We start from the raw sequence: 57,375 nt of genomic DNA, 5'->3' as shown, positions 1-57,375 counted from the left end.
CTGCAGGACAACAGTTCCGGTGAAGCCGGCGGGCGCAATCTTTCCGTGCGCGGCGTCGGGCCCGGCAATGCCAGCGCTTCTTCCGGCAACTCCGGCAACCAGACCGTCGGTCAGTTCATCGGCGACGTGCCGCTGACCGATCCGTACTCCAATTTCGTCACTCCGGACCTGGATCCCTACGACCTGCGCAGCGTCGAGATCCTGAAGGGGCCGCAGGGCACCACTTTCGGGGCATCGGCGCTCAACGGTGCCATCCGCTACATCCCCAATCCGGCCGAACCTGGCCGCTGGAGTGCGCGCGGCTTCGCTGAGCACCTGAGCATCACTGAGGGCGGCGCCGACACCAGCTATGGTGCCGCGGTGAACATCCCGGCCGGAGAGTCCTTCGCCCTGCGCCTGGTCGGTGTGCAAACCCGCGTGCCCGGCGTCTACGACAACCTGCGACGCGATACGCCCGACGCCGACAGCCGCGAGAAGTGGAGTGCACGCGCGCTGGCGCGCTGGGAGCCCAGCGACCGCTTCAGGCTTGAGCTGATGTATCTCAAGCAGCAGACCGATCAGGACGCGCTGATTGCCGCCACCAATGGCGACGGACGGCTCGAGAACAACCGCCTGCCGGGCCCCAGTTCGGTGGAGAGCGGATTCGAGCTCGCCAGCCTCGATGCGCGCTACGAGTTCGACAGCATCGGCACGCTGGTGCTGCAGGGCTCACACCAGCGCAAGAACGCGATAATCGATTCCGACAGCGGCGCCACCGGCCAGATCGGCCTGGAACTGCTGAGTACCTACGGCAATTTCCAGACCGAGGGCTACTCCGGCGAGCTGCGCCTGGTGTCGCCCTCCGGTGGCGACTGGAACTGGATCGGCGGCGTGTTCGTGTCGCAGTACACGGCCGATGCTTTCGCCAACCTCTACGTCGCCAACACTGCTCCCCTCGGCCGGCTGCGGCTGCTCATTCCACTGCTGGGAGACTTGCTGCCGCTGACCGATCGCGGTCTCACGGCCGCCACCACGGTCGTCAAGCCCGAAGCCAGCGAGCTCTCGTTCTACGGCGAGCTCTCGCGGCGCCTGGGCGAAAGCTGGGAGCTGACACTGGGCCTGCGCCGCTACGAAACCCAGTTCGAGGGCGAACGCTCGATCAGCACCGTGCTGGCTGCGGGCCCGACCCGCTCGACTGCCCGCTTCGATCAGGGCGAGGATGGCTACAGCCCCAAGGTCTCGCTGAAGTACGACTTAAACGACGACGTGATGGCTTATGTCACCGTAGCGCGGGGCTTCCAGTTCGGTGGCGCCAATGCTCCGCCGGCGGTGTCGCTGCCGGTGAACAATCCGGTGACCGGGCGCCCGGTGCCGGTGTCCTTCGCTTCCAGCGATCTCTGGAGCCGCGAGCTGGGCCTGCGCACGACCTGGCTCGACCGCAGCCTGTTGCTGGACCTGACGCTGTTCGACCTCGACTGGAGTAACGCCCAGTTTGGACAGGACAGCGGTGGCATCGTCTCCTCGACCTACGTCGACAATGTCGGCAAGGTGCGCAGCCAGGGTGTCGAGGGGGCCATGACCTGGGTCACGCCTCTGGATGGGCTGACACTCAACATCGCGGCGTCCTACATCCGTGCGCGCACCGCCGCCGCCTACGACCCGGGTGACGGCAGCGTCGTACCCTCGGGCTCCGACATGCCGGCCTCACCCCGCGTGCAGGCCGCAACCACGCTAAGCTACGGCCCCAAGCTGGGCCCTTGGCAGGCCAATGCCTCGCTGATGCATTCCTATTGGGGGCCGGCCTGGAATAACATCGAACACGAGGCGCGCGTCTACGATTTCCACCTGCTCAATGTGCTGCTCTCGCTTGCCCGTCCGGACTGGGCCGGTGCGCCCGCGCTGGCCCTGGGTATCACCAACATCACCGATGAGCGAAACCTGATGAACTACACCAGCGAGAACCTGACCGGCGACAACTGGGTCTATGGCCGCCCGCGTGCCGTCAGCCTGCGCTTCAGCGCCGGGTTCTGAGGAACCCGGGGGCCATGAACACTGCCATCCTCGCTGGGTCCAGCCCGCGCGGTTCGCGCGCCAAGGTCATCGCCCTGCAGCGGGCGGTGGATATTGACAGCTTCTGGCGCGCCAGCCTCAGCCTCCTCCGCAGCGAGTTGCCGCAGCGCTCCTGCGCGCTGTTTTCCGACATCGAGGGTTTCAAGCCGGCGCAGCTGCGCTACCACGTGGTGGCGCCGCGCAAGCCCGGCTACGTGCCGGCCAAGAGCATGTCGATCTCCGCGCCCTACCTGGCGCGCCATCCATACATCGAATCCTGCACCTATGCCGAGATTGCCGCCGAGGATCCGCAGGCGGCGCAGCGCCGGCTGGAACAGGAGCCAGACCCGGAGTGGAGTGACTTTGTCGTGCTGCCCTTCTGGGGGCGTACGGAGCCACATAGCGTGCTCACGCTTTTCGGCGTGCAGCGCATCGAGGAGCGGGAACGCGCTTTCCTGGATTTCCTGAGGCCAATGATCGATGCGGGATTGTCGCGCCTGCGCACGCTGGAACAGGAGCGCAACCTCAGCCGGCTGCTGCAGGGTTACCTGCAGAATTCACCCGAGGCCCTGGTTTTCTTCAACCGGCGCGGCAACATGATGTACCAGAGCACCCTGGGCGAAAGCCATTTCAGCCGCTGGAACCGGGCCCTGCGGCGCGGGCAGGAGTCGCTCCGCCTGCCGGCGGCGCTGGGTGGCGTCTTCGGTGGAGCCGAGGACGGACTGGAGCTGCAGCATCCGGAGCTGCCGTCCCTGCGGGCGACACTGCAGGCTACCGAAGGCGGCTACGTGCTGCGCCTGACAGATGCGCAGACCCTGGGGCAGGTTCGCGAACTGTCGCCACAGGCACTGGCGGCGCTGCAGAAGCTGACGCCGTCGGAGCAGCGCGTGGCGCGCCTAGTGGTGGAGGGCCTGCGCAACGACCAGATCGCCGAACGCCTGTGCCGCTCCACGCGCACGATCGAATTCCAGCTGCACAGCACCTTCCGCAAACTGGGTGTGGAGAATCGCGTGAAGCTCTCGCGGCTGCTCGGTTGAGGCCTGGTCCCGCTCAGGCGCCCGACTGCCGTCGCGCGTCGTATTGAATCACCTGGGGGAGCAGTAACTCGACCAGGGCCGTGAAGATCTGGCGGAAGCGTTCCGCGCCGGTTTGCTGGACCCAGTCCGGCACGTTGCGGAACAGGCGCTGGATATAGCCGGCCTCGGACTCTGGCAGCGTCGGTATCAGGGCTTCCTCGACCTTGCGGTCGGCATTGCGCTCTTCTGCCCGGGCGTCGCTGGCGGTCAGGCCCAGCAGCGTGCGGTAGGCCAGCAGCGTGCGGAAGTCGTCCACGCCGATCTCCGAGAAGGTCTTCAGCAACTGATTGACCAGCTTGATCTCCCAGTGCCAGGCCGCCGATCCCGGAGTGCCGGTGAGGGCGCCGGGACTGCGCAGGCGCAGCTCGCGGATGGCCAGAAACATCTCGAACAGTTGATGGCCCAGCGGTTCCGGCCGGGACAGGTCGGGGGCGGGCATCGAGCCGAAGATTCCCTGCAGTGCCGCCTCCTCGATCTCGTCGAGGTTGCTGAAGTAGGTGTAGAGGGTGGGGGCCTGCACCCCGAGCTGGGCGGCCAGGGCGCGCAGGGTCAGGGCCTGGGTGCCGTCGCGGCGGATCAGCTGCTCGGCAGCGGCGATGACGGCCTCTTGGCTGAGCTTGCGTGGGCGCCCCCCGGCGCTTTTCCCGCGGCGCTTGCGCGCCCGAGTGTCTTGGTCCTGCATGCCTTCCCCTTGCGCCCGGCGACCGCTTGATCTAGATTGCAGCATGTATTTTAACGCAAATTAAAATACTATGTAAGGAAACACCGGACAGGACCATGCTCGACTCTTCTTCCGCGGTTTACGCCCCCCGTTCCTCGCGCTCCCAGATCGTCGCCCTGCAGAGCGCGGTGGACATGGACAGCTTCTGGCGCGCCAGCCTGAGCCTGATGCGCAAGGAGCTGCCGCAGCGCTCCTGCGTATTGTTTTCGGACATCGTCGACTTCGAGCCGATGCAACTGCGCTACCACCTGGTGGCGCCGCGCAATCCGGACTACGTTCCGGCCAGGAGCCTGTCGGTGGCGGCGCCCTACCTGGCGCGCCATCCGCGCATCGAGTCCTACACCTACGCCGAGATTGCTGCCGAGGACCCGGAGGCGCAGCAGCGCCGGCTGGAGCAGGAGCCTGATCCGGAATGGGACGATTTCGTCGCGCTGGCCTTCTGGCGCAAGGCCGAGCCGCACAGCGTGCTGGCGGTGCTGGGCGACAAGCAGGTGCCGCAGGAGGAGAAGGCCTTCCTGGAATTCCTGCACCCGATGATCGATGCCGGCCTGGCGCGCCTGCGCACGCTGGAGCAGGAGCGCAGCTTGAGTACCTTGCTGCAGGGCTACCTGCAGAACTCACCGGAGGCCCTGGTGTTCTTCGATACGCAGGGCCGGCTGCTCTACCAGAGCGCGCACGGCGAGACACAGTTCAGCCGCTGGAACCGCTCGCTGCGCCGTGGCCAGGAACCCGCGGGCCTGCCGGCAGCGCTGCGCACGGTATTTCAGGGCGCGGAGAAGGAACTGCGCCTGCAGCACCCGGAACTGCCGGAGCTCTCGGCGACGCTGGACCCTACGCCCGGCGGCTATGTGCTGCGCCTGGTCGATACGCAGACCCTGGGCCAAGCCGGCGAACTCTCGCAACAGGCGCTGGCGGCGTTGAAGAAGCTGTCACCGTCGGAGCAGCGCGTGGCGCGCTTGGTGGTGGAAGGCCTGCGCAACGATCAGATCGCCGAGCGCCTGTGCCGTTCGCCGCGCACGGTGGAGTTCCAGTTGCACAATGTGTTCCGCAAGCTCGGCGTCGGCAATCGCGTGCAGTTGTCACGCATGCTGAGCTGAGAGCGGGCCGTCCGGAAACGCCAAACCGTCCTGCCGGCTCGCACCGGCAGGACGGTTTTTCGTGGAGCCGCCTTCTAGTCGAAGCTGGCGATCACGTCGATCTCGAGTCGTGCGCCCGGGATCAGCAGCTCGCTGACCACGGTCGAACGCGCCGGCGGACGCTGCGGGAAGTACTCGCGGTAGATGGCATTGAAGGCGGGGAAGTCGGTCTTGTCCGTGAGCCAGACGCCGGCCTTCACCACGCGATCCAGGTCGGCGCCGGCCTGCTGCAGGACGGCGCGCAGGCGCTTCATCACCTGGTGGGTCTGCGCCTCGATATCGGGGCCGACCAGCGTGCCGTTATCGTCCAGGCCCAGTTGTCCCGAGACGAAAACCAGGTTACCCGCGCGGATCGCGGGTGATAGCGGCACGGTCATACCGTTGGCCAGGGTCGGGCTCGTGCCGATGACTTCAATGCTCATGGGGTTCTCTCAAGTTCTGGGCAGGCGGCGCGCGAAGGCGAGGATGGACTCGGCGACCTGGGTGGCGTTGACTGGATCGCTGAGCAGCGTGCCGTGGTTGGCAGCGTCGATGCGGACGGACTGGCTCAGCGGGGCCGGCGAGACGGCTTCCAGTTCGCGATGCAGGGTCTGCATGTGGGCGAACTCGGCGTCCGTCATCTGCTTGGGCCGGGTGCCGGCGAGGATCGCCAGTACCGGATGCTGCGGCTGGGCTGCGATGCGGCCGACGTCGGCCTGCACCCCGGTCATGGCGCCGAGTTCGGCGCGCATGCGCGGCAGGTAGTCCGGCGCTCCGAGCTGCTGGAGCTGCCGGCGGAAGCGGGCGGGGTCGCCCTTCCCGCCGAACAGTCGCTGCAGCAGGCCGGAGGGCATCAGGCGCACGAACCAGTGCAGCAGGCCGATCACGCGCTGGGCCCGGCGCATGGCCGCTGCCGGGAAGACGTGGGCCACCGGCGTCGTATCGAGCAGCGCCAGGCCGGCAATGCGCTGCGGATGGCAGGCGGCGAAGTGCCGCGCATAGAGCCCGCCCAGCGAGTAGCCGACCATCAGCACCGGGCGGTCCCATTGCAGGCGATCAAGGAGGGCGGCGAGACGTGCCGTCACGGCAGCGGCGCCGAAGCCGGCATCGTCCGCCGGGCTGTCGCCCATGCCGGCGCGGTCATAGACCAGCACGCGGGCATGGGCGGCGAGCAGGGCTTCGACGTGGCGCCAGTCGTCCGAGCTGCCGAGGCCGCCGGACTCCAGCACGATGTCCGGCAGCTCGCCGGGCTGTCCCGAGAGGCGATGGAACAGGGAAGCGTCGAGGCTCATCGGTCTCTCAGTTGAAGCCGAATGACAGGTTGAGACGAACGGTGCGCGGCGTGGTGTAGACCAGCGGGCGGCCAATGATAGCCGCTTCGAGATCCGATCCGCCCAGCGCCGCCGACAGCGCATGGGTATCGAAGATGTTGTTGACACCGATGCTCATCGCCGGCATGAACGACAGGTCCGGACGGCTGATGCCGAAGTTGAAGTGCAGCAGCTCGTAGCCACCGACCTCCGCCGAGTGGTTGATGTTGTTGAAGGCCTTGCCCTGGTGGGTGCCGATCAGCGAGGCCTGCGTCTGCCAGAGGCCGAACTCGTGGCGGTAGCCGACGGTGGCGGTCGCCTGCAGCTTGGGCGAGCTGGGCATCTCCGTGCCCTTGGGCACATTGCCCTGGGTGGAGTCGAAGTCCTCGGCGGTGACCGCTTCGATCCAGGCCGCCGAGACTTCCAGCGACAGGCCGTCCAGCGGCGTCAGGTAGTGTAGCGTGGTTTCCGTGCCGACGCTGCGCGCGCGACCGACGTTGTCGATGTACGGGTCGATGGGCGAAGAGTTCTGGTTGACTTGCGGCTTCTTCCAGTCCAGGTAGAAGGCGGTAAGGTCGAAGCGCAGCGTGCGGTCCAGCCAGTCGGTGCGCATGCCGATCTCGTAGCTCCACAGCGTGCTGGATTCGTAGCTGGGCGGTACCGAGGCGACGTTGCTGAGATTGAAGCCGCCAAACTGGAAGCCGCGCGAGATGTTGCCGTAGATCATCAGCTCGTCGCTGGGGCGCCAGTTAAGGGCCACCTTGGGGCTGAAGCCGTTGCTTTCCTGTGTGCGCTTACCGTCGGGTTCGCCGTTGCGGGTAGGCGTGCCGGTCACTTCGGTCTGGTAGTAGCGGCCGCCGACGGTCAGCGTCCAGTCCTCGGCGAAAACCCGGGAGACCTCGCCGAAGACAGCGTTCTCCTTGGCCAGCAGCGGGCGAAAGCCGGTGTCGGTGGCGCGCACGCCGCTGGAATCCACCGGCAGGCCTAGTGCCTGTAGCAGCGGCGCGAGGCGCTCCATGATGGGAATGCCCACGACCGCGAGGTCCAGGTAGAGCTGCGAGCGGATGTTGGCCTCGTAGTCGCTGAAGTAGACGCCGCCCAGCCAGTTCCAGGGGCCGTCGCCGTTGGACACCAGGCGGAACTCTTGCATGAAACCCTCGGTTTCCACTGCGCGCTTGGCATGCAGCGACCGCACGCCGAGCATCGCCAGCGGCCGCAGGATGTAGGAGGTGTCGGCATCGTTGTTGTTGAACTTGGTCTGGTAGCCGGTCACCGACACCAGCTGCGCCCAGTCAAAATCGTAGCGCGCGTCCAGGGTGGTGGCGTTGAAGCCGTTCTTGTACGGCGAGGGTGACGGCGCCTCATTGCGCGGCTTGCCCTGGTCGTTGGTGGTGTAGCCGAGCTCGTCGCCCTCGCGCTGCGAGCGCATGTAAGAGAGGTTGAGGGTCAGCTCGTCCAGCGGCTTCCACAGCGCGATGGCGCGGCCGGCGAAGTTGTCCATGTCGTCGACGTTGTCCTCGCGACGCCCCGGGGTGTCGATGTCGAGTACGCCCGGCTGCTTTTGCAGCGAGCCGGCGAGGCGCAACGCGAAGGTCTCTCCCAGCGGCAGGTTCAGCATGGCGGAGTACGAAGGGGCCGCCTCGCCGGTCTTGACGCTGACCCAGTCACCGGAGAGGCGGCCTTCCCACTCGCCGAGCTTGGGCGCGTTGGGCACGTAGCGGATCAGGCCGCCGAGCGAGGTGGCGCCGAACAGCGAACCCTGCGGGCCCTTCAGCACTTCCACGGTAGCCAGGTCCCAGGGATCGGGATCGACGATGGTGTAGGAGCCGTAGGGATCGGTCAGCGGCATGTCGCCGAAGACCACGCCGACGGTCTGGTTGGTGTTGACGTCCGGGCCCACGCCGCGGACGCTGAGCTTGCGCGGGATGCCGGCGATCTCGTCCTGGGTGTTCATGCCGGGCACCAGGGCGATGAAGTCCTTGAGCTTATGCGAGCCCAGGTCCTCCAGGGCCTTGCCGGTCAGCGCGGAGATGCTGATGGGGATCTCGCGCGTGGACTGCTCGCGCTTGGTGGCAGTGACGATGATCTCTTCGATCTGCGCGTGGCGCCGCGGTTCCGCCATCGGGGCCGGCTCCGGCTCGGCCTGCAGCGGCTGCACGGGGATGGTATCCACGGTCTCGGCCAGTGCGGGATCGGCGGCCGGGGCGGGCGATTCGTCATCGCTGGCCGCCGTTGCCGGCTCGCTGGCGGGCGAGGTGGCGGGCTGGGCCGCCGGCTCGGCCGGCGTACTGGCCGGCTGTTCCGCCAGCAATGCATCCAGGTCGAAGTCCTGCGGCTCGTTGCTTTCCTGTGCCTGGGCGCCGGCGGCGCTGCTCAGGCCCAGCAGGGCGGCGGCGCAGCCACCCTTGAGGCGGCCGAGGCGGCGTGAGTGGAGGGCGATCGAGGACATGGCCAGATTCCCGGAATGGCTTTTCATGTTCAGCAGCGCTCGAAGCGCAGATCCCGCACGCGATCGGCGTCCATGACGAAGCCGACGACCTGGCCGTCGCGGCGCTCCAGCGCCAGTACGGCGACGTTCGGCAGCGGCAGCGGTGGCACGGTATGGAAGGCGCCGCAGGCGACCAGGTTCTCGGCCAGCGGCTGCAGTTCCCACAGCGCCTTGCCGCAGATCGGCTGGTAGTCGATGTAGAGCTTGCCGTCCCGCAGGACCACCTCGATCTCCGGGCCGTAGTCCACGCTGCGATAGCGGCCGCAGAAGCCGTCGGCGAACTCCGCGGCGGCAGGGCCCTGCGCAGGCAGGCGCTCGAAGCGGCGGGTTTCGCCGGCCAGGCGGAAGTCGTGCGAGGCCGGGGTTTCGCCGGCCGCGGGAGGCAGCAGGTCGATCGGGCTGGTCGGCGAGTTGGCGATTGCCAGGCGGCCGTCGCGCTCGAGCAGCAGGCCCACGGCGCTGCCATGGGAGGAGAGCATCATGCCTTCCGGCTGGCCCGGCAGCACCGGGATGCGGCTGATCTCGAGCAGCGTGCGCGCTGCGGCGGAGTACCAGCGGCCCGGCAGTCCCGGATGATCGTCGGCCGCGGGCGGCTGGCGCGGCGGCGGCAACTGCCCGGCGAGCACCAGTTCCATGATCTTCTGCGCCATCACCGGCGCGGCGCCGTCCATGCGGTTGCTCATCACGATGATGTCGAGATCGTGCGAGGGGACCATGTACATCTGGCACTGGGAGCCCAGCGTGGCGCCGGCGTGATGGATGGTCTCGATGCCGCGGAAGTCCTGGCGCGTCAGGCCCAGGCAGTAGGTGCCCTCGGTGCCGTTGGCCAGGCGGAAGGGCTGTAGCAGCTTCCGCCACAGGGACGTGCTGCCGATGCGCTTCTGCGGTGCACGCAGGTGCTCGGTCCAGGTCAGCATGTCGTCGACCGTGGAGATCATGCCGCCAGAGCCCAGCAACTCGTCGGTGGGGTAGATGCCGCGGCGCCAGCTGCCATTGGCCTGCGGCAGGTGCAGCGTGGCCATGTTGGGCACGATGTCCATGTCGCTGGGCAGCAGGCGGGTGTCCACCATGCCCAGCGGCGCGCAGATGCGATCGACCAGGAAGTCGGCATAGGACTGACCGCTGATGCGCTCGATAACCAGCGACAGCAGCGTGTAGCCGGTGTTGCAGTAGATCATGTTGGTGCCGGGCTCGAAGTTGCTGCCATCGAAGCGCTGCAGCAGCTGCAAGGTGCCGCCGATCGGGGTATGACCCCAGTAGCCATGGTTGTGCAGGATCACGCCGTAGAGGGGATCGCGGACACCGCCGGTGTGATGCATCAGCTGGCGCAGCGTCGGCTTGCCGCTGGCCTTGCCAGCCAGCTCCGGCAGGTAGTCGCCCAGCGGCTTGTCGGTATCGAGCTTGCCTTCCTCTTCCAGCAGCAGGATGCCGACGCAGGCGAAATGCTTGCTGGTGGAGCCGATACGCATGCGCGTCTGCGGCGTGTTGGCGGCCGCATGCTCGATGCTGGCCAGCCCCACGCCACGGCGATACAGCAGCTTGCCCTGGTGACGGACGCCGACGACGAAGCCGGGGGTGTCACTGCGATTCCAGGGCTTGAACAGCTCGTCGAGTTGCTGAATGAGGGTGGCGGCGGTCTTGTCGGTCATGGTCTTCTGCAGGTTTATCGTCCACCTGATCGTCTCCGATCGGGGACAGGGGGGCTATCTGCAGAAATACTGGGTGCGCCCGGAATCCGCCGCGGACGAATGTGGTGGCCTTGTCGTCAGCTGCGCAGCAAGTCGATGGCCAAGCGTGCAGCGTGGCCGATCACACGGTCCTGCCCGGGGTGCTTGACGCGCACGTCGTGGCTGCGGGTGAATACGGATACGGCGTAGTGACGGCCATCCGGATAGCTGACCACGCCGGCCTCGTTACGAACCGTAACCAGTGTGCCGGTCTTGCCGGCGGTGCGGATGTCGTCCTCGGGGAACCCAGAGGCGAGGCGGTGCGGCCAGACCTGGGCACCGAGGATGCGACGCATCAGCGCGCAGCCGTCGGCCGAGGCCACTTCGTCGCGCCAGATGGCCGCCAGCAGGCGCGAGGTCTCGCGCGGCGTGCTGCGGTTGGTCTGCAGCGGCTGCAGCGCGCGCAGGCGGCCCAGCAGTTCCAGGTCGGGCTTTGCCGGGAAATCGGCGTGACTGCGCCCGCCGGCGTCCTCGACCATCTGCGCGAACAGGAAGCGGCAGTCGCCTTCGAGTTGCGTGCCGGGCAGGCCCAGGGCCCGCATGGAGGCGTTGATGCGATCGATGCCCAGGCGGGTGCAGATCACGTCGGTGGCGGCGTTGTCGCTGACCACGATCATCGACAGCGCCAGATCGCGCCAGCTTAGCGTCGCTGCATCCAGGCCCACCGACAGGCCGGTGGGGCCCGGCGCGCGGTCCTGCAGCGGAACGTGTACCGGCTCGCAGAGCGAGAGTTGCCCGGCGTCGGCCTGGCGGCATAGCTCCACCAGCGCGGGGATCTTCAACACGGAGGCGGCGACCACCGGCTCGTCGGCCTGCCAGGCGATCTCAAGGCCGCTGGCAAGGTCCAGCGCATGCAGCCAGCCATCGACGGCGGCGGAACGGAACAGGGTTTCGAAGTTCATGTTGGGATCAGGCGGAGCGCAGCAGGTGGAGATTGCGGGTACGGGCCGTGCTCAGCCACAGGCCCGTGACGCGGCCGTTCTCGCGCTCGAGCGCCAGGCTGCCCACGACGGGATAGTTGGCGAAGGCATTGGATTCGTGCACGAAGCCGCAGACGTCCAGCGAGTAGGGGGTCAGATGAAGGCGGCTATGACCCGTGGCCGGCAGCAGGTCGATATGCAGGCCGCCGTCGATCAGCACCACCTCCGCCTCCAGGCACAGTTCGGCATCCCGGTAACGGCCGAGCAGTTCGGCGGCCAGCACCTCGGCGGCGGGGCCGTTGTCCGGCAGGCGCTGCCAGGTTTCGGCATGTCCGTTATCGTGGCCCTGCAGGAACTGCGGGCGCTCCTCGGACGGCAGGGTGACGGTGACGCGGCCGTGCGGCGAACAGTTCAGGATCCATTGCCCATCGCGTTCCAGTAGCGCTCCCATGTTCTGTGACTGGATGCTCATGGCCAGGACCTTGTCCGGGTTGCCCGGCAGGGCGGTCTCGAGCAGGCCGATCAGGCGGTGCGAGCCGGGGGCATACCAGCGGCCGAGCAGGCCCGGCCGCGGCGCGGGCGTGGCGAAAGGCTCCATCGCTGCCCCCAGCAGCGCCTCGACGATCTGATTGGCCAGTGCGGGAGCGGAGGCATCGTTGCGGTTGCACAGCACGATGACGTCGAGCTCATGCGCCGGCACGGCCAGCATCTGACTGTTGCCGCCGATGACGCCGCCAGCATGATGGACGATCTCGATGCCGCGCCATTGCTCGCGGATCAGCCCCAGGCAGTAGTCGCCCTCGGCACCGCTGCTGTACCGGGGCTTGCGCAGCATCTGGTCCCAGACCGTGCTACCGCCGATGGCCGTGGCTGGATTGCGCAGCCGTGCGAGCCAGTTGAGCATGTCGTCGACCGTTGAGACCATGCCGCCTTCGCCCAGCAGCTCCTCGCTGGGAAACAGGCCGCGGCGCCAGCCGTCGCCGTCCTTCAAATGCAGGTCGGCCAGGCGCGGCAGCAGCCGGTGGTCGCTGGTCAGCAGCTCGGTGTCGTGCATGCCCGCAGGAGCCAGGATGCGCTCGCGCAGGAAATCGCCGAGGGCCTGGCCGCTGATGCGCTCGATGACGCGTGACAGCAGGTGGTAGCCCTGGTTGCAGTAGATCATCCGCTCGCCACGCGGGAAGTTGAGGCTCGCGACACGGTTGGCGAGCTGCAGCAGGTGTCCCGGAGCCGGGTAGTGATTCCAGGTCTTGTTGAGGAAGGGCAGCAGCAGGTCGTTGGGATCGCGCAGGCCGCTGGTGTGGAGCATGCACTCGCGCAGGCTCGGCTCGCCGCTGATGCTATCGAGTTCCGGCAAGTACTGGCGCAGCGGTGCGTCGATGTCCAGGCGGCCTTCCTGTGCCAGCAGCAGAGCTGCCAGGCAGGTGAAGTGCTTGGTGGTGGAGCCGATGCGCATGCGCGTCTGCGGCGTGTTGGCCTGCCCCTGCTGGATGCTGGCCAGGCCGAAGCCACGGCGATAGACGGTGCGGCCGCGATGGGCCACGCCGACGATGAAGCCCGGTGCGTCGCTGTTGTTCCAGGGCTTGAGCAGTGCGTCCAGCTTCTGCGGGTGGTCGGCAGGCAGGTCCATGGAGTCGCGCGAGGTGAAGATCTAGAGGCTCTCGAAGCGGCCGGCTTCGCGGTTCTTGCGGACGTGGGCGGGGTCGAAGACCTGGCCGTTCATGGCCAGGTACACACCGGGCGGTGAACTGAGGGCGACGCCGAGCGCGAAGCCGATGTTGAAGACGGCGTCGGTCTCGTGGAATCGTGCGGGCTGCATGGCGCCGGTGAAGACCACGGTCTTGCCTCCGCAGTCGCCGAGCGCCAGCGCGGTCTGCGCCATGGTGTCGGTGCCGTGGGTGATGAGGATGCGCGTGCAGGACTCGGCCTGGACGGCCTCGCGCACGCGGGCACGGTCGGCATCGTCCATCTGCAGGCTGTCCTTGCGCATCAGCGGGCGGATCTCGACGTCGGCGACGCCGGCACCCTGCAGCACGCGGCCGATCTGCGGCTCGCCGATCTCGTACTGGCTGGCGGCATCGAAGTAGACCTTGTCGATGGTGCCGCCCGTGGTGAAGACCTTGAGTATCGGCACGCCGTGATTCCTCAGATGCCCCAGCAGAAGCCGCTGGCGGGCAGGTTGACCTGGCCGGTATCGTAGACGAAGCCGCCGAGGCGGTCGTTGCGCAGCAGCAGTGGGCCGTCGATGTCGACGTAATCGCAGAGCTGCGCCAGGACCTGGGCCGGCGCCATCGCCAGCGAGGTGCCGCCCATGCAGCCGACCATCAGCCCCAGGCCGCGCTCGCGGGCGGCGCGGGCCAGCAGCAGGCCCTCGGTCAGTCCGCCGCACTTGTCGAGCTTGATGTTGATCATCTGGTAGCGGCGCGCGGCCTGCTCCAGTTCGCCGAGGTGCTGGCAGGATTCGTCGGCGGCCAGCGGCAGCGGCGCCTGGTAACCCTCCAGGACCTCGTCACTGCCGCGGCGCAGCGGCTGCTCGATGAAGATCACGCCCAGGCGCTTCATGTCATCGGCAACCTCGCGCAACTGCTCGAAGCTCCACCCCTGGTTGGCGTCCACCACCAGGCGGGCGTCCGGCCGGCGGCGGCGGATCGCCTCGACGCGCTCCACCGGGCGGTCGCCGTCCAGCTTGATCTTCAGCAGCGGGTGGGTCACCCGGGCGGCCTTCTCGCCCATGGCTTCCGGCTCGGTCTCGATGCCGATGGTGTAGACCGTCTCCACGCTGCGCGGCGCGACACCGGCCAGCGTCCAGGCAGACTGGCCGCCGAGGCGGGCCTCGAGGTCCCACAGCGCGGCGTCCAGCGTGTTGCGGGCGGCGCCGGGTGGCAGCACCGAGCGCAGGGCCTCGCGGGTCGCGCCGGCTTCGATCGCGGCACGCGCGGATTCGATCTGCGCCAGGATCGACTCTGTGGTTTCCCCGAGGTAGTGGATCGCCATGCCTTCACCCCGGCCGCTGCGGGTGCCTTCGCCGATGTCGGCGACGAAGGTCTGGAATTCGGTCACCGTACGGCCGGTTATGGTGAAGGGCGCGGCGGCGGCCCAGGTTTCGGTGTGGATGCAGAGCTTGCGGGTCATGTCGGTATTCAGAGGGAGAGCAGGCGCTGGACGACCGCATCGAGCGGGCTCTTCAGCGGATCGAAGCAGGGCAGGCCCAGTTCACGCTCGGTGTCGGCCAGCAGCCTGGCGCGCTCGCTTTCATTTAGCATCGAGGTGTTGAAGGCGACGCCGACGACGCGGGCCTTCGGGTTGGTGAGGCGCGCGGCGCGTTCATATTCCTCGATGGCGGTCTTCAGCGTCGGCGTGGGAAAGTCCGGGTAGCCCCAGATGTGGGTACGGCCCGGCTCGTGGCACAGCACCATCGCGTCGGGCTGCGAGCCATGCACCAGGCCCAAGGTTACCCCGGCATAGGCGGGATGGAACAGCGAGCCCTGGCCTTCGACCACGTCCCAGTGATCGGCGGCGGCGTCCGGCGTCAGGCATTCGGCGGCGCCGGCGGTGAAGTCGGAGATGACGGCGTCCAGCGGGATGCCGGTGCCGGCGATCATGATGCCGGTCTGGCCGGTGGCGCGGAAATCGGCGGCCACGCCCTGGGCGCGTAGCGCGCGGGCCAGGGCCAGGGCGGTGTACTTCTTGCCCAGGGCGCAATCGGTGCCGACGGTGAGCAGGCGCTTGCCGCTGCGCTTGCGGCCGGAACCCACCGGCAGGCCGGCGGGCGGACGGCGCACGTCGATCAGGCGCACGCCGCGGGCTATGGCGGCGTCGGCCAGGCCCGGTATGTCGCCGAGCTTGGCGTGAAGGCCGCTGATGATGTCCAGGCCGGCCTCGACGGCGGCGAACAGGGTGGGCAGCCAGCTGTCGCTGAACTGGCCGCCGATCGGTGCGATGCCGATCAGCAGCGAGCCGATGCCTTTTTGCGCGGCTTCGGCTGGGCTCAGTTCGGGCAGGCCCAGGTCCACGGCGCAATCCGGCAGGCGCAGCTGCGCGGCGCAGGCCTCCGGCGCCCAGTCGTATACGCCCAGCGCGGTCTTGGCGCGCGAGGAGTGGCTGGCGTCGCCCAGGAATAGCAGGTAGGGCTGGCGCAGGCTGATGGTGGTGGCCAATGCGGTGGGAGCGGCGGCTGCGGCCGGATCAAGCGTGGATTTGGGCGTGCCCATGGCGATTCCTGGGTGAGGCGATGAAGACGACAGTAAAGCAGCGGCCCCCCCGGCGGGGGATTCGTAGAAACACTGGAAATGCCCGGGTGCCGCAGGTGCAGCGAGAACCGCTAGCGGATCAGCCGGGCGCGGAAGCCCGCGGCCACCAGGTCACGCACGATGCGGGCGGCGTGCAGCTCGTCCTGGGCCTCGAGCTGGACCTCCAGCGAGGCGCTCTTGGCGTGGACGCCTCCGTGCAGGCGGTCGTGCTCGACCTGCACGATGTTGCCGCCGGATTCGCCGATGCAGCCGGCCACCCGGGACAGGAAGCCGGGACGGTCCTCCACCTCGATCGACAGGGCGATCAGGCGGGATTCCTGAACCAGTTGGCGCATCAGCACCGAGGCGAGCAGGCGCGTGTCGATATTGCCGCCGCTGAGGACGATGCCGACGTTGCGGCCGGTGAAATCGGCACCGTGGCCGAGCAGGGCGGCCAGCCCGGCCGCGCCGGCGCCTTCGACGATCACCTTCTCGATGCTGGCCAGCAGCGCGATGGCGCGCTCGATGCCGGGCTCGTCCACGATCAGCAGCGAGGGCTGCAAGGCGCGCAGGATTTCCAGCGGCAGGCTGCCGATCGTGCGGACCGCAATGCCCTCGGCGATGGTCTGGCCGCCGCTGACCATGGCGGGGTCGTTGCTCAACGCGGCCTGCGCGCAGGGATAGCGCTCCGACTCGACGCCGACGACGCGCACGCCGGGCCGGCCCTGCGCCGCCACGGCGACGCCACCGATCAGGCCGCCGCCCCCCACCGGGACCACCAGGGTATCCAGGCCGGGTTCGGCTTCCAGCATTTCCAGCGCCAGGGTGCCCTGGCCGGCGATGACCTGGGGATCGTCATAGGGGTGTACCCGAGTCATGCCTTGGCGGCCGACGTACTCCTCCTCCATGTGGCTCGCCGCTTCGGCCAGGGAGTCACCCCGGAGGATCACCTCGGCACCGAGCTTCTGCGTGTTGCGCACCTTGACGAAAGGAGTGCCGAGCGGCATCACGATCAGGCTGCGGATGCCCAGCCGCGTGGCGTGGTAGGCCACACCCTGCGCATGGTTGCCGGCCGACATCGCGACCACGCCGGCCTGGCGCTGGGCGGAATCCAGCGACAGCAGCTTGTTGAGGGCGCCGCGCTCCTTGAAGCTGGCGGTGAACTGGAAGTTCTCGAACTTCAGCCATACGTTGGCCTGCGTCATCTCCGACAGCACGCGCGAGCGGGTCAGGGGCGTGGGATTGATCTGCCCGCGGAGACGCTCGCGGGCGGCCACGACGCTATCGAAACTGACGGGGAGCATGGCGTCTCCTGAGGCGGCGGGCCCGGCCGACGGATTCTAGCTCCGCGGGTCTTCCACGCGGGGCCAGAAATGGTTGTCGCGCTTGGTGTAGCTCATCTCGGCGAAGTTCTGCGAGACCGACCCGGGAGCGCCGACGTAGAGCACCTGCTTGGCGATCGGCGCGAAGGCGGCGTGGAAGTGCTGCGAGGATTTCAGCACGATGGCCTTGCGGCCCGTCAGCAAGATGCCCAGGTTCTCGAACACCTCGAGCGACATCGGCTGGGAGCGCAGCGTGCACAGGGCGATATCCATCCCCTGGTCGGTCTGCACCCATACCCCGGTGCCGAGTGGCCAGCGGAATCCAAGACCGCTCTGGGAATGGTTCTCGACGATCGCCTTGATGGTCACCGGCAGATCGACCGGGGTTCCGGAGAGGGGGCCGCATTTCCCGCCGATGCGCAGCTTGAGGCGGGCACCCACGCCGGCACTCTGGCAGATGATGACGGCACCCGGGTCCCAGATCGCACCGATCACCGCGTCATGCACGCCGGCATCCAGCAGCCCCTGCAGGATGAAAGTGCTGTCACTCATGGCACCGCCGCCTGGGTTGTCGGCGACGTCGGCCAGAATCACCGGACCTTCCGGCGCCTGCCGAGCCACCTCGACTGCGGCCTTGATCGACAGCGGCGGTTGCCAGGTGTCGTGACGCATCGCCCAGAACTCCTCGCCTAGCTGGTCCGCCAGCGCCTGGGCCTTGGCTCGGTCGCCGTCGGCCACCACCCAGAGCTTGGCGCCAGTGTCCGGCGTGTCGCCCCAGGGGAAGCCATGGCCCAGCGAGATCGACAGGATGCCGTCCTTGCCTTCCAGCGCCGCCATGCGATCGACGAAGGAGCGCATCGGCTCCTTGGTGGTGTGCCACAGGCCGATCATGCGCAGGTCGTGCACGGCGGTGACCGGCTTGATCTTGCCCTCGGCTTGGCGTGTGATGAGGGCATAGAGCTCCTCGAGCCGCAGCATCGTGTCGGTGTGAGGGTATTCCTTGTAGGCGATGATGATGTCGGACTGCGTCAGCATCATCTCGCTGACGTGGCAGTGCAGGTCCAGTTCCACGCCGATGGGCACGCCGGGGCCGACGACCTCACGGACCCGCTGGATGGTGTCACCTTCGCAGTCGTCGTAGCCGTCGGCCACCATGGCGCCGTGCATGAACAGCACCACGGCCTGCACCGGCAATGCCGCTTTCAGGTCTTCCACGATCCAGTCGCGGTACTGCTCGTAGGCGGAGCGCGCGGTGATACCCGAGGGCTGGGCGTGTGCGGTGAGGCTCTCAACCACCGTGTGTCCGTCGGCCGCGGCCATCTGCTTGAGCAGGACGTGGGCGGCGCCGAAGCCGGTCGGGTTGCGCAGGCTGGCGTCGCCACGGTACAGGCCGTTGTTCTCGAAGTCGATACCGGCGGTGGGCATCACGCCGGAGGTATTGGTTTCGGTAGCGAGGAAGGCGCTGAAAATCTTCACGTGATCAATCCTGGGGCAGAGCGGTTGTGTTCTTGCGGGCGGCGGCGAGCCGGCGCGATTGGGCGCTGATCGGCACGAACCACAGCAGCAGGGCGGTGACGACGAAGCCGGCGGCCGGTGTCCAGGCCACCACGAGCTTCAGCGCGGATACGGCCTGGGGGGTCAGGTCGGCGCCGGACTTGGAGGCGTCGAAGCCCATCCATCCCAGGAAGATCAGTCCGCCGCCAGCCGACAGTGCGCCCACGGTCTTGATGATCTGTGCCCAGAAGGACATGTAGAGGCCGGCGCGATCCACGCCGTAGTGCTCCTTGCCGTAGTCGATGATGTCGCCCAGGATCACCGGTGCCGCGACCAGGGTGGACATGACCAAGAGCAGCAGCAGGCCATGCACCAGCGCGAAGCCGACCACATTCGGCTGTGGCGGGAAGAACCCGATGGTGGCATAGGTCAGTCCGCCCAGCCCGATACCCACGGCCCAGGTGCGCTGCAGCGGATAGCGCCGTACCAGCCAGCCCCACAGCGGCAGGCCCAGCACGCTGATCGGCAGCGCGGAGGCCATGACGTAATTCACCGCGGTGCCCAGGCCCAGGTAGTTGGTCATGTACAGCAGGGTGACGCCCTGCGACATGCCGGTCATGAAGCTGGCGATGGAGAAGACGATGATCAGGCGGATCAGCGGGACATTGCCCAGCACCGAGCCCAGCAGCAGGCGCCAGCTTTCGGGCGGCGGCTTGTGGCCGCGCGCGGCGCGAGACTGGCCGTCGGGCACTCGCCACAGTGCGAAGAAGTTCAGCGGCGGCAGCAGCAGTACCACGACTACGGCAGTCAAGCCCAGCATCTCCAGGTTGAGCTCACCGGTCTTCAGCAGGCCCAGGGAGTTGCCCACTGGCGCCACGGAATAGAACAGCACGGTGCCGATCAGGGTGGCCAGCGCGATCGAGACGGTGATCCGCGTTCGCTCCGCCGGCTCCGGCGAGAATTCCAGTGACCAGGCGCGGTAGGGAATCTCGCAAAGCGACCAGCCGATGTTTGCCAGCAGGAACCAGCCGGCATAGTAGGTGATGCTGACATCGGCTGGCGGCCGGAACAGGAACCACAGGGCAATGGCGGTGACGATGGTGCCGGCACCCATCCACCATTTGCGGCTGATGCCATGCTCGGCACTGCGGTCGGAGAAGTAGCCGATCAGGAAGTCGCTGAGCACGTCGATGAGGCGCACGGACAGCACCGCGCCGCCAAGCGCTATCAGCGCCAGCCCGGATTCCTTGGCATAGATGCCCTGCAGAAGCGATTGCCCGGGCGCCTGCATGAAGCCCTGGAGGATACCCGGCAGGGCAAAGGCGAACAGCAATCCGCGCGCGATCGGCGGTGTCGCGACAGCAGGGGAATGGCGCAAGCGAGGTCCTCCGGACTCTGGGCTTGCTCACAGTGTCAGGTCGGGACTCTCGGGTGGTCCATAGGTAATAGTACGGGCTGATCAGGGTTTGCGGCCCTGGGCCGACCGGCGCGGCGTTTTTACCGACCCCGGTCAGGAGCGACCGGTAGAACCACGGATATGTGCGCTCCCGGACCGGCCCTAGCATCTCGTCATGTCTGAACATGCCCATTCCTTCGACGTCATCGTCATCGGTGCCGGTATTGCCGGTGCCGGCATCGCGGCCGAGATCGGCGCCGGCTCGCGCGTCGTCCTGCTGGAGCAGGAGGCGCAGCCCGGCTACCACACCACCGGACGCTCGGCCGCGGTCTTCGCGGAGAGCTACGGCGGCCCGCTGGTGCGCATCCTGTCGCGCGGCAGCCGGCCGTTCTTCGATCAGCCTCCGGCGGGGTTCACCGACACGCCGTTGCTGCTGCCGCGCGGGTTCCTGTTCATCGCCCGCGAGGACCAGCACGAGGCCCTGGAAGACCTGGCGGATGCACCCGACCTTCGGGGTGGCAGCCTGCGCCTGACGCCGGACCAGGCCTGCGAGCGCCTGCCGGTGCTGCGCCGCGAATATCTCACCGCGGCGCTGCTGGATCATGGCGCCAGCGATATCGAGGTTCACGCGCTGCACCAGGGTTATCTCGCGCAACTGCGCCGAAATGGCGGGCGCTTGCGCTGCCAGTCGGGGGTCGCGCGCATCGAGCGCAGCGGCCAGGGCTGGCGCGTTCACAGCCAAGCCGGGGTATTCGAGGCGCCGCTGCTGGTGAACGCTGCGGGGGCCTGGGCCGACCAGGTCGGAGCCCTGGCTGGCGTCGCAGGCATTGGTCTGCAACCGCTGCGCCGCACCGCCGCGCTGGTGGACGTGCCGGGGCATGCCGGACAGGAGCACTGGCCGCTGACGATCGACATCGACGAGGAGTTCTACTTCAAGCCCGATGCCGGCCGCCTGTTGCTGTCGCGTGGCGACGAGACGCCGAGCGAGCCCTGCGACGCGCAGCCTGACGAGTTGGACCTGGCGGTGGCGGTGGACAACATCGAGCGTGCCACCACGCTGGACATCCGCCGCATGCACAGTCGCTGGGCCGGGCTGCGCAGCTTCGTCGCCGACCGCTCGCCGGTCGCTGGCTTTGCGCCCGATGCACCCGGCTTCTTCTGGCTGGCCGGGCAGGGCGGCTATGGCATCCAGACCGCGCCGGCGCTATCGCGCTTCGCGGCTGCCTGCCTGCTGGGCCGCGATGTTCCGGCAGAACTGGCGGATTTAGGCCTGGAGGCAGCGGCGCTGTCTCCCGCCAGATTGCAGCCCGCCGGCCACTGAGCCACGCCGACCGAACCGGTGGAACTACCGATGACGCTGGTTCATACCCGCGAACATCCTGCATCACCGGAAAACATCATTGACTCCCGAGACCCCCGACATGTCGAAGATCCTGAGTGACGCCAAGCCCGGGCCGCTGGCGCCGCGAACCAAGAAAGCTCCTGCGGTGGAAGTGATCCTGGTCGGCAGCGCGCTCGCGCCGCTGCACGCCGACGTCGAATTGCCCAGGCTGCCGGCAAGCTTCCGCGGTATTCCGGGCGATGTTGCCGACCTGAACCTGGGCTCGCGTCGCATCATCGCTGTCGGCTGCGGAAACGCGGCCGACCATGAGCGGGAAGAGCGCTTCTGGGAGGCGGCCGGCGCGGCGGCCGTGGATGCGTTGCGAACGCTGCGCATCGACAACGCGGTGCTGGTCGCCGAGCCACTGCCCCTGGCTCTCGATGCGCAGAGTGCCACCAACCAGCTGGCGCTGGGTGCGACGGTGGCGTCCTATCGCTGCACGGCGTTTCGCTCGCAGCAGCCCAGGGGACACTTCGAGGTCAAGGCCCTGCAGTTGCCGGCCTCCCGTTGGAAGGGCACGGAGCGTGCTCGTCAGCTCGGCGATGCGGTGAATTGGGCTCGGGCCCTGGTCGACGCGCCGCCCAACCTGATGACGCCGCAAGGCTTTGCCGATGCGGCCAAGGAGTTGGTGGCTTCAGGCGTGCGCGTGCAGATACTCGACCAGAAGGCGCTGGAGAAGCTGGGCGCCAACGGCCTGCTGGCCGTGGGCCGCAGCAGCGACAACCCGCCCTGCATGCTGGTTTGCGAGTGGAATGGGCGGCGCGCGAAGCAGATCGACCTGGGCCTGGTGGGCAAGGGCCTGACCTTCGACGGCGGCGGCCTCAACCTGAAAAGCACCGCGCACATCGCCAACATGAAGCTCGACATGGCGGGGGCCGCTGCGGTGGCGGGCGCCATGCGCGTGCTGGCCCAGCGCAAGGCGCCGATCAACGTCGTCGCCGTGATTCCGCTGTGCGAGAACATCATCGACGGCAGGGCCTATCGACCGGGTGACGTCATCACCTCGCTGTCCGGCCTCACCATCGAGGTCGACAACACCGATGCCGAGGGGCGCATCGTCCTGGCCGACGCCATCAGCTATCTGATCCGCGAGTACCAGCCGAAGAAACTGGTCGACCTGGCCACGCTCACCGGTGCCATTCTCACGGCCCTTATCGAGGAGTACGCCGGCCTGTTCACGGCGGACGACGCATTGGCGGCCGAGTTGCAGGCAGCGAGCGAAGCTTGCGGTGAGGGGCTGTGGCGCATGCCGCTGACGAAGCGGCAGGATTACCTCGTCGATTCCGATATCGCGGATGTGCGCAATACCGGCAAGCCGGGCCTGCGCGGCGCGGGCACCTCGTCCGCGATCGCCGGCGCCAAGTTCCTGGAGCGCTTCGCCATGGGCACGCCCTGGGCACACTTGGACATGGCCGGTGTCGCCATGGTGAGCCGGCCGATCATTGGTATACCCAGGGGGACGACGGGCTATGGCGTGCGCCTGATCGACGCCCTGGCGGAGCGGCTGGAATCGAATTGAAGGAATTGCGGGCGCAGGCCCGGATCTGCACCGGGGGGGAGCTGCCTCGACGGCGCCGGGATCATGCAATGAGGGCCGATACCTCGCGCCGCAGCCGGCTCACCCTTTGTGCTCCGATCACGCCCGCTTGGCGTGGCGAGATCCTGGGCACTGGTTTGACCTCCGGTGTGTACCGGGAAAAGGGCGCCTAGACTGCAAGCGGCGCCGCTTGAGATCCAAGTGCCGCGAGGAGAAAGCATGACAAGCCAGGAACCGCGGCAGGCCGCGTTGGAACGTGAGGCCGCAGCGGCCAAGGGACCCTATGGAGACGCGCCGACCGGGATCGGGAATCCCGATCGCCTGCGATTCCTGCTGACCGGCGATACGGATCCTCAGCTGCCCGCACGCGTGCTGGCCCTGCTGACCGTGAGGGCCGAGCTGCCGCTGCAGTTCAGCTTCACCCGCCGGGACAGCGACGACAGCGTCGAACTGCGCTTTGATCTCCTGGCCAATGAAGTGGCGTTGCCCGAACTGCTGCTGGATCGCCTGCTGAAGCTGCCTACTGTGCGCGATGCGCGCCTGCTCCAGCCAGCCTGGGAGCCCTGAGTTTCGCGATGGTTTCGCCCATGCACACCGGACGGGTCATGCGATGAACGCCAGCATCTTTGCGGCCACCTCGGCAGCCGCGGCTGGTTGGTGACCCGGCTGACGTGGTTGTAGGGCAGGGTGATCCAGCGGCTGGCGTCGTTCTGGCCTGCATGACGCTGGTGCAGTTCCAAGGCGGCAAGCCTGAAGCTTTCTTCCTTTGCTTCATCGACCAAAATCTTCTGCAGCCGGCTCCGGTGTTCTGGCGGCGGCGCGGCGCTAATGGCCAGCCGGGGGGCACTGCCTGGCCGATCCAGATGCGGCAATGAGCTGGCGGATTTACTGCAGCAGGCATATTTCCGCGATCGAGCCCTGCAGGGATCGCAGCATCTGCCGGGGTGTGCTCTTCAGCCGGGTAACGATATCCGGCGGCGGTTCGCGGCTCAGCAGCGACATCAGCGGATTGTCGATGCTCAACAGCGTGCAGAGCTCGAGGAATCGCGCGAGCACGGGGATATTCCAGAGCGAGCTGTCGATCAGTTCGTGGTCGAACTCCGGCGTCGGGTCGATCTGTACGATCAACTTGACCAGGGCAGGCGCCTGGGCCGCATGCAACGCCCCGATCAGTCCGCCGTACGATTGCCCCACCCGTACCGCTGTGGGCGCGGCGGTCTGCCCAAGGAGTACGTGGGCCACGGCGATCATCGTTGCCAGTGGCAGCAGCACCACGCAGATCACGGCGGCGACGCCCAGCGAACGGATGTCCAGCTCAGTACTGTCCGAATAGCTCAGCTTCACCGCGAACCACACGCCGACGGTGGAGACAATGTTAGCGGCGATTATCCAGCTGATGCGTGTGCCGCGACGGGCGTAGCTGCGATCTGACAGGTAGCCGATCAGCGCTTAGGTGATGGCATCCAGGATCTTGCCGACCAGCATGGCCAACGCCAGCGCACCCAGCCTCGGTCCGCGCTGGGACTCCAGGCGATGGAGGTCTTGGGGCTCACGCCGCGTCCCTCCGAGTCGGTATCGACGCTGGCGGGCAACCCCCGGTCTGCGACGAATAGAAGGGCGCCGGCGCGGCCTACCGTGCCGCCAGTCTGCTTGGCCAACGCGGCAAGCGGTGTGGCCGGTAGGAATAGCGAGAAGCGCAGGAACGAAGGCATGGTCCATTCAAGCGGGCAACCACGCCATCGTGCTCTTCATGTTTGGATGGGGTGGGGAGAGAGCCGTGGAGGGCGTCAGCAGCCGCTGCGATGCTCAAAAAGCGCCGCCATCGGCGCAGAGGCGGGGCAATCAGGCCCAGGCGCTGATAATAAAAAACATTCAAAAACAGTGGCTTGAGATTTTCCTGAAAAAATCCCGTTGCAGGAGCCTCAAATTCGCATATTATTCGCGCCCCGCTGACGGCAACGACGGAAACGACGAAGCCGCTAAAGCACTGATCTTTAAGAACAAATTAGCAAGTAATTTGTGTGGGTGCTCCCGGTGCGTGGCAGAAGCCATAGCAACACAACCGAGAGTATCAACGTAAAGCCAAACGTAAGTTGAGCATAGAGTTGATGACTCTTACGGCACTGAAGATCCTGCACAAGGATTGAGGTGTCATCCAGTTATACATATTTAATTGGAGAGTTTGATCCTGGCTCAGATTGAACGCTGGCGGCATGCCTAACACATGCAAGTCGAACGAGGTGTAGCAATACATCTAGTGGCGGACGGGTGAGGAACACGTAGGAATTTGCCTTAGAGCGGGGGATAGCCCAGGGAAACTTGGAGTAATACCGCATGATGTCGAAAGACCAAAGCAGGGGACCGCAAGGCCTTGCACTCTGAGAGAAGCCTACGTCTGATTAGCTTGTTGGTGAGGTAATGGCTCACCAAGGCGACGATCAGTAACTGGTCTGAGAGGACGATCAGTCACACTGGAACTGAGACACGGTCCAGACTCCTACGGGAGGCAGCAGTGGGGAATATTGGACAATGGGCGCAAGCCTGATCCAGCAATGCCGCGTGTGTGAAGAAGGCCTTCGGGTTGTAAAGCACTTTAAGCAGGGAAGAAAAAACTCGGGTTAATACCTTGAGTCTTGACGGTACCTGAAGAATAAGCACCGGCTAACTCTGTGCCAGCAGCCGCGGTAATACAGAGGGTGCAAGCGTTAATCGGATTTACTGGGCGTAAAGGGTGTGTAGGTGGTTTGACAAGTCGGTTGTGAAATCCCCGGGCTCAACCTGGGAACTGCTTCCGAGACTGTTTGACTAGAGTACGGTAGAGGGCGGTGGAATTTCCGGTGTAGCGGTGAAATGCGTAGATATCGGAAGGAACACCAATGGCGAAGGCAGCCGCCTGGGCCTGTACTGACACTGAAACACGAAAGCGTGGGGATCAAACAGGATTAGATACCCTGGTAGTCCACGCCGTAAACGATGGACACTTGACGTCGGCATGCTCTGCGTGTCGGTGTCGTAGCTAACGCGATAAGTGTCCCGCCTGGGGAGTACGGCCGCAAGGTTGAAACTCAAAGGAATTGACGGGGGCCCGCACAAGCGGTGGAGTATGTGGTTTAATTCGATGCAACGCGAAGAACCTTACCTGGCCTTGACATGCTAGGAATCCTGCAGAGATGTGGGAGTGCCCGCAAGGGAACCTAGACACAGGTGCTGCATGGCTGTCGTCAGCTCGTGTCGTGAGATGTTGGGTTAAGTCCCGCAACGAGCGCAACCCTTGCCCTTAGTTGCCACCATTCAGTTGAGCACTCTAAGGGGACCGCCGGTGACAAACCGGAGGAAGGTGGGGATGACGTCAAGTCATCATGGCCCTTATGGCCAGGGCTACACACGTACTACAATGGTGTATACAGAGGGTCGCCAACTCGCAAGAGGGAGCTAATCCCAGAAAGTACATCGTAGTCCGGATTGAGGTCTGCAACTCGACCTCATGAAGTCGGAATCGCTAGTAATCGCCGATCAGCATTTGCGGCGGTGAATACGTTCCCGGGCCTTGTACACACCGCCCGTCACACCATGGGAGTTGGCTGCACCAGAAGTAGATAGTCTAACCGCAAGGGGGACGTCTACCACGGTGTGGTCAATGACTGGGGTGAAGTCGTAACAAGGTAGCCGTAGGGGAACCTGCGGCTGGATCACCTCCTTTACAGAACGCTTCTTAAGCGCTCTGGGAGCATCCACACAAGTTACTTGCTAAGACAGTCGGAATCGCCGCCTGGCGATTCAGCCGCACCTGACCTGGGTCTGTAGCTCAGCTGGTTAGAGCACACGCTTGATAAGCGTGGGGTCGCTGGTTCAATTCCAGCCAGACCCACCATCTTTTCAGACCCAAGGCGCGACGATCACCGGGGCCATAGCTCAGCTGGGAGAGCATCTGCTTTGCAAGCAGAGGGTCGTCGGTTCGATCCCGACTGGCTCCACCATTCCGATTCATGAAAGCGTCTTAGAAGAAGATGTTTTCATGAGTCTGCGAAAGTGGGTTCAACTGTTCTTTAACAATTAGGTTTGTAGTCAAAAACTGTAGACATTTTGTATCTGTTTACATCCTGTAAAAAGGAAGTAATCAGACTCAATGCCGAAGGTGCTTGACGGCGAAATGTAAGTTATAGATTGATTTAATCTGTAGCCGAAGATATTCGAGAGAATGTTTGAGGTTATATGGTCAAGCGATCAAGCGCATCTGGTGGATGCCTTGGCGACAACAGGCGATGAAGGACGTAGTAGCTTGCGATAAGCCGCGGGGAGCTAGCAAACAAGCTTTGATCCGCGGATTTCCGAATGGGGCAACCCACGGCTTCGGCCGTATCTGCAACTGAATACATAGGTTGTGGAGGCAAACTCAGGGAACTGAAACATCTAAGTACCTGAAGGAAAAGAAATCAACCGAGATTCCCCTAGTAGTGGCGAGCGAACGGGGAGCAGCCCTTAAGCATTTCGAAAGTTAGCAGAACGGTTTGGAAAGGCCGGCCATAGCGGGTGATAGCCCCGTATGCGAAAACTCAGAAATGTGAAATCGAGTAAGGCGAGGCACGTGAAACCTTGTCTGAATATGGGGGGACCATCCTCCAAGGCTAAATACTCGTTGTCGACCGATAGTGAACCAGTACCGTGAGGGAAAGGCGAAAAGAACCCCGGAGAGGGGAGTGAAATAGAACCTGAAACCGGATGCGTACAAGCAGTCAGAGCTCGCAAGAGTGATGGCGTACCTTTTGTATAATGGGTCAGCGACTTACTTCTCAGTAGCGAGGCTAACCGTATAGGGGAGCCGTAGGGAAACCGAGTCTGAATAGGGCGATTAGTTGCTGGGAGTAGACCCGAAACCCGTCGATCTATCCATGTGCAGGGTGAAGAGTGGGTAAAACCACTTGGAGGCCCGAACCCACGCCTGTTGAAAAAGTCGGGGATGACATGTGGATAGGAGTGAAAGGCTAATCAAGGCGGGTGATAGCTGGTTCTCCTCGAAAGCTATTTAGGTAGCGCCTCGTGTATCACTGTAGGGGGTAGAGCACTGTTACGGTTTGGGGGGAGCACAAGTTCCTACCCAGCTGTTGCAAACTCCGAATACCTACAAGTGCAATCACGGGAGACACACGGTGGGAGCTAAATTTCATCGTGAAAAGGGAAACAGCCCTGACCGCCAGCTAAGGTCCCAAAGTTATCGCTAAGTGGTGAACGATGTGGGAAGGCACAGACAGCCAGGATGTTGGCTTAGAAGCAGCCATCATTTAAAGAAAGCGTAATAGCTCACTGGTCGAGTCGGCCCGCGCGGAAGATGTAACGGGGCTCAAGCGATACACCGAAGCTGCGGATGCATAGCAATATGCGTGGTAGAGGAGCGTTCTGTAAGCCTGTGAAGGTGAATCGTAAGGTTTGCTGGAGGTATCAGAAGTGCGAATGCTGACATGAGTAACGACAATACAGGTGAAAAACCTGTTCGCCGTAAGCCCAAGGGTTCCAGCGCAACGGTAATCGGCGCTGGGTGAGTCGGATCCTAAGGCGAGGCCGAGAGGCGTAGTCGATGGAAAGCTGGTTAATATTCCAGCACTTGCTGTTACTGCGATGGGGTGACGGAGAAGGTTAGGCAATCCACCTGTTGGATGGTGGTTTAAGCGTTTAGGCGTGCTCTTTAGGCAAATCCGGAGAGCTGAGCTGAGGCGTGATGACGAGGTCCTACTGGACTGAAGTTGCTGATACCCCGCTTCCAAGAAAAGCCTCTAAGCTTCAGGTAACAGGAATCCGTACCCCAAACCGACACAGGTGGGCGAGGAGAGTATCCTAAGGCGTTTGAGACAACTCGGATGAAGGAACTCGGCAAATTAGTGCCGTAACTTCGGGAGAAGGCACGCCCGCGCAAGCGGGTCGCAGTGAAGAGGGAGCTGAGACTGTTTATCAAAAACACAGGACTCTGCAAACACGAAAGTGGACGTATAGGGTCTGACACCTGCCCGGTGCTGGAAGGTTAAGTGATGGGGTCAGCGCAAGCGAAGCTCTTGATCGAAGCCCCAGTAAACGGCGGCCGTAACTATAACGGTCCTAAGGTAGCGAAATTCCTTGTCGGGTAAGTTCCGACCTGCACGAATGGTGTAACGATGGCTCCACTGTCTCCATCCGAGGCTCAGTGAAATTGAAATCGCCGTGACGATGCGGTGTTCCCGCGGCAAGACGGAAAGACCCCGTGAACCTTTACTATATCTTTACACTGGAGTTTGAGTTTGTTTGTGTAGCATAGGTGGGAGCCTTTGAAACTCTGGCGCTAGCTGGAGTGGAGGCACCGGTGAAATACCACCCTGATAAACTCGAATTTCTAACCTCGCTCCGTTATCCGGAGTAGGGACACTGTATGGTGGGTAGTTTGACTGGGGCGGTCTCCTCCCAAAGAGTAACGGAGGAGTGCGAAGGTTAGCTCAGCGCGGTCGGAAATCGCGCTCTTGAGTGCATAGGCATAAGCTAGCTTGACTGCGAGACAAACAAGTCGAGCAGGTACGAAAGTAGGTCTAAGTGATCCGGTGGTTCTGTATGGAAGGGCCATCGCTCAACGGATAAAAGGTACTCCGGGGATAACAGGCTGATACTGCCCAAGAGTCCATATCGACGGCAGTGTTTGGCACCTCGATGTCGGCTCATCTCATCCTGGGGCTGTAGTCGGTCCCAAGGGTCCGGCTGTTCGCCGGTTAAAGAGGTACGCGAGCTGGGTTCAGAACGTCGTGAGACAGTTCGGTCCCTATCTGCCGTGGGCGTTTGAGATTTGAGGAGAGTTCACCTTAGTACGAGAGGACCGGGTGGAACGTACCTCTGGTGTTCCAGTTGTCACGCCAGTGGCATCGCTGGGTAGCTATGTACGGACGGGATAACCGCTGAAAGCATCTAAGCGGGAAGCCCACTCCAAGATGAGATCTCACGCAGCTTAAGCTGCCTGTAGAGCCCATGTAGACTACGTGGTTGATAGGTGCGGTGTGTAAGTGCAGTAATGCATTGAGCTAACGCATACTAATTGCTCGTGCGGCTTGGCCATATAACGCTCAAGCATTTTTGACGTCAATGTATCTGAAGGCATTGAGAACAAGCGTCACAGCTTTGACTACAAACCCAATTCGATGAAGCAGTCCGCAAGACTGCTTTGTCAGCCAGTTTGCCTGGCGGCCATAGCGTGTTGGAACCACCCGTTCCCATCCCGAACACGGAAGTGAAACGACACAGCGCCGATGATAGTGTGGCAATAGCCATGTGAGAGTAGGACACTGCCAGGCTCTTAAAGAAGTGGAAAACCCCCGTAGCCATGCTACGGGGGTTTTTTCTTGCCCGCAGCCCATCGGCGCCGGCCTTCCAAAACAGATGCGCGTCACTTCATGAAGGCGACAAAGGCTGTAGCCTCGACGCTGGCGCGGTAATCTGTATCTGTACTTTTCGCGTACACAAAATAAATAGAAGCAAAGGGCGGGGCGGTGACCTCGGGAGACTTGAAATGGGCGTGACCCTCGCAGACGTTACACGTGCAGCCGACCAGATCATCGCTGAGGGTGAGCGGCCCACGCTCGACAGCGTCCGGCGCATCCTGGGCGCCGGCTCGCCGGGAACGGTGAACACACTATGCGCAGTGCACAGGAGACATCCCTGGGCGCGGTGCTCTCGTAGGCGCTACGGGCCCTGGAGACCCTGGAAGAAGTGCCTGTCCACCCTGGAATCGTCGGAAGGGGCTGTTCACTGACCGGCGGCTGGAAAAGCTCGCCCATGCTTGGAGCGATGCGGCGCAAGCGGATTTCCCCGGAAATCCGCCGAGGGACCTCCTGCCTGCGACGACACAGCCACAGAACATCGACACAACATGAAAAAGAACCTGCTCGCACTCGTGCTGGCCTCGGCCTTTGCCGCCGGCTGCGCCACAACGGATTCCTCCCCTGGCACGGCCACTTCTCCTGAAGCCCTTGCCGCCGCCGAGGCTGCCTTTCGCCAGATCGACTGGGGCTTTCTGCAAACATACATCGGCCGCCAGTACAGCAACGACGATGGTGATCTGCTGCGCGTGACGACCGCGCCGGCCCAGGGCGCGCTCCATCTCAGTCTCTATTCGGTCAATGACCTTCGGGACTCGGACCGTATCGGACTTGTCGTGCGTCCGACGCCCAGCCCGGACATCTTTCATCTGCGGATCGAAAAATCCGGTTTGTTCAGCGACGATCAGGCGACCGTGCGCTTCGACGACCAGGGACGCATGCAGGTATTGAGCGGCTCGCTCAACGATCTGCAACTGACGCTGGCCGACGACAAGGCCCACTTCTCCTATCGTGCATCCGCCAGTGCGTTCCGCATGACCCCCAAGCCGCTGCGGCGCAGCCTTTACACGCTGAACGACGGTAGCGTCCTGCCTGTGAGTCTTGACCCGGATTCTCCCTACCAGCGACTGCGCGCCGCTGGGCCATTCGGCACCTGGGAGCAAGTCGTGGGCCAGACCTTCGTGGGGCAAACCATTCTGCTGAAAATGGAGAAGGACGAGGCAGGCCAGCTCGCCTTCGTCTTCATGCAACTCGAAGAAACACGCCCTGGCCGTGATGTTTTCAGCCCTCCCTCAGGAGCGGATCCAGGGGCTATTGGTGTGGTGAGTTTGCCGAATCACCCCGCCGGCTCGTTCTCTACGCGTCAACTCATGCGGAATGCCGACGATCGTATCGTCCACCACTACGACACCCAGGGGGGCACGAGTCGGCAGCACTACATCAATGAAGGCAACGCCATACGCCTGATCAGCTGGGATCAGAGAGGCGACTCGGACACCGCGCGGAACAACCTCTATCTTCCCGTGACCCGCGAACGCCTGGCAGCCGCAATGGAAAATCGCGAGCGCAAAAAAATTGAAGGCGAGCGCAATCGCCTGTACGAGGAACGCGAAGCTGCCGAACGCACCCAGCGCTCGCAAGCGACGACGGATGCTATCTTGCGCGGACTGGCCAGCGGCTTTAACCAGGCCAACCAGAACAACACGCGCATGGAGCAGCAGTCGCTCGACTTCGAGCGCAATCTGAATCAGAAGCTGCAACAAATAGAACAACAGAAGCAGCAGCGCGAACGAGAAGCCAGCGTGCGCGCGGATCGGATCATGGCGGCGAACACCGCCGCCGCGCAGGCCCGGACGGCAACGCCGTCGGCGCCGTCCGGCATCCAGGGCGCGCAGCGCAAGCAAGAGGAGTTGCGCCGGCAAGAAGAACAGCGCCGGGACGAGGAAATCCGTGCCGCCGAGCAGGCCCGGCTAGCCCGGGAGCAGCAGCGCGCGGAGGAGATCCGCAAGAAGGAGGAACTCGCCCGCCAGGAAAAGGAGCGTCAGGCCCAGGCGCTCCAGGACCATCTCTCCGCCGAGCGGCGCGCCATCCGCCTTCAGGCCATGAAGTGTCCGGCCAAGGGGGGATTGCCCTCGGTCATTGGCATCCGGCCCAAGGTGCTGCCGAAAGTAGCCAACTGCATTACCGTGCATTTCGAAGCACGTTGTCCTGCCGAGCGACCGGGGACGGGGATGACCGGCTCCATCTGGGCCTACAACGGCTGGGGTAACTGCACCGAGAGCGGAGATCTGCCACGCCAGTTCGCTTGCGACGTGAAGGACGCGGTTGTCGAGGTCACGAACGTGACGACCTGCCAATAGTCAAGATCGCCGCCTTGCGCTTACGGCGCGAGGCGGGTCCAGATAACCGACACGAGCAGATCACAGAAGAAAAAGCCCCCGGCAACGAGGGCTGAGGACTTCGCCGAAGAACTGAGGATGTCCTCCCTGGGGATTGGTTGGTGCCGAGTGAGGGATTTGAACCCCCGACCAACGGTTTACAAAACCGCTGCACTACCGCTGTGCTAACCCGGCGAGGGGAGGCAGTTTAGGCAGTCCGCGGGTCTCCCGCAAACGTTTAGGCGCAGAGACGCGCCCAGGCCAGCAGGCCTTCTAGCACCAGTTGGGGCCGTGCGGTCCAATCCGGCAGCCAGGGCTGCAGCAGGGGGGCGTCACCGCCGCTCAACACCTGGCGCGGCGCGGGATGGCGGCGGGCGACATGCTCCAGGGCGCTCAGGCAGGCCAGGAAGGCACCCTGGCTCACGCAGGCCTCGGTGTCCTGGCCCAGGCCATCGTAATACTGCGCGCCGAGTTCGCCGGTGCCGAAGCGCGTGGCGCCCAGCACGGCCTGCAGATGCGTGGAGAGACCGGCAGCGATGAAACCGCCCAGATGCTGTCCGTTGGCGTCCACGGCGTCATAGGTCAGCGCGGTGCCGGCGCCGCTGACGCCGAAGGCTTCGCGGGTTTCGCTCCACAGCGCCAGCATCATCAGCCAGCGATCCACGCCTAGCCGCTGCGGCTGGGCATAGGCCAGCTTCAGGCCGCCGTACTCACCCTGCGTGCGTGCAAAGGCCGGAGCCATGCCGTAGCGGGTTCGCAGCGCGGATTCGATCTGCTGCTCGTGCGCCGCGCCGGTGACATTGGCCACGGCGATGCGGGAGGGCTTTTCGTCGGGCAACTGGGACAGCGCGGCGGCCGGGGCGCCGTCATGCGCGATCGCGGTGATGCTCTCGATGCCGGAGTCGCCCGACATCGCGGCCTTGATACGGCTGTTGCCGATGTCGAGCAGCAGGATCATGCGAGACGCAGGCTGATCTCGCCGGAGTGCAGCGTCTGGTACTGGCCGAGAGCCTCGACCACCAGTGCGCCCTGCGCATCCACGCCGCGGCCGATGCCTTCGTATTCGCGCTCACCCTGCAGCACGCGCACCGGGCGGCCCTGTGCGAGATCCAGCGCGGCCCACTCGGCGGCGAAGGCCTCGAAGCCCTGCGCCTCGAAGCGGGCGATGCCTTCGGCCAGGCGTTGCAGCAGCGCCGCGGCCAGCAGGTTGCGCGAGGGCGGGGTGGGCGTGAGCTCGGCCAGCGGAATCCAGGGCTGCTCGATGCCCTCGGCCTGCTGCGTGCTCATGGAGACGTTGATGCCGATGCCGATGATCACGCGGCAGCCGCTGCCGGCTTCGCCGCGATGCTCGATCAGGATGCCGCCGAGCTTGCGGCCGCGGGCGTAGAGATCGTTGGGCCACTTCAGGCCGATGTCCGCGGCGCCCTGGGCCTTCAAGGCCTGCGCGCAGATCACGCCCACCACCAGCGGCAGCGCGCTCAGCGTGCGCGGCCAGTGGGGGAAGGACCAGGCCAGCGAGAGATACAGGTTGGCGGCAAACGGCGAGCGCCATTCGCGCCCGCGGCGGCCACGCCCGGCGGTCTGGTACTCGGCCAGCAGCACCTGCGGATCTCGCGCCGGATCGCTCTCGAGCAGGCGCGTGTTGGTGGAATCGGTCGCGGTGAGGATCTCGAAGGGCAGCGGTGCGGCGATGCGTTCCGGCAGCAAACGCTCCAGAGGCTGCGGCAGGCGGTAGCCCAGGCCCTGCCGCGCTTCCACGTCCAGGCCCCAGTCACGCAGCTTTTCGATGCGCTTGGCCAGCGCGGCGCGGGAGATGCCGTCCACGGCGGCGAGGTCTTCGCCGGAATGCCATTGCCCGTCGGCGAGTGCGTCGACGAGCTTGAGACGCTCGGCTTCGATCAGCGGTTGAGCCATCGGTGCAGGAGCCTCGCCTTCTCGAAACGGTTTTCCTGGCCGCGCGCCAGGTTGATCAGGTTGCGGCGGTGCTTCCACACCACCAGCAGCGCCATCGCCGCGGTGAACGCGCCGGCGGCGGAGAACAATCCACGAGCATCGACGCAGGCGATGTAGAACAGCGCCAGCACCGCGGCGCTGACCGAGGCCAGCGCGACATAGCCGGTCAGGATCGTGACCACGATGAAGCCGCCCAGCAGCCAGGGCAGTGCCATGGGCAGCACCGTGGCGAAGACGCCGGCCAGCGTCGCCACGCCCTTGCCGCCCTGGAAGCGGTACCACGCCGGGTAGCAGTGTCCCAGTGCCACACCCACGCCGCAGGCATAGGCCTGCCAGTCGGTGGGCCAGGGCTGTGCCTCCACCAGCGGCCCGGGCAGCTTGGGAATCAGCAGCACCGCCAGCACGCCCTTGAGCACGTCGATCAGCAGCACGGCCAGCGCAAAGGCCTTGCCCTGCGTGCGCAGCGCATTGGTGGCCCCGACGTTGCCGCTGCCGTGCTGGCGCAGGTCCACGCCGCCGCGCAGGCGGCCGACGATCTGCCCACCCATGACGGTGCCGACGAGGTAGGCGATCAGGAACTTGGCGAGTGCTTCGATCATGCTCGTGGTTCGCTCCTACAGGCCCAGCCAGGCCTGGCGGCGCGCCAGCACCTCGCCCTCGGCAGTGGCCAGGGTCAATGTCCAGGTGTCCGCCGGCGGTGCGGTGGGCACCAGCCGCGTCTCCTGCAGCTCGTCACCGCGGAAGTAATGCACGGTCGTGGGCTGGCCTGCCGGCAGCGTGGCGACCAGCGCCGGCCAGTTGCCCGGTGCCACGCGCAGGCCGTCGATGGCGACGAGCTGGTCGTTGACCGACAGCCCCGCCTGCGCGGCCGGGCTGCCGGCCTGGATGTAGGCGATGCGCGTTTCGCCGCCGCGCAGCTTCAGGCCGACCCAGGCTGACGGTGGGTCGCCGCTGATGCGGCCGCCGGCATCGGCATCGGACACCGGCGCGCGCTGCTTGCACTCCACGCCGAAGGCCGCGAGCAGTTCCGCCAGCGGCAGTTCCTCGGTGGAACGCAGCAGTTCGTCGAAGAATTCACGCAGGTCGAGCCCGGAGAGCTCCTGCGCCACCTGTTCCAGCCCGCCCTCGGGCACTCCGATGCCCGGCGCGCCGTAGCGCTGCCACAGGGTGCGCAACACGTCGTCCAGCGTGACCTGCGAATGCAGGCGCAGTTGCAGGTCCAGGCACAGCGAGGCCAGGCCGCCCTTGATGTAGTAGCTCACGCCGGCATTGGGCGTGTTCTCGTCCGGCTGGTAGTACTTGATCCAGGTGTCGAAGCTGGAATCCGCCAGCGTCTGCACCAGGCGGCCCGGCGTGCGCTGCAGGCGCGTGGCGTTCTCCGCCACCAGGTCCAGGTAGGCGGCGGCGTCGAGCACGCCGGCGCGCAGCAGGAACAGGTCATCGTAGTACGAGGTCAGGCCCTCGTAGTGCCAGAGGTCGCGGCTGTAGGCCTCGGCGGCCAGGTCCGACTCCAGGAAGCGTGCGGCGGTGATGCGCTTGACGTTCCAGAGGTGGAAATACTCGTGGCTGCACAGCCCGAGGAAGCTGCGGTAGTCCTTGGTGAAGCGGGCATCGCCCGGCGCCGGCAGGTCCTTGCGCGAGCAGACCAGGGCCGTGGAGCTGCGGTGCTCCAGGCCGCCGTAGCCGTTGCCCATGACGTAGGTCAGGAACAGGTACTCGCGCAGCGCCGGCTCCTGGCCGAACATCTCACGCTGCACGTGGCAGATGCGGGTGAGGTCGCGCGTCAGGCGCTCGCCGTCCACGGCGTGCCGGCCCGACAGCACCATCGCGTGGGGGATGCCGTCCACGTCGAAGCCCAGCCGCTGGTAACGGCCCATCTCCACCGGGTGGTCGATCAGCTCCTCGTAGTCCGCCGCGCGGTAGCGGCCGAAGCCGTCGGCGCCAACCTGTACCGGGTCCAGCGTGGTGGCCAGCTGCCAGCCGGCGCAGGCTTCGTCCTGCGGCGGCTCGATGCCGATCTCGATATCGCCCGCGCCGTCCGCGCGGTAGCACAGCGAGCTGGCGTTGAAGAAACCGCGGCGCGTATCGAGGAAGGCCTTGCGCACCGATTCGTCGAAGGCATAGACGCGGTAGTCCAGCGTCAGCGGGCCGGCGCAGGGGGCGCAGCGGAAGCTGCGCTTGTCGAGCCGCTCGACCGCCACCGGCTCGCCGCCGGCGGAGGCGTGCAGGTCCTGCACGTGCTTGGCGAAGTCACGTACCAGGTAGCTGCCGCGGATCCAGGACGGCAGGCGGAAGACCTGGCCCTGCGGGTCGGGCGAATCCAGCCGGCATTGCACGGTGAAGTAGTGCTCACGCGGGTGGCTGGGCTGGATGCGGTAGCGGATCGTACTCATGCGCTGGGTATTATGCCGCCATGCGCCCCGCCTTACTCGCCGCCGCCCTGCTGCTCGCCGCCTGCGGCAAAGCCCCGCCGCCCCCGGCTCCCGCCGCGGCGTTCGACCCCCTGACCCAGGCCCTGGCGGCCGGCCGGCGGGTGGACAACCGCGAGGCCGTGGTGCCGCCGCAGTGCTATACCAAGACCGACGGCATCGCCAATCCCTGCTGGACCTGCCACGTGCCCGCCAACGGCCGCAACCGCATGGACGACGCCCACCTGCAGGAGGAATACGCCTTCAGCGCCGTGGGCGAGACCAACCACTGGGCCAACCTGTTCCGCGACCGCCGCGCGCAGATTGCCGCGATCCCGGACGCCGAGATCCTGGCCTGGATCCGCCAGGACAACTACGCCGCGCTGCGCGAGCAGCTGAAGATGCGCGACAACTACCTGGGCTGGCGCCCCGACCTGGACCTGGCCGCCGGCTTCGACGCCGAAGGGTTTGCCAAGGACGGCTCCGGCTGGCGTGCGATCCGCTATCAGCCCTTTCCCGGCACCTTCTGGCCCACCAACGGCAGCAGCGACGACGTCTTCATCCGCCTGCCGCCCGAGTACCGCCGTGACTCAGAGGGTCAGGACTCGCGCGAAGCCTATCGCCTGAACCTGGCGATCCTGGAAGCGGCGATGACGGTGGACGCGCGCGTGGCCGACGCCGCCCTGCGCCGCCGCGTGGAGCCAGTGGACGAGGCCCTGGCCCGCGTGGACCTGGACGGCAACGGCCGGGTCGGCGGGCACGTCGAGCAGATCCGCGGCCTGCCGGCGCGCTATGCCGGCGGCGCGACGGCGGTGGCCGTGGCGCGCGGGCTGTACCCGGTGGGCACCGAGTTCCTGCACAGCCTGCGCTACGTCGACCCCGACACCGCCGACGCGCGCTCGCCGCGGCTCAAGGAGTTGCGCTACTCGATCAAGCGCCTGTGGCTGGACGACCCCGCACTGGACCACGCCTACGCCGAGGAAAACGCCGAGAAGGCCGCCGGCGCGCTGCCCTACTATCCGGGCGATGCCGCGGTTGGGCTATTTAACTCCTTCGGCTGGCAATTGCAGGCCTTCATCGAGGACGCGCAGGGCCGCCTGCGCCTGCAGACCTACGAGGAGCAGCTGTTCTGCATGGGCTGCCACAGCACCATCGGCGTCACCGCCGACCAGACCTTTGCGTTCCCGCGCAAGCTGCCGGGCGCCGCCGGCTGGGCCGAGCACAGCATCGCCGGCCTGCCGGACCGCCCGCAGGCGGGCAGCCAGGAGCCCGAGACGCTGCGCTACCTGCGCCGCGTCGGCGGCGCCGACGAGTTCCGCGCCAACGACGAGATGCTGCACCGCTACTTCCCCAAGGGCAGCCTGGACGAGGCCACTGCGCAGCGCGACGGCAAGGACCTGGGCGTGCTGCTGCGCCCCTCGCGCGAGCGGGCATTGGCCTTGAACAAGGCTTACCTGCTGACGGTGCGCGAACAGAGCTTTACGAAGGGGCGCGATGCGGTGGTCAACCCGGCGGCGAACGTGCACAAGCGCATCGACAACGGCGACACGGGGCTGAAGGAGAAGGGCCGCGTGTTCACGGATGGAAGAATTTGGGTGGAGTGGGGCGAGTAATGAAGCCTCCCCAGACCGTTCACCCCGAGTGCCGCGAAGCGGTGTATCGAGGGGCGCACCGCCACCTGACAGCGGCTCTTTTGTAGGAGCGGCTGCTCAGCCGCGAGCAAGGCCCTTCATGATGAGCTTTGCTCGCGGCTAACAGCCGCTCCTACGGATGGTGCTGCCCATCCCTGTAGCAGCCAGCTTGCTGGCGACTGCGAACCGGGAGTCGCCAGCAAGCTGGCTGCTACAAGCGGACGCCTCAACGCGCCTTCAAAAACACCGGATTCCCGATCGTCGTCCGCGCCTGCCCATCGCGCGTCTCGATGCGCCAGAACGTGCCCAGCGGCCCCTCGCGGCCCGGCTGGCGCTGCACCTCCAGCTCGTGCTCGAAGGGATCGGCATTGATCGCCACGCTTCGGAACAACTGGCCGTTGCGGAAGTAGCGCAGTGTCTGACCGGCACCGCCAATGACCGTTGTACGCAGCGTCACCGTCTCGGTCTCTCCCACCCGCAGCGTGTCGCCGAAGATGCCTCGCTGGCCATCGGCGGCCTGCGCCGCGAACGTCAGCGCTGGGCTGTGCGCCACGCCGCGCGTGCGCACGTAGGCATGGCCGGACTGGATCGCGCTCTTCAGGGCGCTGCGCGACAGCTGGGGCGCGTACACCGCCGTGGCCGAGCTGCCGTAGCCCTTGCGCTCGCGCTCGTCCTCGGCGTCCACGCCCTTGGAGTCGGAGCCGCTGACGCCGGTGATGCGGTAGCCCTCCGACAGCTTGCGCTCCCACAGGTCGATCGCGGTGCCCATGAAGGGGTTCTCGATGCCCAGCGGCAGGGGCAGCGGCAGGCCCAGGTCGCCCAGCTCGGTGATCAGCGGGCCGGTGAGGAGTTCGATGGTGTCCACCTGCGCCCAGTCGATCGCGTCCTCCAGCTCGAAGGCGCAGCCGCGGCAGAAGTTGGCGAACAGCGCGCCGGGGAAGGTGGTCGGGTGGTTCACTTGGAACAGCGCGCCTTCGAGCTTGGCCAGGCGCTGGATCTCGCCCAGCGTCACGTCCTCGAAACCGTGGCGGTACTCCAGCACGCCCGGCGTCTCGCCGTGGGTGTTGGCGTGGCCGTGGTAGGTGATGATCTCGCGGCCGGGCCAGACCAGCAGGTCCGGGTTGGCGCGCTGCATCGCGCCCAGGCGGCGCCAGTGCTCGCCGGTGACGTACTCGGTGACCATCAGGAAATCGAGCTGCGCTGCGCGTGCCTGCGCCACAAAGCCGGCGTCGTCCGGTGCGTTGGCGTTGGAGTGGTAGCCGTGCATGTGGAAGTCGCCGTGGTACCAGCCGGCGACACTGCGTGCCACGTGGCGGCGGTCCACCGGGTCATCGGTGGGCGTGCTGCCGGACGCCGCCTTGCACTCCACCTTCACGATCCAGTCCGCGCCACCCGGGCTCACGGCGGCGATGCCGAGGTCCGCATACCAGGTGCCCGCGCGGATCGGCCCGGGGCGGTAGCCGCGCTCGGCACGGGCGGCCTCCACGAAGACCGGCGCCTGGCCGCTGTCGATGCGCCCCTGGCGCGAGCCCGACCAGCCGCGGAAGCCCACCGCGCTGCGGTAGCCGTGCTCGTCCCACAGGCCCAGGTCCAGCGTGGTGGAGGTCAGTGGCGTGGACGGCAGCGGCGAGCGGTCGGTCCAGCCGTAGGACAGCTCGATGCGGCCGGTACCGGCGCCCACCACGAAGGGCAGCTCGCGGTAGGTCTTGGCATCGCCGGGCGCGGCGCTGCCGGTGATCTCCAGCGCCGCCAGTCCGGGCGCGCAGTTCACTTCGGGCGCGGGGCCCGGACCGGGGCCGGGCGTGCCGGCGGAATCGCTGCTGCTGCCGCAGGCAGACAGCAGGGGCAGGAGGGCATAGGCCAGGCAGGCGCGGATCTTAGGCATGCCCCCATTTTGTGACATCGCATGACGTCCGTGTGAACATGCCCTCCTGTCATCGCAGCGGGACGCGTTCCATGATCATCAAGGCAGCCCAGGACGCCGGATTGCTGAAGAACTACAAGGTCCGCCTGCCGGAGCGGATCGAATCCGTCACCCGCATCGACCCCAACGAGGGTTCCGCCGCGCGCGGCGGCCTGCGCCCCAGCGACGTCGAGGCGATCTGGTCCGCGGTGCAGGATCTCTACCGCAGCCGCGCCTATCCCGGCGTGGCCTTCAGCCTGCGTCGCCGCGGCGAGCTGCTGTTGAACCGCACGCTCGGCCACGCCCGCGGCAACGGCCCCTGGGACCTCACCAACGCGCCCAAGCCGGTGATGGAGCTGGACACCCCCATCTGCCTGTTCTCGGCCTCCAAGGCCGTCACCGCGGTGCTGGTGCACAAGCTCGCCGAAGAGGGCGGGCTGGACCTGGACCAGCGTGTCAGCCACTACATCCCGGCCTTCGGCCAGCACGGCAAGCGCGACACCACCGTGGCCGAGGTGCTGGCGCACCGCGGCGGCTTCCCGCAGATCAAGGTGCCCAAGCGCGAGCGCCAGGTGGAGGTATTGCTGGACTGGCCGGGCGTGATCGACCGCATCTGCCGCGCGCCGCCTACCCACCCGCGGCGCATGGCCTACCACGCCATCAGTGGCGGCTTCATCCTGGCCGAGCTGATCCAGCGCATCACCGGCGAGCCGGTGCAGGCCTACCTCGACAGCCGCTTCCGCGAACCCCTGGGGCTCAAGCACTTCACTTTCGGTGTGCCGCCGGAGCACCGGCAGAGCGCCGCGCTGAACTACGCCGCCGGCCAGCCGGTGCGCTTCCCGCTGTCGGCGATCATCGAGAAGGTGCTGATCGTGCCCTTCGAGCAGGTAGTGGACTCTTCCAACTCCACCGCCTTCATGGACGCCGTGATTCCCGCCGGCAACCTCTACGCCACCGCCGAGGAGCTGTCGCGCTTCTTCCAGATGCTGCTCGACAATGGCGTCTGGCAGGGCCGCCGCCTGCTCAAGCACGAGACCCTCAAGCGCGCCATCAAGCCCAAGTGGCGCATCGCCCTGGACGGCTCGCTGATGATCCCCATGCGCTACAGCGAGGGCATGATGCTGGGTGCCAACCCCGCCGGCCTCTACGGCCCCATGACGCGCCATGCCTACGGCCACCTGGGCTTCATGAACATCCTCGGCTGGGCCGACCCCCAGCGCGAGATCTCCTGCTCCCTGCTGACCACCGGCAAGGCCCTGCTGGGCACCCACCTGATCACGCTGGGGCGGCTGATGGCGACGATCTCGGAGCGCTGCAGCACGCGCTGAGCGGCCGGCTCGCGGGCAAGAAAAAACCCGCCGGGGCCTCTCGGCGCCGGCGGGTTTTCAGATGAAGCGGTGTTACTTGACGTGCTTGTTGACCAGCTTCGTCATTTCGAACATCGACACCTGGTTCTTGCCGCCGAAGATGACCTTCAGCTTGGCGTCGGCGTTGATCTGACGGCGGTTCTTCTGGTCCTGCAGACCGTTCTTCTTGATGTAGTCCCAAATGCGCTTGGTCAGCTCGCCGCGGCTCAGCGAGGTCGCGCCGACGATGCCGGCGAGATCAGCGCTCAGGGCGACCGGCTGGGCGATACCACCGCCGGCAGCGCGGGGCTTCTTCGCCTTCGGGGCGGCCTTCTTGGCAGCCGGCTTCTTGGCGGCGACCTTCTTGGCCGGCGCCTTCTTGGCCGGAGCCTTCTTAGCAGCAACCTTCTTGGCCGGCGCCTTCTTGGCCGGAGCCTTCTTCGCAACAGCCTTCTTAGCAGCCTTCTTAACAGCCATTCTCCTGCTCCTCTCTTGATCCTGGACTTGAGATCGCCCTGCGACGCAGAGCGTGCGGGTGTGAGATTTACACGAAAATTGCGCGCCGCGCGAGTGTTATTTGAACGGAGGGTTTCCCTGGGGCGCTCCCAGGGAACGCCCCAGGGGCGCCAAGGAGGTGTGAAGCCGTTCACAGCGCGCCTCCACTTAAGAAATTTTGAGGGTTTTCTTAAGCGCTATTTAGCAATGCGAAAGGGTTCTCCTGCGTAGTCTGCTCACCCATCGGCAAAGCCTGTTTTGCCCTTGGAAAACCCACTTGGAGACTGCTGCAATGGACACCCTCGCACCGCGCTACAACATCTACTCCGTGATCCACAAAGGCCTGCGCGCCTGGATGGCCGACACGCTGCAGACACTGGGCCGCGCCGACTGGCTGGACGCCGAGGACAGCGGTACCGCGCTGGGGGAGCTGCGTGCCTTGCTGGCGGTCTGCCGCACGCATCTTGCGCACGAAAACGACTTCATCCACCCCGCCATGGAAGCCCGTCGCCCGGGTTCCAGCGGCCAGACCGGCGCCGATCACGGCGAGCACATCCACGCCGTCGACACCCTGCTGGCGCGTGCCGATGCCCTGGAAGCCACCCGCGGCCCGCGCCGCCTGGAGCTGGGCCACGCCCTGTACCTGGCGCTGGCCATGTTCGTGGCCGAGAACCACGAACACATGGACATCGAGGAAGTGCGCAACAACGCCGCCCTGTGGTCGGCCTACAGCGACGCCGAGATCCACGCCATCGAGCAGGCCCTGGTCGCCACCATCCCGCCGCCGGAGATGATGCTGACCCTGCGCTGGATGCTGCCCAGCGCCAGCCACGGCGAGCGCTGCGGCATGCTGATGGGCATGCGCGCCGGCGCGCCGGCGGAGGTCTTCGCGGGAGTGCTGGGCATGCTGCAGCCACTGCTTTCGGCGCGCGACTGGGCGCGCCTGCAGGACGCGCTGACGCAGCCGGTGGCGATGGCCAAGGCGGCCTGAGCCGCCAGGTGGAGGTCGCCGGCCGCTCAGGCGGCCGCGACCTCCACCAGCTTCAACGGCTGGCGCACGCACAGGCGGAAGCGCCCGCGCCCGGTCTTCTCCAGCGCCAGCAAGCCGCTGCGCTCCTGCAGGCGGCGGTGCAACAGCAGCAAGCGCGCCTCCAGGTTGTCGGCGATGTCCGGCAGCGGGATGCTCGGGTCCAGGCGCAGCTCGCGGTTGCTGAACTCGGTGCGGCCGTCGCGCTGGTAGTCGCGCAGCAGTTTCCAGAAGATCGCGCCGGCCACGCCCTTTATCAGGTAGTCCTCGCCCAGGAAGACGCTGTCGTCCTCCGGGTAGTAGCGTACCTGCAGCGCCGTCTTGCCGGCCGGCTGCTGCGGGGGGGCGGCAGCCGGCGCGGGTTCGCCGGGCTCGTCCTCCTGCGCCAGCGCCTGCATGGCGAAGCCCAGCGACACCGCCAGCGCCGCCAGCGCGTCCTCGTGCTCGTAGCAGAAGGCCATTTCGTCCAGGCTCTCCACGTACAGCACGCCCTGCAGGCGGCCGCCGGAGCCGATCGGCACCGCCAGTTGGCTCTGCGGCTCGCGCAGCCCCGGCCAGGGAATCTCCGCCGCGGTGCCGGTCGCCGCCGCGCCGTAGATGTAATCCATGCTGGCGTAGGACAGGCGGATCGGCGTGCGCTGCTCCGCCGCCACCCCGATCACGCCATGCCCCAGCGCCACCTCCGAGCCCACGCCCGAGGCACCGTAGCCGCGGCTGGCCACCGTGTAGAGCCGTTGCCGGCTCTCGTCGAGCATCAGCAGCATCGAGTGATGGATGCCGAACAGCTCCTGCAGGCCCGCCAGCGTGCGGTCCAGCAGCTCGTCCAGCTCGCGGCAAGCCGCGATGCGCTCGCCCAGCCGCCGCAGCGGCGGCAGCAGTGGCGGGTGCAAGCGCTCCGGCGCCAGCGCCGGACTGGGCAGCTGCTCGATGGCCCGCACGCGGTAGACGTCGGCGCCCAGCAGCTTGAACACCCCGGCCATGCCGGTATGCGAAGCCACGCCGGCGAGCTTGGCCTTCATGCGCTCGAACAGCGGCCCCTCCGACTCCGTGCGGAGGTACTCCACATCCAGCCGGTACTCGGCGGCCGTCTCGGCGTTGGCCACGCGCACCGTCGCGCGCGGGTCGCGCAGGATGTTCTCGCGGGTCTTGTTGAAGAACTGGAAGCTCAGCGCCACGTGCTCCGCGTCCACGTAATGCACCTGGGAGACATAGGTCAGGTTGGGCATGCCCTCGGCGTCGCAGGTGGCGATCAGGCTCGGCACGCCGCCTTCCAGGCAATCGCGGATGCTGTCGACCGAGCGCATCAGCCGCCCGCCTTCAGGCGCTCGCCGGCGCGCGGACCCGGCGTCTGCATGTAGACCGCGGCGGGGGTGAAGCGCACCCAGCACAGTTGGCCCGGCTCGTGGTGCAGCAGGGCCTCGGTGAAGGCCACCGTGAAGCCCGCCACTGCGATCTGCGTGGCGAAAGCCGCCCGGTGCGCCGCCGCCAGCGCCTCGTCGCCGGGCTGCGCCGGCTCCACGCGAGCGTCGCGGCCCTTCACCTGCAGCGTCTCGTGGGTGGCGGGCAGGGAATAGCTCGCCGCCATCCAGCCATCCACGCGCAGCTCCGCCAGCAGCGCCGCCGCGCGCGCCCCGCAGACCAGGATCGAGATCTGGTCGCGCGCCTCCGACACGCGGCAACTCAGGCCGCGGGCGATCGTCGTGCGCCGCGCGACATCGCGCGACGCGAGCGAGATCGACACCGGGCCCTGGATGAAGGCGGCCTGCATGCGGCTGAGTTCGGGAACCATGGCGCCATTATGCCGCCGCCACCCTGGCCGGCGAGTGACCCGTGTCTTGTCGGGTCTCACCGACCGGCCTGCGCCTTTCGGACCATGGCGGACACCGCGGCTCGGGTATGCTGTCCGCCACGGTCCCCCTGCCGCGTCACTGCGGTCCTCACGCCCGGCGTGATTCGTGCAGGACACTCCATGACTACGGGACCTTGGGGAAACGCCATGAACACGATGCAGCTGATGCCCGAGCAGGCCCTGCCGGCCTACCGCGACTTCCTGCGCCAGGTGCTGACCGAAGTCGTCGGCCAGATCAGCGGCGAGCCCAGCGTCTCGCGCCTGAGTCGCTCCATGCAGGTCTACTGGGACGCCTGCTTTGCCCGCCGCGAGATGCGCACCGCCGCGGTGCAGGCCGCCGAAGGCACCCGCTACGCCGCCCAGTTCGAGCCCCTGACCCAGCCTTTCCTCAGCCTGCTGCGCACCGAACTGTTGCAGATCGGCTGTCCCCAGGCCGACGAACTGAGCCGCGACGTCTACCTCTGCGCCCGCAACATCACCGTCGAGGAAGCCCGCACCGGCCGCCGCGAGGTACAGAACCGCCAGAGCGTGCTGTTCATGCTGCGGCAGTCCGCGCTGGAGCATTGAGGGCTTCCTGGTGGCTTGAAAGCACCGGGGGCTAAAAGCCCCCGGTCGGGTTATGGCATCGTATCCGCCATGACCCAGGCCCCCGCCACCAACCCGACCGGCACTGTCGAAGACCCGCGCTACGAAGCCGCCGTCTTCCCCGTCTTCCTGCTGCAGACCCTGGCCCAGGTTGCCGCCGCCCGAGGCGTCGAGCCGCAGGCCCTGTGCCGCGGCCTCGGCTTCGGCCCGGAGGACCTGGACGATCCAACCTTCCGCGTCTCCTACCGCCAGGCCAGCCTGATGATCCGTCGCGCCCTGCAACTGGTGCCCGGCGACGCCCTGGGCCTGGCCGTGGGCAACCGCAACGTGCTCGGCACCCTCGGCCTGCTTGGCCACGCCGTCTCGCTGTGCCCCACCCTGGGCGAGGCCTTCGACATCGGCCTGCGCTACCAGGTCACCGCCGGCGGCATCACCCAGACCAGCCTGCGCCTGTCCGGCACCGAGCTGTGGGTGGAGGCCGGCTTCCGCTTCCCGGACGTGGAGATCCAGGTCTTCGCCGTTGAGGAGCTGTTTGCCAGCCTGCTGGTCTACGGCCGCAGCCTGGTCGGGCCGCACTTCTCGCCGCTGCGCGTGGAGCTGGCCTATCCGGCGCCGGCCTGGGTCGCGCAGTACCAGGCCCTGTTCGGTGCGCCGGTGATCTTCGGCGCCGAGCAGAACCGCTGCGTCATCGAAGCGCGCTGGCTGATGCACGCCCTGCCCAACCACAACCCGCTGGCGCTGAAGCAGGCCCTGGCCCTGCTGGAGGCGGAGAACGCCCAGGTGCGCCAGAAGATGGACCTGGCCGCCACCGTCGAGCGCGCCATCGAGAAGACCCTCACCAAGGGACCGAGCCTGGAGAGCATCGCCGGCGAGCTCAACATGAGCGGCCGCACCCTGCGCCGCCGCCTCGGCGATCAGGGCCTGAGCTTCGAGACCCTGCTCAACAACGTGCGCCGCACCCGCGTCATGGGCCTGCTGGCCAACCCGGGACTGCCGATCGAGCGCGTCGCCGAGCAGTCCGGCTATGCCGACGTGCGCAGCTTCCGCCGCGCCTTCAAGCGCTGGACCGGCGTCAGCCCCAGCGAATTCCGGCAGTAGTCCATAGTCCCCTGGTGGGATGACAGGCCCGGCGCGCTGCTGCACAGTGCGCCCACGAAACCAATAACCGCAGGAGAGCCCGACATGCAGTTCTCGTACAAGCAGACCTTCGCCAAGGACAACGCCACCGTGCTGAAGATGTTCTGCGACCCGGCCTACCACAAGGCCTTGCAGGAAGCCCTCGGCGCCATGAATTTCCGCCAGGTGGACCACAGCGACGACGGCACCCGCTTCATGATCAAGGTCAGCTACGAGGTGAAGTCCTCCGCCCCGCTGCCCGGCTTCGCCAAGAAGGTGCTGGGCGAAACCACCACCGTCACCCAGACCGAGCGTTGGGACCGTTCCAGCAAGAAGGGCGAGGTCATCGTCGAGCCCAAGGGCCTGCCGGGCAAGATCCGTTGCAGCACCTCGCTGGCCGAGTCCGGCGGCAGCAGCACCAAGACCTTCGACTGGGAAGTGTCGGTGAAGATACCCCTGGTCGGCGGCAAGCTGGAAGACCTGATCGCCGAAGATATCCGCGGCAAGAATCCGGTGGATGCGAAGGCGAGCCAGAAGCTGCTCGAGAAGTACTGAGGTTTCCTCAAGATGCGGGAGCGGTTGACAGCCGCTCCTGCATTTACGTCCTAGGCTCGCACCAGCCGCAACAGCGTCACTTCCGTCTTCGTCCCCAGCCGCAGCGGCGGCCCCCAGCTGCCGGTGCCAGCGCTGACGTAGATCCACATGCGGCCGCGCTGCGACAGCCCCAGCGCATGCGGCGCGTGCACCCGGCGCACCGCCAGCGTCCAGGGGAAGAACTGCCCGCCATGCGTGTGCCCCGACAACTGCAGGTCGAAGCCCGCATCCGCGGCGTCCACCGCCAGCTTGGGGTGGTGCGACAGCAGCAGGCGGAAGGCGCGGCCCTCGCTACGTCCGGCAGCACGCGGCGCATCGGGCCGTAGCGCCTCGCCGAAGACCGCCATGGTCGGATCGCTGACGCCGCCCACCAGCAGCCTTGCGCCGGCCTGATCCAGCAGCGCGTATTCGTTGACCAGCGTGCGGATGCCCCAGCCACGGAACTGCGTGCCCCAGGCACGCAGTCCGGCATAGACCTCGTGGTTGCCCGGCACCAGGAACACGCGGCCCTGCGGCTGCAGCTCCGCCAGCGGTGCCGCCGCCTGCGCCAGCCGCGCCACCGGCCCGTCCACGATGTCGCCGGTCAGCGCCACCAGGTCCGGCTCCAGGGCATTGGCCATGCGCACCACGCGCTCCACGTACTCGCGGCCGATGGTCGGCCCCACATGCAGATCCGAGATTTGCACGATGCGGAAGCCCTCGAGCGCCGGGTCCAGGCCCGGCACCGGGATTTCCACCTCCACCGGCTGCGGGCCACGGCGCGCGCCGTGGAATCCCGCCAGCAGCGCCGCCAGCGACAGGCCGACCACCAGCGCCGGGCCGGATTCCTGCAGCGCTCCATGCACCACCGGCAGCGCCGGGGTCAGTGCCAGCACCAAGTCGCGCAGCAGCGACAGCAGCAGCACGAAGTTGAGCCAGCCCATCGCCAGGTAGCCCGCCACGTGCAGCGCCGCATCCAGCGGGTGGCGTTCCTCGCGCCGGTCGCCCCAGTAGCGCAGCGGCACGATCCAGACCAGCAGCAAGGGCAGGGCCAGCAGCAGGCGCGCCGCAAGGTGATCCGTCAGCCGCCAGGCCAGGTAGGCATAGAGCAGGCCCAGCACGGCGGTGAAGACGAGCGTGAAGCGGGAGAAGAGGCGTGGCATGGGGGCAGCTTAGCAGCGAGCGGTTTCCATCGGAGAGGGACCACGACGACGGACGTTCGCCCTGAGCCCTTCGAAGGATGAGGTGAACGGGCAGGGGATTTTCGAGAGCCAAAGAAAAAGGGCGGCCATTGCTGGCCGCCCGAAGACCTCAAGCCCAAGTCATTGTTGATCCTCCAGCGGGGATGCCATCCATGGCGAGACGTCTGCGCGTCCACCTAACCTCCGCCCTTGCGATCTCCTCCAGCCCTTTTCTCGATCACTGCAGCATGAACACCTGCGCCGTGCTCTGGTTGCAGGTGTACTGCTGCAGCAGCGCGCCGTTCGCCGTGCTGCCGCCGACGATGTCCAGGCACTTGTAGCTGTGCATCGGCTTCACCAGGTAACCCCCGCCGTAGGACACGAAGGTGAACAGCTCGTTGTCGCCGCCGTGTGCCTCGCTCTGCTGGATCGCCGCGTTGTCGCCCACCAGGAAGTTCTGCACGTGCAGCGCCAGCCCGGTGGTCGCGTTGGCGATGGTGTAGTAGCCGTTGGCCACGTGCGTCAGCTTGAAGCGCTGGGCCGTGCCGCTGCTGCAGCCGTTCTGCTGCAACTGCACGCCCGCCGCCGTGCTGGTGCCGGGCACCTCCAGGCACTTCCCGCTCTTGCTGTTCTTCAGCGAGTAGGTGCCGTCCGCCACGTTCGGCGCATAGGACACCGGGTTCAGCCACCAGCGCTGGTTCGCCGCCTGGCTGTTGCTCCAGATCCACACCTCGGCCCCCGGCGCCGTGGACACCTCCGACACGTCCCAGACCTTGCTCGTATCCGCCGCGGACTTGAACTGCACGCTGCCGTCACCGATACCGCTGATGATCCAGCGCTGCGCCGAGGTCTGGTTGCAGCCGTACTGCTGCACCGCCGTCATGTTCACGGTCCAGCCGCTGAACAGGTCCACGCACTGGCCGCTGGTCACGCTGCGAATCTCATAGCGGCTGTTGCCCACGTATAGCACGTCGAACTGCTGCGCGCCGGTGCCGTTGCAGGTGTACTGCTGCAGCTGCGTGTTCTGCGCCGTGCTGGAATTCGGCACGTCCACGCAGAGATTGCTGTGCACCGCTCGGATGCTGTACCGCCCCTCCGGGATCGGCGCGCTAGCGCCGCCGGTGGGCTGCAGCGTGAAGGTCTGGTTGCCACCGCCGCTGCAGCCGAGCTGCTGCAACAGGCCGCCGGCATCGCCGCTCCAATCCTTCAGGTCTGCGCACTTGCCGGAGTGCCGCGCCTTCAGCACATAGCCGCTGCCGTTCTTCAGGAACATGAACTGCTGCTGGTTGCTGCCGCCATAGCTGGCGCTGTTGATCACCGTGCCGTCGTTGTTGGAGCCGCCGCTGACCTGCATCGCCCAGCCGGTCTGCGCGCTGCTGATTTTCGACCAGCCGCCGTTGGTGGCGCTGATGTCCCACTGCTGCGCGCTGCTGCCGTCCACGCAGGCCTTCTGCTGCAGCTGGCCGCTGCCGTTCACGTCCAGGCAGAGCTGGCTGTGTGCCGGCTTGACCAGGTAGCGCCCGGCCGGGATGTCCACCGCTTGCGCCGGCACCGCGGCCAGGCAGGCGAGGGCGGCGAGGATGAATGTCTTCTTCATGTTTTCGTCCCCGGGCTCAGTTGGGCAGGGCCTTCAGGCGTGCGGCCTGGGGCAGGTAGAGGTTGTTCTTCAGGTAGTTCACGTCCTTCTCGGTCAGCACGCCGATGATGTCCACGTGATCCCAGTTGGACCACAGGCCCATGTAGTTCCACTTGCCGGCCTGCGACACACCCGTATAGTCCACCACCGGCGAGGCCACGCCCAGCGTCGGGGAGCGCGTGCTGCGCGTGTTCACCACGCAGTCGTTGGGCCACCAGCTGGAGTCGATCGTCACCTTGCCCGATTCGTTGCGCGTGTAGCCGCCCATGAACAGCGTCTGCGGCTGGAACGGCAGGAAGGTCTGCAGGATCGGGTAGTGCCGCCCGCTGAGCACGCCCTTGAACGTCGTCTGCGTGCCGTAGGAGTAGTAGTAGACATCGTTGAAATGCTGCGCCTTCTGGTTGATCTCCTTCGCTCCGTCCGGAGACAGGTCCCAGAGGCTCACGTCCTTGGACGTGTTCCAGATCGCCGAGGCCTTCACGCGGTTGTAGTAGCTGCCGAAGCTCTCGCCCGCGTTGCGCTTCAGGCCCCACTGGTCCAGCTTCAGATCGAAGATCACCGCGTCGCTCGACACCAGGCCCGCCACCGCCGCCGCCGCGCCCGCCAGCTGCTGCACCATCGGCAGCAGCTGCACGCCGCTGGCCAGCGTGGTGCCGTCATGCGGCGTCGCCAGCGTGGTGATGCTGGACACCCAGTTCTTGCCGCCGGTGAACGGGTTCTTCTGCGTTGCCTCGTTGTACAGCGCCGTGTCTGCGTTCAGGTCCTGCGGCGAGCCGTTGCGCAACAGCTGTAGCAGCATGCGCGCCGTCTGCCCGCCCTGGCTGTGCGCCACCAGGTGGATCTTCTTGGACGGGTCGTCGCCCCATTGCGGATACAGCGCCAGCGGATCGTTGTAGGGATTGTTGGCCGGGTCCTTCGCCCAGCAGCGCCGCGGCGCGCCGTTGGTCCCGTCCAGCTTGCGGATGTGCGTGCGCGAGTCGAGCGCGCCGTTGGTCATCTCCAGGTGCGTGCTGTGCCAGGGGCCGTAGTCCACGCAGCCGCCCTTGATTTGGTAGAAGAGCTCCACCGCGCGGTCCCAGTTGGAACTGATCGGCCCCACTGCCGCCGTGTAGGTCGGATAACCCGCCGCCTTCAGTTGCTCCTGCAGGTCGCGGTTGCCGCCGACCTGGAAACCGCCGCCCCAATACTGCAGCCCGAACAGCTCGTTGCGTCCCCAGCCGGAAAAGCCATGGACCAGCACGATCGGGTAGGAATTGGCCGCCTCCGCGACCCACGAACAGCACATCAGGACCGTCGCGCACGCGACCGCCCAAGCCTTTTTCGGCTTCATGGACCCTCTCTCCTCGTTGCACCACTTGCACTGGGAGGTCGCGACGCATTGCGCGCCGCGACCCGTCTCCCCGCCGTGCGGAAGCGCTCAAAAGGCGCCGCCTGCCGGTCGGTGTATGGGCTTGTCGTTATTTGAAGACATGAATGTCTTCTGATGGAACTTATAATACGCGCATGTCTTCAAAGCGCAAGACCCCCTTCAGCGGTGCCCCCCTGCCACGAGGCCGCCACGGCCTTTCCAGCCAGTTCGTGCGCGCCTCGCAGCGCGAGCGCGTGGTCAAGGCCATGCTCGCGCTGGTGGCGGAGCAGGGCTACGTCGCCACCACCGTGCCCGCCGTGGTGGCGGCCGCGCGCGTCTCGCGCAACGCCTTCTACGAGTTCTTCCAGGACAAGCAGGAGTGCTTCCTCGCCGCCGCCGAAGAAGCGGCAGCCGACGTCTTCACCACCATGGAGACCTTCGGCCTGGAGCAGGACTGGATCGAGGGCGTGCGCCGCGGCCTCACGGCCTGGCTCAAATGGTGGGAGGAGCGCCCCGGCCTGGCCCGCGCCTGGCTGCTGGAGCTGCCGCTGGCGGGCGGCGAGGCCGCCGTGCAGCACCAACGCGCTGCGCAGCCCTACATCCAGCTGTTCCGCCGCATCGCCGAGCGCATCCGCCGCGAGCAGCCTGGCCTGCCGCCGCTGCCGGACTTCGTCCCCACCTTCCTCGTCGCCGGCCTGCTCGCCCGCGTTACCGACGAAGTGCGCAACAACGGCGCCGGTAACCTCACGCGCCTGGTCGAGCCCGGTGTCTACGTCACCGTGAAGCTGCTGGCCGACGACAAGACCGCCGCGCGTCTCCTCAAGTAGCGGCGTCGCAACCCGGTTTGGCGTAGCGAAGCCGGGGAGCGCCGCCAGGCTGCGGTGTCGCGAGCAGGCTCGCTCGTACAGATGTGTCCCTCTGCAGGAGCGAGCTTGCTCGCGACAAGCCACCTGTATGAATCCACCGGTCCCCGTTGAAAGCCCACCCCGCGGGAGCGACGCAAGTCGCGATCTTCCAGCGTGTCCCTCGCGACGTGCGTCGCTCCCACATGAAAAGCACCGGGAGGAGCGGTCGTTGGCCGCGAGCTCACTCCCATACCCTGCCGCCGCTCATTCCCGCATCCCGCAGGATTGTTCCCCCATTCCCCGCAGATTCCCTCGCCGAACACCCCTGAAGCCCTGCATAATGCGGAAATGTTCACTAAAATATTTAACTAAAAATACTTCAAAAACAATAAATTAACAAAATTCAGTGAACAACTGTTGACACCGCGAGTCTCAGGGAACAAGATGGTGCACACTTGTTCACCAACCTGAGCCGCAGATGAACACCGCCACCACCAGCAACAGCTTCCTGAAGTCCGGCGTCCGCCGCCTCCTCAGCTCGCGCCTGGCCGAGACGCTGACCACCCCGCACGGCGTGGACCGCTACCTCGAGCTGTTCAACCCGACCTGGTCCGTGCATGAAGTGCGCGCCGAGATCGTCGCCGTGAAGCACGGCACCGCCGACAGTGTCACGCTGACGCTGCGCCCCAACGGCAACTGGCAGGGCTTCCGCGCCGGCCAGTTCGTGCGCCTCACCGTGGAGATCAACGGCGTGCGCCGCATGCGCTGCTACTCCCCGGCCAACTCCGTGCATGCCGCCGACGGCCTGATCGAGCTCACCGCCAAGGCCCACGCCGGCGGCTTCGTCTCCAGGCACCTGAAGACCGCGCTCACCGCCGGCACCGTCGTCACGCTCTCGCAGGCCGACGGCGTCTTCGCCCTGCCGGAACAGCGCCCTGACCGCGTGCTGCTGATCAGCGGCGGCTCCGGCATCACCCCGGTGATGTCCATGCTGCGCACCCTGCTCGACGAGAAGCACGCGGGCCGCATCACCTTCCTGCATTACTGCAACACCGCGCTCGACATGATCTACGCCAACGAGCTGGCGCTGATCGCCGCCCAGCACGCCAACGTCGAGCTGATCCGCTGCTACGCCCAGCCCGAACAGGGCGGCGAGCTGCAGGGCTTCTTCAGCCGCGAGCAGTTGCTGGCCGCCGTGCCGGACTACCGCGAAGCCACCGCCTTCCTCTGCGGCCCGCCCGCGATGATGCAGGCCGTGGAGAAGGTCTGGTCGGAAGACGGCCTGAGCGAGCGCCTGCACCTGGAGCGCTTCACCGTCGCCCCCCTGGTGATCGACAGCGGCGGCGCCGAGGGCGAAGTGCGCTTCGCCCGCAGCGAGCGCCTGGCCGTCAACAGCGGCGCCACCCTGCTGGACCAGGCCGAGGCCGCCGGCCTGCGCCCCGAGTCCGGCTGCCGCATGGGCATCTGCAAGGCCTGCACCTGTCGCAAGACCAACGGCGTCGTGCGCGACGTCCGCACCGGCGAACTCAGCGAAGCCGGCGAACAGGAAATCCAGATCTGCGTCAGCGTGCCGGTCGGCACCGTGACCCTGGATATCTAACTCATACACACATCCCTGTGACAGACCGCGCCATCCATGGCGCGGACTTCTCAAACAAGACTAGAGGAGCACCTACCATGGGCATCTTTCAGAAGCTGACCCCCGAGCAGTTCCAGGCCATCGGCACCGAGCTGGACGCCATCCGCAACCGTGTCCTCGCCGACCTTGGCGAACGTGACGCGCAGTACATCCGCGGCATCATTCGCCGCCAGCGCCAGCTGGAAGTCGCCGGCCGCGTCATGCTCATGATCCCGCCGGCCTGGCCGCTGGGCGTCGCCGCCCTGGGCGCCTCCAAGATCCTGGACAACATGGAGATCGGCCACAACGTCATGCACGGCCAGTACGACTTCATGGGCGACCCCGCGCTGAACTCGCAGAAGTTCGACTGGGACAGCGCGGACACTGCCAAGAACTGGAAGCAGACGCACAACTACGAGCACCACACCTACACCAACGTGCTCAACCGCGACCACGACATCGGCTACGGCCTGCTGCGCATGTCCGAAGAGCAGAAGTGGGAGCCGCGCTTCCTCGCCAACCTGCCGCTGACGGTCATCCTGCACACCTTCTTCCAGCACTTCGTCGCCGTGCAGAACCTCAAGCTCGAGGACTACCTGATCTACAAGACCAAGACCGGCGAGCAGCTCAAGGAAGAGTTCAAGCCGGTGTGGAAGAAGATGCGCAAGCACCTGGCCAAGGACTACGTGGTCTTCCCGCTGCTGGGTGGCCCGATGGCGCCGCTGGTGTTCGCCGGCAACGTCGCCGCCAACCTGGCGCGCAACGTCTGGGCCTGCGCCGTCATCTTCAACGGCCACTTCCCGGAAGACGTCGAGCAGTTCCCCGAGTCCGTGATCAAGGACGAGACCCGCGGCCAGTGGTACGTGCGCCAGCTGCTGGGCTCGGCCAACTTCCACGGCGGCCGGCTCATGCACATCATGAGCGGCAACCTCAGCTTCCAGATCGAGCACCACCTGTTCCCGGACCTGCCGGCGCACCGCTATGCCGAGATCTCCCCCGAGGTGCAGGCCATCTGCAAGAAGCACGGCCTGCCGTACAACACCGGCTCCTTCTTCCAGCAGACGCTGAGCACCTGGAAGCGCATCGCCAAGCTGTCGCTGCCCGGCCGCCGCAAGCCCGGCAACGGCGCCACCGTGCCGGCCAACGATGCCGAGCAGCCGCGCGAGCTACCGCTGGCGGCTTAAGGTTCAGTGTTCCCCTCTCCCATTGCGGGAGAGGGGCAGGGGAGAGGGGGCTCCATCAAGATCCAGCCACTCTCTGCGGGTTTCCCTCTCCTTCGTGTTTGCCAGGCTGGCGAGTGACATTGAGTCACTCATCAGTAAGCAAATACGCCTCTCCCGCAAGGGGAGAGGGATGCAGCAGGAAAGCTTGCTGGAGTTGCCGTTCGCACTGAGCTTGTCGACGTGCGGGAGGCAACCTGGTAACGGAGTCTGGCTGCCTTCGCCCTGAAGTCCTGAGCCTGCCGAAGGATCGAAGGGCAAACGCTTCCGTCAGCCTTCCCCACTCAACCCACCCGCTTCCCCAGCCCCCCCAATCACTCGCTGCAGCTCCGGCAACCACGCCGGCCGCTCCACCAGCTCGAAGTCGCGCGCGAACATCAGCTGCGCCGCCATCGCCTCGACACTGTCCGCGCCGGTGGCCAGGATGCAGCTCGTATCGCTCTCGTGTTCCAGCACGCCCGCCCAGGGCGGCAGGCGCTGCGCCATTTCCTGCATCGATCCCTGCAGGCGGATACGCAACTGGTATTCGAAGGGCGCAAACGAGATCGCCCGCTTCACGTACTCCACCAGGTCCATCGTCGGCATGCGCGGCGTGAAGCGCGGTCCCGCCTGCAGCGGCCCGCTCATGCGATCGCTGCGGAAGGTGCGCCAGTCGCCGCGCTGCAGGTCCCAGGCCACCAGGTACCAGCGCCGTCCTGCATTGGCCAAGCGCATTGGCTCCACGCGCCGCCGCGTCACGCGCCCACCGCGGTCGCGGTAGCCGAACTGCAGGCACTCCTGGTCGCGGCAGGCCGCCGCCGTGCCGGTCAGCAGCTCCGCATCCGCCAGCGGCTCGCCGCTGCGCAGCGAGATCGTCACCGCATGCAGCGCGCTGGCGCGCCGCCGCAGCCGCGCCGGCAGCAACTGGTCCAGCTTCGCCAGCAGCCGCATCGCCGTCTCCTCGATCCCCGCCACGCTCGCCGTCGCCGCGCGCAAGGACACCGCCACCGCCACGGCCTCGTCATCGTCCAGCAGCATCGGCGGCACTTCCGCGCCCGCACCCATCTGGTAGCCGCCCCCCACGCCGGCCGAGGCCTGCACCGGGTAGCCCAGCTCGCGCAGCCGCTCCACGTCGCGCCGCAGCGTGCGCGGATCCACCTCCAGGCGCTCGCTCAGCTCCCGGCCGGACCAATAGCGGCGGCTCTGCAGCAGGGCGATCAGGCGCAGCAGCCGGGATGAGGCAGTCAACATGCGGCCGATCCTATCGAGGGCCGAATCTGTCCGCAATTGGCCCTAAGCTCGTCTCCTCGGTCCACACACAAGCCGCATCGCCAAGGAGGTTTCATATGAGCAATCGCAAGGTCACGTTCTTCCACGCCACCCAGTCCCGTTCCGCCTCCACCCTCGCGCTCATGGAAGAACTGGGCGCGGACTACGAGCTGAAGGTGCTGGACCTCAAGAACAACGAGCAGCGAGGCCCGGAATACCTGGCCATCAACCCACTGGGCAAGGTGCCCGCCATCGTCCATGACGGCGCCCTGGTCACCGAGCGCATCGCCATCACGCTGTACCTGGCCGATCTCTATCCCGAGAAGGCCCTGGCTCCCGCCATCGGCGACGCCCTGCGCGGCCCTTACCTGCGCTGGCTCGCGTTCTACGCCGCCTGCTTCGAGCCCGCCATCGTCGACAAGATCAACCAGCACACTCCGCCGGTCCCCAGCAGCTCGCCCTATGGCGACTACGACACCGTCATCAACACGTTGGCCAAGCAATTGGAGAAGGGACCCTGGCTGCTGGGTGAGCGCTTTATCGCTGCCGACGTGCTCTGGGGCACCGCCCTGCGCTGGACCATGATGGTCGGTGCCGTACCCAAGCTGCCGGTCTTCGAGCAATACGCGGCCCGCGTCTGCGACCGCCCCGCCGTCCAGCGCGCGTCGGAGTTCGACGCCAGGCTGCTCGCCCAGCAACCGGCTGCCTGATTTTCCCCCCGCACCCCGCAGCCGCTCGCCCTGAGGCCGTCGAAGGGTGAACGGCTCCCAACGGAGCACCGCCATGCCCACCAATACCTACCACGGCTCCTGCCACTGCGGCGCCGTCCCGACGTTACCCCGCCTTGAGTAGCGGTTTGGTTTAGAGCCCTGGGTTGATGGTAATAGCCTTTGCAGCAAGCTGCTTGGCGTAGACGGCGGGCGCCAGCCCGCCGAGTGCTTTCTTGGGT

Annotated in this window: 44 protein-coding genes, 3 tRNA genes, 3 rRNA genes and 1 pseudogene (1 of these 51 only partly in view); 24 read left to right on the top strand and 27 right to left on the bottom strand. The window is 66.3% G+C overall.

Annotation, left to right across the window (positions count from 1 at the left end):
- A protein-coding gene (locus QT386_RS20350; RefSeq protein ID WP_289275582.1) for a TonB-dependent receptor crosses the window boundary here: on the top strand, positions 1-2,010 show its 3' portion. It extends 405 nt beyond the left edge of the window; only the last 2,010 of its 2,415 coding nucleotides appear in the window; the start codon falls outside the window, past its left edge; the stop codon is at positions 2,008-2,010.
- Positions 2,011-2,024: 14 nt separating this feature from the next.
- Positions 2,025-3,065 (top strand): helix-turn-helix transcriptional regulator, encoded by a 1,041-nt coding sequence (locus QT386_RS20345; protein WP_289275581.1) that lies wholly within the window; start codon positions 2,025-2,027, stop codon positions 3,063-3,065.
- A gap of 13 nt (positions 3,066-3,078) precedes the next feature.
- Here the strand turns inward: QT386_RS20345 and QT386_RS20340 are convergent, their stop codons facing one another.
- Positions 3,079-3,786, bottom strand: a complete 708-nt coding sequence (locus QT386_RS20340; RefSeq protein ID WP_289275580.1) for a TetR/AcrR family transcriptional regulator — start codon at positions 3,784-3,786, stop codon at positions 3,079-3,081.
- Positions 3,787-3,881: 95 nt separating this feature from the next.
- Here QT386_RS20340 and QT386_RS20335 point away from each other — a divergent pair, with 95 nt between their 5' ends.
- A complete protein-coding gene (locus QT386_RS20335; protein ID WP_289275579.1) occupies positions 3,882-4,922 on the top strand; it encodes a helix-turn-helix transcriptional regulator in 1,041 nt (346 codons plus the stop codon).
- A 74-nt stretch (positions 4,923-4,996) separates the two neighbouring features.
- Here QT386_RS20335 and QT386_RS20330 read toward each other — a convergent pair whose 3' ends face one another.
- From QT386_RS20330 to QT386_RS20275, 12 genes are all read right to left on the bottom strand, one after another.
- Positions 4,997-5,383 (bottom strand): RidA family protein, encoded by a 387-nt coding sequence (locus QT386_RS20330; RefSeq protein ID WP_289275578.1) that lies wholly within the window; start codon positions 5,381-5,383, stop codon positions 4,997-4,999.
- A gap of 9 nt (positions 5,384-5,392) precedes the next feature.
- Positions 5,393-6,232 carry an alpha/beta fold hydrolase gene (locus tag QT386_RS20325; RefSeq protein WP_289275577.1) on the bottom strand — a complete coding sequence of 280 codons (840 nt, stop codon included), beginning with the start codon at positions 6,230-6,232 and terminating at the stop codon, positions 5,393-5,395.
- A gap of 7 nt (positions 6,233-6,239) precedes the next feature.
- A complete protein-coding gene (locus QT386_RS20320; protein ID WP_289275576.1) occupies positions 6,240-8,699 on the bottom strand; it encodes a TonB-dependent receptor in 2,460 nt (819 codons plus the stop codon).
- Between the two features lie 29 nt (positions 8,700-8,728).
- Complete coding sequence (locus QT386_RS20315; RefSeq protein WP_289275575.1) at positions 8,729-10,387, bottom strand: serine hydrolase; 1,659 nt, start codon at positions 10,385-10,387, stop codon at positions 8,729-8,731.
- Positions 10,388-10,503: 116 nt separating this feature from the next.
- Complete coding sequence (locus QT386_RS20310) at positions 10,504-11,367, bottom strand: serine hydrolase (RefSeq protein WP_289275574.1); 864 nt, start codon at positions 11,365-11,367, stop codon at positions 10,504-10,506.
- 7 nt (positions 11,368-11,374) lie between these two features.
- A complete protein-coding gene (locus tag QT386_RS20305; protein WP_289275573.1) occupies positions 11,375-13,012 on the bottom strand; it encodes a serine hydrolase in 1,638 nt (545 codons plus the stop codon).
- A gap of 21 nt (positions 13,013-13,033) precedes the next feature.
- A complete protein-coding gene (locus QT386_RS20300; protein ID WP_289275572.1) occupies positions 13,034-13,516 on the bottom strand; it encodes an asparaginase domain-containing protein in 483 nt (160 codons plus the stop codon).
- A gap of 11 nt (positions 13,517-13,527) precedes the next feature.
- The gene (locus tag QT386_RS20295) at positions 13,528-14,514 is read right to left on the bottom strand and encodes a dipeptide epimerase (RefSeq protein WP_289275571.1); all 987 of its coding nucleotides are present in this window, start codon (positions 14,512-14,514) and stop codon (positions 13,528-13,530) included.
- Positions 14,515-14,522: 8 nt separating this feature from the next.
- A complete protein-coding gene (locus QT386_RS20290) occupies positions 14,523-15,593 on the bottom strand; it encodes a DUF1611 domain-containing protein (RefSeq protein WP_289275570.1) in 1,071 nt (356 codons plus the stop codon).
- 110 nt (positions 15,594-15,703) lie between these two features.
- Positions 15,704-16,915: a threonine ammonia-lyase gene (locus QT386_RS20285; RefSeq protein WP_289275569.1), complete on the bottom strand. Its 1,212-nt coding sequence runs from the start codon at positions 16,913-16,915 to the stop codon at positions 15,704-15,706.
- Positions 16,916-16,951: 36 nt separating this feature from the next.
- The gene (locus QT386_RS23545; RefSeq protein WP_289275568.1) at positions 16,952-18,409 is read right to left on the bottom strand and encodes a M81 family metallopeptidase; all 1,458 of its coding nucleotides are present in this window, start codon (positions 18,407-18,409) and stop codon (positions 16,952-16,954) included.
- Positions 18,410-18,413: 4 nt separating this feature from the next.
- Complete coding sequence (locus tag QT386_RS20275; protein WP_289275567.1) at positions 18,414-19,805, bottom strand: MFS transporter; 1,392 nt, start codon at positions 19,803-19,805, stop codon at positions 18,414-18,416.
- Between the two features lie 193 nt (positions 19,806-19,998).
- Between QT386_RS20275 and QT386_RS20270 the strand changes: the two genes are divergently transcribed.
- The 4 genes from QT386_RS20270 (at position 19,999) to QT386_RS20255 (ending at position 23,616) form a co-directional block, all read left to right on the top strand.
- Positions 19,999-21,144 carry an FAD-binding oxidoreductase gene (locus QT386_RS20270; RefSeq protein ID WP_289275566.1) on the top strand — a complete coding sequence of 382 codons (1,146 nt, stop codon included), beginning with the start codon at positions 19,999-20,001 and terminating at the stop codon, positions 21,142-21,144.
- Between the two features lie 100 nt (positions 21,145-21,244).
- Positions 21,245-22,723: a M17 family metallopeptidase gene (locus QT386_RS20265; RefSeq protein WP_289275565.1), complete on the top strand. Its 1,479-nt coding sequence runs from the start codon at positions 21,245-21,247 to the stop codon at positions 22,721-22,723.
- 237 nt (positions 22,724-22,960) lie between these two features.
- The gene (locus QT386_RS20260; protein WP_289275564.1) at positions 22,961-23,308 is read left to right on the top strand and encodes a hypothetical protein; all 348 of its coding nucleotides are present in this window, start codon (positions 22,961-22,963) and stop codon (positions 23,306-23,308) included.
- Between the two features lie 152 nt (positions 23,309-23,460).
- Positions 23,461-23,616 (top strand): hypothetical protein, encoded by a 156-nt coding sequence (locus QT386_RS20255; RefSeq protein WP_289275563.1) that lies wholly within the window; start codon positions 23,461-23,463, stop codon positions 23,614-23,616.
- A gap of 10 nt (positions 23,617-23,626) precedes the next feature.
- Here the strand turns inward: QT386_RS20255 and QT386_RS20250 are convergent, their stop codons facing one another.
- Complete coding sequence (locus tag QT386_RS20250) at positions 23,627-24,085, bottom strand: alpha/beta fold hydrolase (RefSeq protein WP_289275562.1); 459 nt, start codon at positions 24,083-24,085, stop codon at positions 23,627-23,629.
- Between the two features lie 826 nt (positions 24,086-24,911).
- On the opposite strand from QT386_RS20250, the gene QT386_RS20245 reads away from it, so the two are divergent.
- The 7 genes from QT386_RS20245 to QT386_RS20220 all read left to right on the top strand — a co-directional run bounded on the left by QT386_RS20245 (position 24,912) and on the right by QT386_RS20220 (position 32,426).
- A 16S ribosomal RNA gene (locus tag QT386_RS20245) occupies positions 24,912-26,441 on the top strand.
- A gap of 94 nt (positions 26,442-26,535) precedes the next feature.
- Positions 26,536-26,612 (top strand) — tRNA-Ile (locus QT386_RS20240).
- Between the two features lie 30 nt (positions 26,613-26,642).
- A tRNA-Ala gene (locus QT386_RS20235) sits at positions 26,643-26,718 on the top strand.
- 237 nt (positions 26,719-26,955) lie between these two features.
- Positions 26,956-29,807 (top strand): 23S ribosomal RNA (locus tag QT386_RS20230).
- 120 nt (positions 29,808-29,927) lie between these two features.
- Positions 29,928-30,042, top strand: a 5S ribosomal RNA gene (rrf, locus tag QT386_RS20225).
- The 16S, 23S and 5S rRNA genes sit together here with 2 tRNA genes alongside, the layout of an rRNA operon.
- A gap of 29 nt (positions 30,043-30,071) precedes the next feature.
- Positions 30,072-30,500: a DNA-binding protein gene (locus QT386_RS23540; protein ID WP_367401472.1), complete on the top strand. Its 429-nt coding sequence runs from the start codon at positions 30,072-30,074 to the stop codon at positions 30,498-30,500.
- Positions 30,501-30,617: 117 nt separating this feature from the next.
- The gene (locus QT386_RS20220) at positions 30,618-32,426 is read left to right on the top strand and encodes a hypothetical protein (protein ID WP_289275561.1); all 1,809 of its coding nucleotides are present in this window, start codon (positions 30,618-30,620) and stop codon (positions 32,424-32,426) included.
- A 138-nt stretch (positions 32,427-32,564) separates the two neighbouring features.
- Here QT386_RS20220 and QT386_RS20215 read toward each other — a convergent pair.
- The 5 genes from QT386_RS20215 to QT386_RS20195 all read right to left on the bottom strand — a co-directional run bounded on the left by QT386_RS20215 (position 32,565) and on the right by QT386_RS20195 (position 36,790).
- Positions 32,565-32,639 (bottom strand) — tRNA-Thr (locus tag QT386_RS20215).
- Positions 32,640-32,682: 43 nt separating this feature from the next.
- The gene (locus tag QT386_RS20210; RefSeq protein ID WP_289275560.1) at positions 32,683-33,402 is read right to left on the bottom strand and encodes a type III pantothenate kinase; all 720 of its coding nucleotides are present in this window, start codon (positions 33,400-33,402) and stop codon (positions 32,683-32,685) included.
- Positions 33,399-34,358: a bifunctional biotin--[acetyl-CoA-carboxylase] ligase/biotin operon repressor BirA gene (gene birA, locus QT386_RS20205; protein WP_289275559.1), complete on the bottom strand. Its 960-nt coding sequence runs from the start codon at positions 34,356-34,358 to the stop codon at positions 33,399-33,401. The genes QT386_RS20210 and birA overlap by 4 nt, the downstream gene beginning before the upstream one ends.
- A complete protein-coding gene (gene plsY / locus QT386_RS20200; protein ID WP_289275558.1) occupies positions 34,343-34,996 on the bottom strand; it encodes a glycerol-3-phosphate 1-O-acyltransferase PlsY in 654 nt (217 codons plus the stop codon). The genes birA and plsY overlap by 16 nt, the downstream gene beginning before the upstream one ends.
- Positions 34,997-35,011: 15 nt before the next feature.
- Complete coding sequence (locus tag QT386_RS20195; RefSeq protein ID WP_289275557.1) at positions 35,012-36,790, bottom strand: M61 family metallopeptidase; 1,779 nt, start codon at positions 36,788-36,790, stop codon at positions 35,012-35,014.
- A gap of 20 nt (positions 36,791-36,810) precedes the next feature.
- On the opposite strand from QT386_RS20195, the gene QT386_RS20190 reads away from it, so the two are divergent.
- The gene (locus tag QT386_RS20190; protein ID WP_289275556.1) at positions 36,811-38,418 is read left to right on the top strand and encodes a hypothetical protein; all 1,608 of its coding nucleotides are present in this window, start codon (positions 36,811-36,813) and stop codon (positions 38,416-38,418) included.
- A 244-nt stretch (positions 38,419-38,662) separates the two neighbouring features.
- Here the strand turns inward: QT386_RS20190 and QT386_RS20185 are convergent, their stop codons facing one another.
- On the bottom strand, positions 38,663-40,321 hold the full coding sequence (locus tag QT386_RS20185) for a CehA/McbA family metallohydrolase (protein WP_289275555.1): 1,659 nt from the start codon (positions 40,319-40,321) through the stop codon (positions 38,663-38,665).
- A gap of 71 nt (positions 40,322-40,392) precedes the next feature.
- On the opposite strand from QT386_RS20185, the gene QT386_RS20180 reads away from it, so the two are divergent.
- Positions 40,393-41,667, top strand: coding sequence for a serine hydrolase (locus tag QT386_RS20180; protein ID WP_289275554.1), 1,275 nt, complete (start codon positions 40,393-40,395; stop codon positions 41,665-41,667).
- A 72-nt stretch (positions 41,668-41,739) separates the two neighbouring features.
- Here QT386_RS20180 and QT386_RS20175 read toward each other — a convergent pair whose 3' ends face one another.
- On the bottom strand, positions 41,740-42,162 hold the full coding sequence (locus tag QT386_RS20175; protein WP_289275553.1) for an SWIB/MDM2 domain-containing protein: 423 nt from the start codon (positions 42,160-42,162) through the stop codon (positions 41,740-41,742).
- A 310-nt stretch (positions 42,163-42,472) separates the two neighbouring features.
- Here QT386_RS20175 and QT386_RS20170 point away from each other — a divergent pair, with 310 nt between their 5' ends.
- The gene (locus tag QT386_RS20170) at positions 42,473-43,171 is read left to right on the top strand and encodes a hemerythrin domain-containing protein (RefSeq protein WP_289275552.1); all 699 of its coding nucleotides are present in this window, start codon (positions 42,473-42,475) and stop codon (positions 43,169-43,171) included.
- Positions 43,172-43,197: 26 nt separating this feature from the next.
- Here the strand turns inward: QT386_RS20170 and QT386_RS20165 are convergent, their stop codons facing one another.
- Both QT386_RS20165 and QT386_RS20160 read right to left on the bottom strand, forming a co-directional pair.
- A complete protein-coding gene (locus tag QT386_RS20165; RefSeq protein WP_289275551.1) occupies positions 43,198-44,511 on the bottom strand; it encodes a GAF domain-containing protein in 1,314 nt (437 codons plus the stop codon).
- Positions 44,511-44,996 (bottom strand): hypothetical protein, encoded by a 486-nt coding sequence (locus QT386_RS20160; protein ID WP_289275550.1) that lies wholly within the window; start codon positions 44,994-44,996, stop codon positions 44,511-44,513. Before QT386_RS20160 ends, QT386_RS20165 begins: the two co-directional genes overlap by 1 nt.
- Positions 44,997-45,203: 207 nt before the next feature.
- On the opposite strand from QT386_RS20160, the gene QT386_RS20155 reads away from it, so the two are divergent.
- The 3 genes from QT386_RS20155 (at position 45,204) to QT386_RS20145 (ending at position 47,312) form a co-directional block, all read left to right on the top strand.
- The gene (locus tag QT386_RS20155; protein ID WP_289275549.1) at positions 45,204-45,623 is read left to right on the top strand and encodes a hypothetical protein; all 420 of its coding nucleotides are present in this window, start codon (positions 45,204-45,206) and stop codon (positions 45,621-45,623) included.
- 69 nt (positions 45,624-45,692) lie between these two features.
- The gene (locus QT386_RS20150; RefSeq protein WP_289275548.1) at positions 45,693-46,739 is read left to right on the top strand and encodes an AraC family transcriptional regulator; all 1,047 of its coding nucleotides are present in this window, start codon (positions 45,693-45,695) and stop codon (positions 46,737-46,739) included.
- An 84-nt stretch (positions 46,740-46,823) separates the two neighbouring features.
- Complete coding sequence (locus tag QT386_RS20145) at positions 46,824-47,312, top strand: DUF2505 domain-containing protein (RefSeq protein ID WP_289275547.1); 489 nt, start codon at positions 46,824-46,826, stop codon at positions 47,310-47,312.
- Between the two features lie 50 nt (positions 47,313-47,362).
- On the opposite strand, the gene QT386_RS20140 is transcribed toward QT386_RS20145, so the two are convergent.
- The 3 genes and pseudogenes from QT386_RS20140 to QT386_RS23535 form a co-directional block, all read right to left on the bottom strand.
- Positions 47,363-48,493, bottom strand: a complete 1,131-nt coding sequence (locus tag QT386_RS20140; protein WP_289275546.1) for a metallophosphoesterase — start codon at positions 48,491-48,493, stop codon at positions 47,363-47,365.
- A 256-nt stretch (positions 48,494-48,749) separates the two neighbouring features.
- Entirely contained in the window at positions 48,750-50,108 is a 1,359-nt protein-coding gene (locus QT386_RS20135; protein ID WP_289275545.1) for an RICIN domain-containing protein, read from the bottom strand.
- Positions 50,109-51,168: 1,060 nt separating this feature from the next.
- Positions 51,169-51,432, bottom strand: a pseudogene (locus QT386_RS23535) (esterase/lipase family protein); the annotation flags it as partial.
- 218 nt (positions 51,433-51,650) lie between these two features.
- Here QT386_RS23535 and QT386_RS20125 point away from each other — a divergent pair.
- The 3 genes from QT386_RS20125 (at position 51,651) to QT386_RS20115 (ending at position 55,142) form a co-directional block, all read left to right on the top strand.
- On the top strand, positions 51,651-52,322 hold the full coding sequence (locus QT386_RS20125; RefSeq protein WP_289275543.1) for a TetR/AcrR family transcriptional regulator: 672 nt from the start codon (positions 51,651-51,653) through the stop codon (positions 52,320-52,322).
- A gap of 496 nt (positions 52,323-52,818) precedes the next feature.
- On the top strand, positions 52,819-53,940 hold the full coding sequence (locus QT386_RS20120; protein WP_289275542.1) for a ferredoxin reductase: 1,122 nt from the start codon (positions 52,819-52,821) through the stop codon (positions 53,938-53,940).
- Between the two features lie 77 nt (positions 53,941-54,017).
- Positions 54,018-55,142 (top strand): acyl-CoA desaturase, encoded by a 1,125-nt coding sequence (locus QT386_RS20115; RefSeq protein ID WP_289275541.1) that lies wholly within the window; start codon positions 54,018-54,020, stop codon positions 55,140-55,142.
- Between the two features lie 306 nt (positions 55,143-55,448).
- On the opposite strand, the gene QT386_RS20110 is transcribed toward QT386_RS20115, so the two are convergent.
- On the bottom strand, positions 55,449-56,408 hold the full coding sequence (locus tag QT386_RS20110) for a YafY family protein (RefSeq protein WP_289275540.1): 960 nt from the start codon (positions 56,406-56,408) through the stop codon (positions 55,449-55,451).
- Positions 56,409-56,503: 95 nt separating this feature from the next.
- Here QT386_RS20110 and QT386_RS20105 point away from each other — a divergent pair, with 95 nt between their 5' ends.
- Complete coding sequence (locus QT386_RS20105) at positions 56,504-57,136, top strand: glutathione S-transferase family protein (protein WP_289275539.1); 633 nt, start codon at positions 56,504-56,506, stop codon at positions 57,134-57,136.
- Positions 57,137-57,375: the final 239 nt, after the last annotated feature.

Source organism: Solimonas sp. SE-A11 (assembly GCF_030345715.1).
GTDB lineage: Bacteria > Pseudomonadota > Gammaproteobacteria > Nevskiales > Nevskiaceae > Solimonas_A.
Note: the sequence above shows the minus strand (reverse complement) of the source record. Positions and strands in the feature narration are given on the sequence as shown.

Coding starts and splice junctions, on each gene's coding strand:
- QT386_RS20345 (WP_289275581.1), top strand. CDS start 2,025: ATGAACACTGCCATCCTCGCTGGGTCCAGCCCGCGCGGTTCGCGCGCC.
- QT386_RS20340 (WP_289275580.1), bottom strand. CDS start 3,786: ATGCAGGACCAAGACACTCGGGCGCGCAAGCGCCGCGGGAAAAGCGCC.
- QT386_RS20335 (WP_289275579.1), top strand. CDS start 3,882: ATGCTCGACTCTTCTTCCGCGGTTTACGCCCCCCGTTCCTCGCGCTCC.
- QT386_RS20330 (WP_289275578.1), bottom strand. CDS start 5,383: ATGAGCATTGAAGTCATCGGCACGAGCCCGACCCTGGCCAACGGTATG.
- QT386_RS20325 (WP_289275577.1), bottom strand. CDS start 6,232: ATGAGCCTCGACGCTTCCCTGTTCCATCGCCTCTCGGGACAGCCCGGC.
- QT386_RS20320 (WP_289275576.1), bottom strand. CDS start 8,699: ATGTCCTCGATCGCCCTCCACTCACGCCGCCTCGGCCGCCTCAAGGGT.
- QT386_RS20315 (WP_289275575.1), bottom strand. CDS start 10,387: ATGACCGACAAGACCGCCGCCACCCTCATTCAGCAACTCGACGAGCTG.
- QT386_RS20310 (WP_289275574.1), bottom strand. CDS start 11,367: ATGAACTTCGAAACCCTGTTCCGTTCCGCCGCCGTCGATGGCTGGCTG.
- QT386_RS20305 (WP_289275573.1), bottom strand. CDS start 13,012: ATGGACCTGCCTGCCGACCACCCGCAGAAGCTGGACGCACTGCTCAAG.
- QT386_RS20295 (WP_289275571.1), bottom strand. CDS start 14,514: ATGACCCGCAAGCTCTGCATCCACACCGAAACCTGGGCCGCCGCCGCG.
- QT386_RS20290 (WP_289275570.1), bottom strand. CDS start 15,593: ATGGGCACGCCCAAATCCACGCTTGATCCGGCCGCAGCCGCCGCTCCC.
- QT386_RS20285 (WP_289275569.1), bottom strand. CDS start 16,915: ATGCTCCCCGTCAGTTTCGATAGCGTCGTGGCCGCCCGCGAGCGTCTC.
- QT386_RS20270 (WP_289275566.1), top strand. CDS start 19,999: ATGTCTGAACATGCCCATTCCTTCGACGTCATCGTCATCGGTGCCGGT.
- QT386_RS20265 (WP_289275565.1), top strand. CDS start 21,245: ATGTCGAAGATCCTGAGTGACGCCAAGCCCGGGCCGCTGGCGCCGCGA.
- QT386_RS20260 (WP_289275564.1), top strand. CDS start 22,961: ATGACAAGCCAGGAACCGCGGCAGGCCGCGTTGGAACGTGAGGCCGCA.
- QT386_RS20255 (WP_289275563.1), top strand. CDS start 23,461: ATGACGCTGGTGCAGTTCCAAGGCGGCAAGCCTGAAGCTTTCTTCCTT.
- QT386_RS23540 (WP_367401472.1), top strand. CDS start 30,072: ATGCTACGGGGGTTTTTTCTTGCCCGCAGCCCATCGGCGCCGGCCTTC.
- QT386_RS20220 (WP_289275561.1), top strand. CDS start 30,618: ATGAAAAAGAACCTGCTCGCACTCGTGCTGGCCTCGGCCTTTGCCGCC.
- QT386_RS20210 (WP_289275560.1), bottom strand. CDS start 33,402: ATGATCCTGCTGCTCGACATCGGCAACAGCCGTATCAAGGCCGCGATG.
- birA (WP_289275559.1), bottom strand. CDS start 34,358: ATGGCTCAACCGCTGATCGAAGCCGAGCGTCTCAAGCTCGTCGACGCA.
- plsY (WP_289275558.1), bottom strand. CDS start 34,996: ATGATCGAAGCACTCGCCAAGTTCCTGATCGCCTACCTCGTCGGCACC.
- QT386_RS20195 (WP_289275557.1), bottom strand. CDS start 36,790: ATGAGTACGATCCGCTACCGCATCCAGCCCAGCCACCCGCGTGAGCAC.
- QT386_RS20190 (WP_289275556.1), top strand. CDS start 36,811: ATGCGCCCCGCCTTACTCGCCGCCGCCCTGCTGCTCGCCGCCTGCGGC.
- QT386_RS20185 (WP_289275555.1), bottom strand. CDS start 40,321: ATGCCTAAGATCCGCGCCTGCCTGGCCTATGCCCTCCTGCCCCTGCTG.
- QT386_RS20180 (WP_289275554.1), top strand. CDS start 40,393: ATGATCATCAAGGCAGCCCAGGACGCCGGATTGCTGAAGAACTACAAG.
- QT386_RS20175 (WP_289275553.1), bottom strand. CDS start 42,162: ATGGCTGTTAAGAAGGCTGCTAAGAAGGCTGTTGCGAAGAAGGCTCCG.
- QT386_RS20170 (WP_289275552.1), top strand. CDS start 42,473: ATGGACACCCTCGCACCGCGCTACAACATCTACTCCGTGATCCACAAA.
- QT386_RS20165 (WP_289275551.1), bottom strand. CDS start 44,511: ATGCGCTCGGTCGACAGCATCCGCGATTGCCTGGAAGGCGGCGTGCCG.
- QT386_RS20160 (WP_289275550.1), bottom strand. CDS start 44,996: ATGGTTCCCGAACTCAGCCGCATGCAGGCCGCCTTCATCCAGGGCCCG.
- QT386_RS20155 (WP_289275549.1), top strand. CDS start 45,204: ATGAACACGATGCAGCTGATGCCCGAGCAGGCCCTGCCGGCCTACCGC.
- QT386_RS20150 (WP_289275548.1), top strand. CDS start 45,693: ATGACCCAGGCCCCCGCCACCAACCCGACCGGCACTGTCGAAGACCCG.
- QT386_RS20145 (WP_289275547.1), top strand. CDS start 46,824: ATGCAGTTCTCGTACAAGCAGACCTTCGCCAAGGACAACGCCACCGTG.
- QT386_RS20140 (WP_289275546.1), bottom strand. CDS start 48,493: ATGCCACGCCTCTTCTCCCGCTTCACGCTCGTCTTCACCGCCGTGCTG.
- QT386_RS20135 (WP_289275545.1), bottom strand. CDS start 50,108: ATGAAGAAGACATTCATCCTCGCCGCCCTCGCCTGCCTGGCCGCGGTG.
- QT386_RS20125 (WP_289275543.1), top strand. CDS start 51,651: ATGTCTTCAAAGCGCAAGACCCCCTTCAGCGGTGCCCCCCTGCCACGA.
- QT386_RS20120 (WP_289275542.1), top strand. CDS start 52,819: ATGAACACCGCCACCACCAGCAACAGCTTCCTGAAGTCCGGCGTCCGC.
- QT386_RS20115 (WP_289275541.1), top strand. CDS start 54,018: ATGGGCATCTTTCAGAAGCTGACCCCCGAGCAGTTCCAGGCCATCGGC.
- QT386_RS20110 (WP_289275540.1), bottom strand. CDS start 56,408: ATGTTGACTGCCTCATCCCGGCTGCTGCGCCTGATCGCCCTGCTGCAG.
- QT386_RS20105 (WP_289275539.1), top strand. CDS start 56,504: ATGAGCAATCGCAAGGTCACGTTCTTCCACGCCACCCAGTCCCGTTCC.